Raw genomic sequence first — 57,371 nt, 5'->3', positions numbered from 1 at the left:
AAACTTTACCTCGCTTATTCAGCGCTACAGCGATTATCTCTATCGCGACCATCCTGATGCGGTTCGGGAAGCGAAGCCGGTGCTGTCACTCTGGGCGCAATGGTATTTTGGCCTGCTGCTGCCGCCGTTGATCATGGCCTTGCTGCAGGAGTCCCGCGCGCTGGACTGCTCGCCTGAGCATATCCGCGTCGGCTTCCATCAGCATGGTCATCCGGCAACGTTCTGGATTGATGTACAGGAAGATGAGGAGGCGCGCTATCTGAATCCCCGGCAGCGCATTGATCGCCTGATTCAGCAGCATCTTATTCCGGTTGTGAACGGCATTACGCAGCATGGTGATATCAATGCCCGCCTGATCTGGAACAACATGGGCTACTCATTCCAGTGGTTTCTGGGTGAGCTGAAAAGCCAGATCGATGAGGCGCAGGTATTGCAGCTGGAGCAGGCACTGTTCTTCAGTCAGCGGCTGCTGGATGGCAGCGAAAATCCTCTTTACCGCACCATGATCCCACGAAACGGTGAGCTGGTCCGTCGCAGCTGTTGCCAGCGTTATCGCATTCCGGATGTCGAACAATGCGGCAACTGCACTCTGAGCGGCAGCTGAACAGAGATCATTCCCGCGAATTCTCCGTTTATCTCGTTTACAGGCACTGAGGCTTGTGGCAATTTTTACGCCTTCGATCAGCCTGGAGAGAAAGATGAGTCTGGAGTCCGTGCGCCAGTTCTTCGCCGAACACGCCCCTGAAATTGAAATTATTGAACTGGCCGGGAGTACCGCAACGGTCGCCATGGCTGCCCGCGCCCACGGCGTGACGCCGGGAGAGATTGCGAAAACGCTGTCATTGAAAGTAAAAAACGATGTGGTGCTGATTGTGACACGCGGTGATGCCCGACTGGATAACCGCAAACTGAAAGCGGCGCTCGGCGCGAAGGCGCGGATGCTCAGCGTTGATGAAGTGATCAACTGGACCGGCCATCCGGTGGGCGGCGTCTGTCCTTTTGGTCTGGAAAATCCGCTGACCGTCTACTGCGATGTTTCACTGCGCAGTTTCGACGAAGTTTTGCCTGCTGCGGGTGCGATCCACAGCGCCGTTCGCATTTCGCCACAGCAGATGGCTGAACTGACCAACGCCCGCTGGATCGACGTCTGCGAGGCGATCTGAACCCGGACTTCTCCTGCCCTTTCTGCCTGCGCCGCTACGCCGCTGACCGCCAGATGCATGGCTCCGACAAACGGAGCCGCGCTGCGGGCCCAGGCCCGATCCGGTGCGGCCCGTCATCCGGTTTATCTGCTCTGCGAGGCGTTACATTTTCAGGCGCTTAAATGCCTCTTCGATAATCGACAGCAGCAGTGCGTTATCAACCCGATGCAGTACATGTACCGAAGCACCGCACGCTTCAGGTACGCCTACCGTCAGCCGGAGCGGCTGACGGTAACGCCAGCTTTTGCCGCGCGTTGCACCCGGTCGCAGTTCGATATCAACCTGGTAATCAATGCCTGATGCCACCCGCTGATTCAGCAGCCAGGCGACCACCAGCGCATCATGGATCCAGCATCCCTCAAGCTGTCGGGTCGCTATTGAATAGTCGATCCAGGGCCGCAGCGTATCGCGTATAAACGCGGTCAGCGGATGGTTCACCGCGGTCAGGCGGGTCAAATCCTGCTGAGTGAGCAGCGTCTGCGTCGTGACATCCATTGGCACCAGCGTGACGGCGGCGCCACTGTGCAACACCTGATACGCCGCCTCGGGGTCCAGGCCAAAGTTGGTATCTTTGATGTAATCATCCAGCGCAAACACGCCGCCCATAATCACAATCTCGGCGACCGATTCAGCCATCGCGGGATAACGCTGCATTGCCAGCGCCACATTAGTCAGCGGACCAATCGCGACCAGGGTAATCTCCCCCGGATTATCGCAAATCAGTCTGCCGATAGCGTCGGCGGCATCAAAGGCATCGGCCGTCAGTGCCGCGGGCGGTGGCACATCCTGCCAGAGTGAACTGAGCGCAAGCTGATTTACCCGGTTATCCAGCGTCTCGCGCCAGGGCGCAGGATCTTCCTGAAGTGCGCGCGTCTCGCCCTGAACGACCGGGATGGCTAATCCCAGCCGGACAATCAGATCTTTCGCAACGCGCGCGCCCACCTCACTGGGCGTATTACCGGCTACGGTGGTGATTAATTCCAGCGACAGTCCGGGTGACGCTAAGGCCAGCGCAATCGCCAGCCCATCATCGGTGTTGGCACCAGCAATCCCATTGCCGGGATCGCAATCAATAATAATTCTTTTCATGTTCTTATAGTTTAACTCTGACTTTGCGGCTGACAGCCGCATGATTCACCGATTTCAAGATAATGTGGAAACTCCTTTAGCTGGGCTTCGCTCTGTCCCTCTTTCAGCATTTGAATGGCGGAGCGGGCCATCTCACGCAGTGGCTGGCGTACGGTCGTTAATGTCGGCACGTGAAATGACGAGTGATTGGTGCCGTTGAAGCAGACCAGCGCCACATCCTGAGGCACCCGGATCTGATGTTCGGAAAAGGCGCGCAGCGCGCCAATCGCCTGACCCTCATTGCTGGCAAACAGTGCACGAGGCACGCAGCGTTTGGCAATCATGATCTGAGCCGCGGCGTATCCCCCCTGTGGGGTATAGCTGGCCGGAAATATCAGCGACTCATCGATAGGCAGACCGCGCTCCTGCATGGCATCGCGCCAGCCCTGAATACGATCCTGCGCGTTGAGCATCTCCAGCGGGCCACTGATGATGCCGACCTGCTGATAGCCATGGCTCAGCAGATGCGCCGTCACCTGCCAGGCCGCCTGACGCTCATTGACCCGCAGCATATTCACGCCGGGTTGCGGTTCAACCCGCTCCAGCATGACCAGTGGCGTTCCGCTGGCTTTAATCAGATCGATATAGGGATGGCGATCTACACTGTTGTAAAACAGGCCGTCAACCTGCCGGTTCAGCAGCCCCTGGATTAATTCCAGCTCGCGCCTGCGATCGTCCCCTGCATCCCCTAACAGCATGACGTGACCGTGATTCATCGACTCCTGCAACAACACGTGTGCCATGGAGGCGACAAAAGGATTACTGATGTTAGGCACCACCAGGCCAAAGGTTTTGGTGTTACCGGAGGCCAGCGCGCGGGCAGCCGCATTCGGCCGGTAGCCGGTTGCTTTTATCGCTTCCAGTACGCGCTGACGGGTCGCTTCAGCGACCGGGCGTGGTCCGTTATTAATGACATAACTGACGACTGCCACTGACGTGCCTGCCGCTTTCGCCACTTCACTGCGGGTCACTTTTCCCGTTAACGACTTAGGCACATCACGTTCCTCCATAAAAAAAACAGGCCGCGTTACACGGCCTGCTGCTTTTCACCCGATTCCGACAGATGGCCTGCTCAGACCAGTCTAGATGGCATCTTCAGGCAGGTTGAGATTTCGCCCTCGTGTTTCGGGCGCAACAAAGGTGGTAAAAAATCCAATAGCGGCCATTGCCGAGAAGTAGACCGCAATGGGCCACCAGTGTCCGGTATAAGAGAGCATAGCAGCGGCAATCAGCGGTGCCGTGCCGCCGGATAAAATCGAGCCCAGCTCTTTCGCCACCGCCATTTTGGTATAACGGTGGTGTACGCCGAACATCTCGACGCCCCAGGCCGCCTGCACACCAAAGATGCCCAGCGACGCCAGCGCCATGCCGGCTACAATAACCGGGATCACCACCATCGGCTCACGCGTGTCCAGCAGCGTAAAAGCGGGCCAGGCGTAGATCATCAGTAACAGACAGAACACCCGGTAGACGATCCGGCGACCAAAGCGATCCGACAGCCAGCCCGCAAAAGGAATGATCAGAAAACCGAGCAGGGACGCCAGGAATACCGCGGTGGTCGGCACCGACTTGTCGACCAGCAGCACTTTGGCGACGTAACCCACCATAAAGCCCTGGGCCAGATAAGAGGGGCCATTCTCACCTATACGCAGGCCCACCATCGTCCAGAATGCCCGGGTGCGCTGAAAGAAAGGGCGCTCATCGGTCAGCGGCGCGGCCAGTACGTCCGCCCGTTCCGCTTCCATTTCCGCTTTTCTGCGTTCAAAGACCGGCGTTTCGCGCAGGTGGCGCCGAATCCACAGCGCAGCCAGCGCAATCAGGGCGCTGCTGAGGAAAGGAATACGCCAGCCCCATGCCAGCAGACTCTGCTGGTCCATCTGTACCACCAGCAGCCAGACCAGCGAGGCCAGCAGCGTACCGCTGTTGGAGCCCAGCGCGATCACGGAAGAGACCAGCCCGCGACGCGCGGTTGGGGCATATTCTCCCAGCATCACCGTGCCGCCTGAAAGCTCAGCACCCGCGCCAAAACCCTGCGTAAAACGCAGCAGTACCAGACAGGCAGGTGCCCAGACACCGATGGCGGCATAGCCCGGGATTAAACCGATAAAGGTGGTGGAGGCGCCCATCAGAATAATGGTGGTGATCATCACCACCCTGCGGCCCTTACGGTCGCCAAGCCAGCCGAAAAAGAGCGCGCCAATGGGCCGGGCGATAAACCCGACTGACCATGTCGCAAAGCTCGAAAGCAGCGCCATCGCGGGTGTCGATTCCGGAAAGAAAACATCGCCAAAGATGATACCGGCAGCCAGACCATAGAGCGCGAAATCCGCATACTCCATTGCCGTTCCCAGCCAGCATGAGAAGGTGGCGCGCCAGAAATCTTTGCGGCCAGAAGAGGTATTAAACCGCTCATCGGCGGCTGAAGGTGAAGAGAGTGATGCCTGCTGCTTAACGGAGTTGTGTGCCGTCATAATCCTGTCCCTGAATGCCTGTGCAGATCGATAAACGCCCCTCCATGGGTCGATTCCCTAATCAAAGCGGAATTCCCACAATGAGGACGTTCAGTTGACTAACCATGATGAAAGGTTAAAGGATTCCCTGGTGTTGGAATCATATTCATCGCCCCGTTTCGCCGATGTTTTTTTCACCGGTCGCTTAAACTGAACAAATGTAACTTAACCATCAATGGAGCCGACTGTGCATCAGGCACCGTGAGCAATCACTGGGGACCTAGTGTATCTACGCGCGTAGATAAATCAAGAGATCCAGACGAAAATTGTTAGTAAAACTTCACAATAACTTCCCGTCACCATATATTTTTATCGCAAATTCAGGCAGTTAACTGCTCCTCATCGCATAAAAAAAGATCACCCATGAGAGTAAATTACCACTTTCTCTAATCATTATGCGGCAGAAGACAGGGCCACGTTCCTTTCATCACAGTCAGTTATCGCACAGCGCCATGACCGTCTGATGACATACCCTTTTTGTACTGAAAATGGCTGCAAGAAGAAGACAATGCGTTACTCTTGGCAAAAAGCCGGACAGAGATGCGATGACAATTATTCTGATGCGACACGGTAAACCTGATCACCGGGCTACGGGCCGCCACAACGTGCAGACGCTGGCGGAGTGGTGTGAAGCTTATGATCAGTCACAGGTCAGTGACGGTCCGCCGCCACGCAGCGTGGCGATTGCACGCCAGGCCACAGTGGTAGTCTGCAGCCCCCTGCCCCGCGCGCAGTCTTCCCTGAGCCAGCTCGGCCTGCAGCCGCATGAGACTGATGCGCTGTTCAGCGAAGTCGCTGTGCCCCTGCTGCGGCGCGGCGCGATAGAGCTGCCCACGCTGTGCTGGCTGGCCCTGCTGCGCCTGCTATGGTTCTGCGGATATGCGGGTGAAGCGGAGTCACTGCACCATGCCCGCAGCCGTGCTTCGGCAGCGGCGGAGAAGCTAATCGCGCACTCAGAACGCGGCACGGTACTGCTGCTGGGACATGGCATTATGAACAAAATGATTGCGCGCGAATTACGCAAGCGCGGCTGGCAGGCGGAAAAGCATGCCAGCAGTCGTCACTGGAGCTCCGCTATCTATCACCGGCCATTTATCTGATCGCGTGGAAAATAGCCCAGCACCTCACAGCCTGTGCCGACATGCGGCGTGGCAATCACTTTACGCTGTGCCAGGTCGATTACGCTCAGCGTGCCGTCGCCCTGATTGGCAATCAGCAGCTGTTGCCTGTCGGGCGTGAAGCACCCGTCCATCGGCATCCGGCCCGTGCCGATATCGCCGAGCGGATTGAGCAGATCGTCAAACAGTGTGACCAGCGGCTCCTGGTTGCCTATCGCCACCAGTTGTTCTCCGTCTGCGCTGAAACGCACCACCTGACAGGGCTGCTGATGGCCCGGCAGCGTCAGGCGCTGACGGATACGGTGGCTCTGTCGGTCAATCACATAGAGCAGCGGTGCATCGGCGGCGCTGGCGACCAGATAGGGGTGTTTTGGCGAGGCGGCGATGCCCGCAATCGGGCCGGGCAGCAGGATCGTATCAATGACCCGTCCCTCTGCCTCACAAAGATCTACCACGGTAATGGTCGCATCTTCTTCGTTATCGGTGAACAGCTTGCGCCCGCTGGGTGACAGCGTCAGACGATGAGCACTATGTGAAGGGATCGGAATCACTTTTTCCACGCTGTCGGTCTGCGGATCGATCACTGCAACGGCTGCGCTCTGCTCACAGCAGAGATAGACCTTGCCATCCCGCCCCAGTTGTCCGCTGTGCGGGGCCCGCAGCGGCGACAGATCGATAAAGCCGCTGATTGCCCGATGCTGTAAATCGATAATGGCGACTTTGTGCCCCGGATGCGGATTATCACCGTGAACGCCGTCGCCATAGATCGGCACGTACGCTTTTCCCCACGGTGCCAGCATCAGGAGTTCATGCGGGCGTGGCGGAAAGGCATTCAGTTCCCGTTCGACGGCGAACGTTTCCGGATTCAGGAACAGGACGCGATTGCCCTGCTTATCAACCGCCAGTAACCCATAGGATTCACTCTGCATGCGTGCTCCTTTCTCAGTAAGTTCTTCTTAAGCGTAGACAATGCTCTCTGATGCTGTCCGGTTCTGCGCACTGATGAGCCACGCTTACGCCCCGTTTTAAGGCCAACGGTAGCCTGAGACGCGCACCTGCCCGCTATTCATCCCACCTGCATCAGATAATCTTCAGATATTCCTTAAACTGAACGGTTGCGGTATTTAAATAAATGGTTAACGCTGTCGATATTATTATTCGCAGAAAGTGACCGGATTATTTCCGTATTATCCTAAAGTCAAAAAAAGAGATAGCTAACGCGTAAATAATGTTTTATTAAAAAGATGCAGTGCAATTAATCCGCCGTGAGGAAACTATCGCGCGCTTTCGCACTGCGTCGCCACCAGGGAAAACTATTCAACGCTTCCCGTAATCATGGGCTTGCAGCCGATCTGCAACCCCGCACGTTTGCGCCTCTGGCGGAACGGAGAGAGCCTGCACGATAACGGGAAAATAAAAATAACAGGTGTACCATGACTTCACTTCGTCAGCGTCCGGCACATAAAATCTGGCGCAACTGGAAAAGAATCTCGTTCAGTAGCCAGATGTTATGGAATAAAAAACAGCAGAGCCGCCTTCAGGCGCCGGAATATGATCCGGGGCAGGAAAATAACGTGGTTTTAGTCGCACAACAGAAAGCATTACCGGCCATTCCCAAAATTGTCTGGATGGTATGGCATCACGATCGCCTGCCTGCCTCAATGGCACTGAACATCCGTAATATCCGGCGGGATAACCCGGACCACCAGGTCTATCTGGTGACTCAGCGCACGCTGTCGCAATGGCTGCCCGACTTCAGCCTGACCTCTTCCGATCTGACGCTGGCCCATAAAAGTGACATTATCCGGCTTGAGCTGATTCATCGCTACGGTGGCATCGGCATTGATTGCAGCACCCTGCTGTTTGAAAATCTCGCATGGGTACATCGTGCGCATGAAGCGCGTCCGATGGATCTGATTGGCTATTATCGTGAGCAGGCCACGATGAACCTGCTGGCACCCGTTATCGAGAGCTGGTTTGTTGCCGCACCCGCGCAAAATCCGTTTATTCGTGAATGGCTGAAGCAGCTGGCCCCGGTCAAAAACCTCGGTATCCGCAACTATCTCCACGAACTGAAGAAACGCGACGATTTTCCACTCATCGTGCAGAGTCTGGAGAATCCCGCCCGCCATCTGCTGGCGATGGCGCAGCAGGCCGCGATGCGGGAATACCGGCGGGCCAACCTCTATCTGCGAAAAGGCGAAGCCAGCGCCTGGTATTATCAGCGTCTCCACGCCGACAGCAGCAGCGCCTTTGCGCAGTCAGTCATGTTTCATCAGCGGCCGCAGACGCCGCCACCCATTATTAAATTAACCGGCAATGAGCGGCTGCATCTCGACTTCAATCTGCGGCTCGGCCTCTATAATCGCAGCAGCCTGATTGGGGCAATGATGCACACCGCGCCCTCTGCGCTGGCCCTGCCATCAATGGCCAAAGCGCGCGCGTAGCCAGTGCGTAAAGGTGGTGACTGCGCGCGGCACCTGCGCCGCCCAGGGTCGCACGATCCACAGGCGGGTCGCGAAGGCCTCCGCCGGCTGCCACTCGGACAGCACCCGCCGCAGAGTTCCCGCCGCCAGCGCCTCACGGGCGCTGAAATCGGGCAGCATGGCGATCCCCAGCCCCTGAAGAGCCGCATCGCGGATCGACTCGCTGTTGTTGGTGGCAAAGCTGCCCGCAATCTGTACCTGCACCGGTTCACTCTCTGCAGGCGTGACAAATCGCCAGCGTGGTGACTCCACACCACGCGGATAGTAAAGGCAGTTATGCTGCGCCAGATCCTGTGGGCGCTGCGGGACGCCCTGCGCTCTGAGATAAGCGGGTGATGCCACCAGCAACGTCTGCGTGTCACACAGCGGCAGCGCCACATGCGTTTCCGGTAGCGTGTCACTGTGCCGGATCGCCAGGTCATACCCCTCGTGACTCAGCGAGACAAGACGATCCGTGACATCCAGTTGCAGACGGACCTGAGGATAGTCACGTAAAAACTCCCCGATAAGCGGCACCAGTTGCTGACGGGCAAAGGCCACTGGCGCGGTGATACGCACCAGCCCCCGCACCGGCCCTGCCCTGTCGCGCACGCTGAAAAAACTCTGTTCGATGCGGTTAAAGGGATCACGCAGCTCTTCCACCAGCTTTTCGCCCGCCGAGGTCAGCCGGACGCTGCGCGTGGTGCGCTGCACCAGCAGCACACCGGCCTGCGCTTCCAGCTCTTTGATTTTCTGACTCATTGCCGCTTTACTGACGCCGAGCCGCTCAGCCGCACGGGTAAAGCTGCCCTGGTCGGCCAGCACGGTCAGCCAGTGCAGATGCTCCCACAGCGTATCGGTTTTCATCTCTTTCATCATTGTTCACGATTATGAATAATCAATTCAGGTTACGCGCTTTTTCCCCCCGGATAAAGTGTTCACCATAGGGTCCTTAACCCCAATGAGGAATCTGCTATGCCGCTGCTGCAATTTGATGTAATTGAAGGCCGTTCAGAATCAGAACTTCGCACTCTGCTGGATGCGGCGCACCGTGCCGTGCTGACCGCGTTTAAGGTGCCGGAACGCGATCGCTATCAGATTGTTCAGGAAAACAAGCGTTATCAGATGGTGTTTCAGGATACCGGGCTGGGATTCAGCCGCAGCGACAATCTGGTGATGGTCCGGGTCTATACCAGCCCGCGCAGCACTGAACAGAAACAGCACTTTATGGCCGAACTGGCGCGGGAGCTGCGTGAGCATTGTGGCGTCCAGGGCAATGACCTGATGATCAGCTTTATTACCAACGAAAAAGGTGACTGGAGCTTTGCCGATGGCGAAGCGCAGTATCTCACTGGCAAACTCTGAAAAGCGTCCTGATCCCCGCGCGATTGACGGTGCGCGCCAGCCACCGTCACGCCTGATAACCTCGCTTCTTATATGACCCTCAGCCAATCTGTTCATCACTGCACAAATCGGACCGGATATCTTGCAGCCCGATGACAGCCCATATAGATTGTCGAAAAACCATCCCACGAAGGTGGCTGGTTGCGCGACGCCTCGCGCAGCCTTGAGAGAGAGGATTTTCCGTTGTCCGAATTGGTGTCCGTGGCGTTATTTCTGGCCGCTATTGCAATCTATTCCTGTAAAGCCGGGCGTAATAAATTCTGGTTCATACTTGTTCTTCTGCTGCTGGTGCTATTCGTTGTCCTGAATGCCACCCTGTATGCCAGTAACTATTTTACCGGTGACGGCATTAATGATGCGGTGCTTTATACCCTTACCAACAGTCTGACCGGCGCGGGCGTCAGTAAATATGTGGTGCCGGCGATTGGCCTGATCATCGTGCTGTTTTTGCTGTTCTGCCTGCTGTCGTGGATCCTGCGGCGGCATCAGCGTCCGCATCATCTGGGCTGGTCGCTGCTGGCGGCGGCCTGCGCGCTGGGTTCGGTTCAGACGACGCCCGCCTTTCGTCAGGTCGCGACTCTGGTGGTGTCACACACCCAGCTGGCCGATTCTGACTTCGATAACTTCTATAAAGTGCCGCGCAACCACATTGAGAAGCCGCATCTCAACGTGGTTTACATCTACGGTGAGAGCCTGGAGCGCACCTATTTCGACGCCACGGCTTTCCCGGGGTTAGCGCCGGAGCTGGGCCGTCAGAAAGCGCAGAGCATCGACTTCAGCCAGACCGAACAGCTGCCGGGCACCGATTACACCATTGCGGGCATGGTCGCCTCACAGTGCGGTATCCCGCTCTTTGCGCCGTTTGACGGCAATGCATCGGCCTCGCTCTCCAGCTTCTATCCACAGAATGTCTGCCTGGGCGACATCCTGAAAAATTCAGGTTACGAAAACTGGTTTATTCAGGGTGCCGATCTGCGCTTTGCCGGTAAGGATATTTTCCTGAAATCTCACGGTTTTGATCCCAAAAACCTTTATGGCTCACAGGAGCTGAAAAGCCGCGTCGCCGATCCGACCTACCGCAACAACTGGGGCTATTACGACGACACGGTGCTGGACGAAGTCTTTGAGAAGTATCAGGAACTCTCAAAAGCCGGTAAGCCCTTTGCGCTGTTTACGCTGACCGTCGATACCCATCATCCCGACGGATTTATCTCGCGCAGCTGCAAACGCAGGAGTTACAGCATGGAGGGCAAACTCAATCAGTCCTTTAGTGCAGTCGCCTGTTCGCAGGAGCACGTTGCGCGTCTGATTGATCGCATCAAAGCGTCGCCGTGGTTCCGGAACACCGTGATCGTGGTGAGTTCGGATCATCTGGCCATGAACAATACGGCGCACCCCTGGCTGATTAAGCAGCCGCGCCGCAACCTGTTCATGGTGATCCGGGGTGACAGGCCGCAGGCGGAACTGATGGAGGCGAAGCGCAGCACGCTGGATAACGGCGCCACGCTGCTGGATATTCTCGGCGGCGACAACGCGATTGGCCTGGGTCGCAGCAGCCTTTCCTCGCTTTCGCTCTCGACCCAGTTCGACGATATGAAGAGCAAGGTGTCGAGCTGGAAGCCCGATATTATTCAGCTGTGGAACTTCCCGAAGAAGATGGACAACTTCACGATAGACAAGGCGAAGAATACCTTCAGCTTCTCCGGAACCACCTTTAAGCTGCCGATCCTGTTCCGCATCAGCGATAAACATGTTGAGCCGATGCCAGAAGGTGAATACTCCGCCCCGCTACGCTATCAGCTCGCCGATTTTGCCCGCGATGATAAATTCGTCTGGGTGGATCGCTGCTTTAAGATGGCGCGACTCTGGCAGCCTTCGCTGGCGCTCTCCGGCGATCTCTGTGTGGCGATGGGGCAGCCCGGCGGTACGCCATCGGTTACGCTCGTCGATAAACCGCAGTGGAAAGGAAAAGTGCAGTTCCCGACAGCACCCGTCACAGAAGCGCGCTACCAGCAGAATCTGGCGCAGATCCGGGTAGAAGATAACAATATTCGTTACAGCGCCGACAGCTTCAGGCTCGACGTGCCGGGCGCGCCCGAAAGCGTGAAAAGCTTCAGCGGCATCTCCCGGCCCGAGAGCTGGGGCCGCTGGTCCAACGCCAATCTCGCGCCCGAGGTACGGATCGACTATGTCGATGCGCTGCCGGCGAAGTTCGATCTGGTGATCACCGCACGCGCCTACGGCGCTAACGCACACCGGGCGATTCCGGTCCGGGTGGGCGATCAGGAGCAGCTGCTGTCGCTGGGTGAAGAGATATCCACCCAAACCCTGCATTTTGACAATCCCGGTGCCAGTCATCAGCTGGTGATTGCCCCGCCTGAACCGCAACTGAGCAACACCGGTAATATCACGGGTCAGGATCCCCGCAGACTCGGCATTGGCATGGTCGAAATTAAAATCGTACCGCAGTCTTAACGCCTTTTCGCCTCACGCCTCTGCGGACGATCGCAGAGGCGTGACGCCCTGCCTGCCGCAAACCATTGCGACGCACACTGCACGTTACCGGTTGTCATATATTTTTCTGCAAAGCGCGCCCCCCTGCTGGCGGCGGTCCTGACAAATAGCCTGCGGCCGATCAGGCCCGATTGCGCAGCGCCTCCAGCTTTTCACGCTGCTGACCGTCAGCCGTAAAGTTATCTTCTGCCAGCCAGCGTTGCAGACCCTTTTCCACCTGCGGCCATTCACTGTCGATAATGGAGAACCAGCTGGTGTCACGCGAGCGCCCTTTGTAAACAATGGCCTGACGGAAATCACCTTCATAGCGGAAACCAAGCCGTGTTGCCGCTTTGCGGGAGGGAGCGTTGCAGCTGTCACATTTCCACTCATAGCGCCGGTAGCCCAGTGTCTCAAACGCATAACGCATCAGCAGAAAGTGGGCTTCCGTTGCCATCCGGGTCTGTTTCAGCCTCGGTGAAAAGGCAACATGGCCGACCTCCATCACGCCATGTTCAGGCTGAATGCGCATTAATGACAGTGTGCCGGTCGCCTGCTCCGTAGCCAGATCGATAACGGCGAAATGCAGCGGATCGCGGCTGGTTTCGAGCTGACGGGCATAATCCAGCCACGCCTGCCGATCGTTAAACGGCCCCATAAACATATACGTCCAGTCACGGCCATCTTCCGCCAGGGACCAGCACGCAAAGAGGGCTTCGCTATGCCGTGCCAGACTGAACGGCTCCAGCCGGCACGTCTCGCCGGTGAAAACCTGATGTTCCGGTACAGGACGGGGTTGCCAGTCAGGTAAAGACGCCCCCACCGGCTGTCCATATTCATTGATCTGCTGTGACATATCGCCTCCCGGCTGCGGATGATGTCAGCAGATTGCCACTACCCTGGCAGGTTAAAAAGTACCACAATCAGTAAAAATGATAGATCCACGTGAGCAGACCATGACGTCAGAGATCACCGCCCTGCTGATGGCGCCCTTAACGGCGGCCGCCGGAACGACGCTGCAGCAGCAGCTTTATCAGCGCATAAAACAGGCTATTTTGCAGGGACAGCTTGCGGCCGGATCGCGGTTGCCGGCCACCCGGCAGCTGGCCCTGGAGCTGGGCGTGTCGCGCAATACCGTGCTTAACGTCTGGACCCAGCTACAGGCGGAGGGCTATCTCACCAGCGACAGACAGGGCAGCCGCGTCAGCCCGCTGGCTCTGCCCGTCAGGCAGGCGGAGGAAGTCACACCCGACAGCTGGCCTCTGGCAAACCGCATTGACGCCTTTCACCGCAGCCCGTGGATCGACAGCGGCGCGCTGCCTCTGCGCCCTGGCATCCCGGCCCTTAACCACTTTCCGATGGCAGCCTGGCGACGGGCGATGAGTCAGGTCATGAGTCAGACCTCTCCGCAGCGGCTCGGTTATGGCGATCCGCTCGGCGAGCCCGAACTGCGGACCGTGCTGGCACAACAGCTGCGTATTACGCGTGGGGTGCGCTGTGATGCCGCACAGATTGTCATTACCGAAGGAACGCAGCAGGCGCTGATGCTGTGCGTCGCCCTGCTGACCAATCCGGGCGACAGTGGCTGGCTCGAAGAGCCGGGCTATCGGGGTGCCAGAGCGGCGTTCCGGACGGGTGAACTGAACGTGGTGCCGATCCCGACCGATCATCAGGGTATGGCCCCCCGGCCATCCGACTGGACGCTGACGCCACCACGTCTCATCTACACCACGCCCACGCATCAGTACCCCACCGGTGCAGTCATGAGCGCCGCCCGGCGTCTGGCGCTGATTGCGGCGGCGCGCCAGCAGCAGGCCTGGATTATTGAAGATGATTACGATGGTGACTTCCATTATCACGGTGAACCCATCACGGCGATGCAGGGCATGAGCGGCAATGCACCCGTTATCTATCTTGGCTCCTTCAGCAAAACACTGTTTCCAGCGCTGCGGATTGGTTTCATGGTGCTGCCCGCCTCACTCGTCAGCCGTCTGCGTCCGGCACTCGATCAGCTGCTGCGGGGCGGTAATCGTCTGGCGCAGCTGGCGCTGACACGCTTTATTCTCAATGGGGATTATCGCCGTCATCTCGGCAAGATGCGTCGTCTCTACCGTCAGCGTCAGACCTGGCTGCGCAGCGAGCTGCAGCGTGCGGCGGGTCGGCCCGTGCCGTTGCTGGGCGGTGAAAGCGGTATGCATCTGGTGCTGCCGCTTGATGCGCAGCGGGATGACGTGGCCATCGCCCGCAGATTGCTTCAGGCGGGTTTCGCGCCTTCGGCACTCTCAGCCTTTTATCTGGCTGAACCGGCGCAATCCGGGCTGGTGATGGGCTATGGCAACAGCAGCGACACGCAAATCACGGCGGCCACGCGCCTGCTGGGCCGGTTACTGGACTGGCCGGATTAATCTGGCATGGGATCTGCGATGTGGATTGAGAGGGATAGCATAGCCCGTCTGGTGACGCCGCATAACCGAAGCCGGAGCCGCTAAAAAAAAGCCGGTCATCACGACCGGCTTTTTCACTCAGCCACGGAAGAAGATATCACCTGATTTACCCATGACGATCTTGCCGGTGTCATTGGTAATCAGAATGTAGTTGGCGTTGATATAGGCCCAGTGGGTATTTTCCTGCGGTGCAGGCAGGTTACGCTTCTGCCATTCGCCGATGGTGTAGGTTTTGCCGGTGTACTTCTCTGGCACGGTATCACCGATTTTATACTCTTTGTAATCGATGATGATGGTGCTCAGTTCGTAATTCGGACGCCCGCCGTTGGACGGTGCAGGAGTGGTTGGCGTGATGCCATCATTGGATTGTGAGCTGGCTGGTGCCTGGCTTTGCGCAGCACCGGCATCCGGCTGAGCAGTGCCCGCAGCAGGCTGCGTGCCAGGATTCGCGGGTTGAACCTGGGGAGGTGGCGGAACGTTATCCGTTGCTTCGCCAGCGGCCTGAACAGCGGGGATCAGGCTCAGCGAGCCAGCCAGTAATCCCATTGATAAAAGTACACGTTGAGTCCTGCGCATAATGATTTCCACGTTAAATTTTGACAGTCAGGCTAAAGACAATTTTTATCGCACTTCAGTTCCGGTGCGCTGACGTGCTTTGCAGAGAAAACAGCGCGACGCACTTCACTGCACACAGGCCAGCTGACCGGTTACTGTGGGACCACTTTATCCTGTGTTGCCAGATCGACCAACAGCGCAATGCCCAAATAGTTGCTCCAGTTAAAGCCGTTCTGCAGCACCACTATCGCATTCCCGTTTTGTTTATCGTAGCCGATAAAACTGGCGTAACCGCCGATGTAGCCTACCTGATAGGTGATCTGCTGCCCGCCGACCCTGTCGGTTACCCAGGCAATATTCTGCGTCTGTGAGCCCTGCTGATACCACGCCTGCCCGACTGCGGCGAACGCGCGATCCCGCGACCTGTCGCCGGTAGCCCGCAGATGCGCGCGCAGATAGGTACTTAAGTCGCGCGCATTACTGTAGAGGCTGGCTGCGGCCACCATGTTGCCGTGGAAATGCCAGTCGGGCGTCAGCGCACCGCGACGGATCAATTTTGGCTGATCGCCGGCATGCCCCAGCGCGCGCAGCGGATAGCCCGCGAGCGTTTCCGGCACAAAACTGCTCTGGTTCATCTTCAGCGGCGAGAAGATCAGCGCTGACGCCTGCGTCTGGATGTCCTGATGAAAACGGGTGCGCAGGATATAACCGAGCAGCGCATAGCCCAGATTAGAGTAGTGCGGCACGCGCACGGCGGGCGCGGTGAAATCTGCCAGATAACTCAGCAACGTGTCGCTGTCGAGATTGCCATAGAAATTCTCGCCCGTGCCCAGATAACCGATAAACTGCGCCAGCATCGGCAGATCCATATCCTGACGCGGCAGACCGGAGGTATGCGTCACCAGCTGCAGCAAGGTGATGCGCCGCGCATCCGCGCTGAGCGTGACCTTTTCCGGCAACAGGTCGGCCAGAGTGTCGCTCCAGCGCAGCCTGCCCTGCTCCACCAGCTGAATAATCACCTCTGCCGTTACGCCTTTACTCAGCGATCCCAGCGCAAACAGGGTATCCGGCGTGATCGGATGGCGATGCACGCGGTCGGTGACGCCAAAGGGATAAAAGCGGGTCGGCCCATTATGATGGATGACCGCAATGCTGATGCCGGGAACCTGCTTCTGCTGCATGTAATGCTGCACGATGTCATCGACGTTTTCGTCAAAGGTGGCATGCGTAAGATAAACACGGTCGCTTACCGGCGCGGAGGTTTGCGACAGGGAGCCACAGCCTGCCAGCAGGAAAAGGATAATTGGTGTGAACAGCCTGAGCACTCTGCTGGCCCGGCAGCGGGGAGAGACAGATTCCGTGCGTAATCCGGCATCCGCCTGGCAGAGCCTAAATCCATTTTTCATTATTTAATCATTAACTTAACGCTTTAAAGCATGTATCAGGCGGGCGGTAGCGCAAAAATGTACCACAAAGTGCAGCCCGCTATCGCCTGCTTAACGACCGGAAACAGGGGCTAAACGCCGTTTAACCGCCAGCGACGCCGCAACGGGGTTAGCTGTCTTGTGGCCCGCAAGGGTGTACACTGCTGCGGTTTTAAGGCTCAACGCCACGCTGAAATCTGATACGCCCGGGAGGCAACCGCATGAAAGAAGGCCCACTGTCTGAAAAAGAGCTGCAATGGCTGGAAGATATGCTGGAAAAATATGGCAGCGAAGCGTCAATTATTGATGTCTCCGAGCTGGATGGTCTGCTGACTGCCGTGCTCTCTGGCCCCGTGACCATCGAACCCAGCCAGTGGCTGGTCGCACTGTGGGGTGGCGAGAAGCATATTCCCAAATGGAGCAATGAGCGTGAAATGACCCGCTTTATGTCGCTCTGCTTCCAGCACATGAATGACGTGGCTGACCGCTTATCGGAATTCCCGGAGCAGTTCGAACCGCTGTTTGGCATCCGCGAGATGGAAGGTCTGGAGTTTACCGTGGTGGAAGAGTGGTGCTTTGGCTACATGCGCGGTGTCTCGCTGAGCGACTGGTCTGGTCTGCCGCCAGAGCTACAGCCTGCGCTGGACGCCATCGCCCTGCACGGTACGGAAGAGAACCTCGACAAAATCGACGCGATGACGCCGGAGGAGATGGAAGCCAGCATCGAGGCGATTCGTCCGGCGGCCCTGGCGCTGCACGACCACTGGATCTCTCAGCCCGAAGCCATTCCGGTTCCGCAGAAGCCCGTATCGGCCGAGAAAATGCCAGGCCGCAACGATCCCTGCCCGTGCGGCAGCGGTAAAAAATATAAGCAGTGCTGCCTGCACTGATTGTTCTAAGGGCTGCGATAAGCAGCCCTTCGATTTGCAATCCAGACCCTTCTCAATGCAAAGGACCGGAATAGTTGCATCCTGAGCCTGACCTAAGAAAAGCAGAACCTTTTATTTCTATTACTTTCTCTAACCCGATGACGACTTATTAGATAAAGCAGTGCAGTTTTAATTTCAGAAAAATAAAGGATGTAGTATGTCAGTTATGGAAAAAATAAAGACTATCTCGAAAAATAACAGGTTAGACCTGATTATTTTCATTACACTTATCTCTGTCATCGGTTCTTCTGGGTTTAGCCAGACATTCAGAGAAATTACAGGTGCAGCTGGCATGATTATCATCATCTCGTCAGTCATCTTTCTGCCGCACCGGGCGCTTGCAATACTTCGTTTTTTTATCTTTCGATATGAAGAAAGAACACTCAGAAAAATCGCCGGAACGTTTGCAATGCTATCCTGGCTGGCTTTCTTATTAACCTATCTGCTGCTTCCGCTTGGGTTTCTGGTCGCAGGCCGCATTTTATTGATCGCGTTTATTATCTTTACCCTGTTCGGCAGCATTCTGACTTTTTATGACTTAGAAAAAAGCGGTAATCTGTCTGTCCGCAGGATTCGGCTGGGTCTTTGGTTGGTATTGCCGATATTTTTTATCTTTACAAATGCGCTGGCATCCAGCTACTTCCTACAGATAAGTGCATTAAGTCTCTCATCGGCTCCCTACACTGAATTTGTCTGGAAATTTGTTTTTTCCGTGATGGCGCTTTCCTTACTATTTCAGCCCTTAACCTACCTGGTATTTATTACTCAGACCGATAAAACCAAAGGGTATCAGACGGCAACGTTGCTCGCATTACTTCTGTCCGCTTCATTTATAATGACTGCGATTCCTCACTGGGGCGCTAATATACTTGGCTCAGTTCTTGATCAGGCTACCCGCTTTGAGTGGCGCGATGAAGTGACATGCGGAAAGCTGAAAATAAAAAGAAACGATGAGCGCTACTTTGGCTTTAACAGTGATAAGTATACGGTTTATTTTTCGAATGCTGATTACTGGGGTTTTTATGAATTAAACTGTGCGAAAGATGAAACAAATCATGACACGTTCAGGTTATCTCCTGTAGATATAGAAACGCGCCGCCCCTGGTTTAAGTCATGATTTGTCTGGATGCAGAAATGCCTGTTTTCCTGCCTGTGAGGCGTTCCTGATGGAACATCATCTGCAGACTCTCTTTATGCAGATTATCCACAGAGGAGGTCATAATATGCTGGAGCAACTGAGCCGGTTAGCCGGGCTCTGTAAGCACCCTCTCTTCTCCCCTCTCCGCTTATATTGCTCAGGCGTTTAACAGCTTTGCGCTTACCGTTAAGGTAAGCGCGATATTAACCATCAGGAATAGCCATGACCACTTTTGCACGATAAAAAACTGACAAGGTAACAGGAAGCACTCCATTATGAATAAACTGATTCCGTTGTGGATGACTACCCTGCTCCTCTTCGGTAGTCCGGTGCTTGTGCAAAACTCTTACAGCACCGGATCTTTAGCGCAACGCTGCGAAGGATGCGGCCTGCCCACGCTGCTGCAGAGCCAGGTCGCCGGGCCACTGGCCTGCCGTTACGGCATGAGTCATGTGCTGATCTTTTCTGTGCTGACGATCGTTATCATTACTCTCGCCATCAGCCTGATTCCGGTGATCAGAGGATTGGGTGAGGGTCAGCCTGCTGAAAGTTCGGAGTAATGGTGTCTGGCTAATCGCCGGCTGAAACCTCTGCTGGTGGCGTTGACAGGATCGCGCAGCGCTTATCCAGTAGCGACTCAACGGAGGCCCGATTGCCCTTATCCAGACCGCGTCGGGTAGCCAGCAGAATAAACCCTTTTTCGCCTGAGAACGTCGCCGGGATTAGCGCTACGCCCCATTCCGCGAGCTGCGGCGGCGACAGCCGGAGATACCGCGCCAGGGAGCTGACAGGATAAATCCCCATCGCCGTCGGCTGTATAACGCGACGGGCATAGTATGTATGTTTCAGCAGACGGTCAGGCAAGGGCCGCCACTCATCCTGAATATAGGGACGCTCGGCCTGAAGCTGGCGATAAACATCCTTCCGCAGACAGGTCAGATGAACATGTAGTTGATTCTGGCTGCGCCCATAAGCGGAATTCAGCGCCATGCCGAGTCGATCCTCCGGCACTCTGGCCCCATAGGCAGCCATCAGCCGATAACGCATAAGCCAGGCGTAACCGAAATAGTCGGGACGCCCGGGGCGCGATAACGTGATGCTCTCAATGCCGGAGATCGCTATGGTGGGGACCAGAAGAAAGTGCAGCCTGTAACGAGGATTCTGGATGATACTGAAGCCTTTGTTACTGTCCTGCGGCTGATAGACCTGCTGGCAGGGAGCCGGATCGCGCCGGTAGTGATAGTGAGTCATGCAGAGGTCATGCGTGACCGTCCACAGCGCGTCAGAGCGGGCGCATCCTGTCAGCAGCAGCGCGATGACCAGCGGCAGCGAGCAGCATAGCCTTAACAATCTCCGATTCAGGCGACTCAATTGTTCAGAACCTTAGTAAGCTCAACCTGATGGGTTATGAGATCAAGATGCAAATAGAACAGATCGCCATCTGACTTATCAGGATTCGCCCATATCTCCTTCTCACCCAGACTGCGTTTTTGCTTCACGTATCCCAGCTTTTCGAGATAAGCGCGCAGCGGTGCCGTCTCTGTTGCCCCCTTAAATATGATGCTATTTGAAGGAGAATATCCGTCTCCCGGATGGGCTTCAAAATAGTAGTGCTCCGTAATACGCGGGGCGTTTTCAATATCCATATCTGTCAGCGTGTGGTATTTAAAAAAATCGCGTTGCGTGTAAACGATCACGTCATTCGAACCCGACGCGATAAACCCGGTAAACAGACCGACACAAATCAGCACGGTGGCAGCCAGAGCAGCAGACCATTTAATCAGGTTCTTCATTGTGTCTTCCCCATTAATGAGAGGGATGTCCCATCATGGGTAACGACCCTGACGGTTCCGGATGTGAAATCGTTCCATGGCCTGAGCCAGGTCATAAAATGTGGAAGAGTGGCGAGATATGGCTGGTGCCGCACGCATGGTTCATCCGGGTCAGGAAAAAGGATCGGACGGAATCCATGGTTTTTATGGGTACCGATAGCACCGTAGTAATCCCAGCGGCGAATCGCTGAACCATAGCTGACTGACCTGAGCTGATAACCATACTGGCCAGGTATGATAGCCCGATAAAACCCGAACAGATCAGACACCAAATCTTCGCCACTAAAACCACTATCGGTATACCATGAGAATGACCGCAGGCTTTGCAGGCTTTCGAATCTGGACGCGGTGTTCATCATCATCGCCAGCATCATTCTGTTGATCTCATCGCTACTCCGGCCTCGCTTTATCTCCCAGCGAGAGAATTTGCCGACCCCAAACCGCGATTTGAACTTCAGTATGCCCATATCCTGCCGGTACATGACTGAATACGATGGCTGGCCGCTACGCTCGCCTTCCGCGAACTGACGCCTCAGTACAGCGACATCATTGCCACGGGCATGGCCCATATCAATCCAGCCCAGAACCTCGGTATACACCAGGCCTCTGTCGAGTACGTCAAAGAGTGCCCCATCCTTAATTTCCCTTCTGGTGCTCATATTTGCATCTCCCTATGTAGTTTGCCCGGGAATGTTATCGATTATTTTTCAGGCGATCGAGGCTGGAGGGCAGTTTCTTAGGTTTGCTTTGCATGGATCAATATTTTGAGTGTGCCGTACACCTTTTCGGATAACAGAGACTCTGGAGTCGGGGAACGGAAGCAACTCGCCATGTGCCATTAAAAGCATGCATTGAATCTCAGTATTTTTAAGAGCATGATCGCAAAAGTTATTCATTATTCAGACCCGATCATGACTCCAGCCGAATCACTAAAGACTGCCATTTCTGATGTCACGATCTGGCGCCAGGGCGATCAATGTGCCCCTCATAAACCTCTTCTGCTGCTGTATGTATTATCTCAGTACAAACAAGGACACTCGCGGCTGTTTAATTATGGAAATGAGATTAACGAACCGCTGACCAGGCTGCTGACAGAGTTTGGTCCGAAGCGGCGAGAGTATTATCCGAATATGCCTTTCTGGCGATTGAGGACAGATGGGTTCTGGACGCTGGAAAACACAGAGAATTGCCGACCTCGTAAAGGTAACACTCAGCCGACGAAACGCGAGCTGATTGAAAATCAGGTTCGTGGCGGATTTGATGAAGAGAGTTATCAGACTCTGCAAAAAAATCCAGATCTGATCGACAGACTGGCGCAGCAGATTCTGACTGAGCGCTTTCCGGAAAGTCTCCAGATAAAGCTGGCCGAACTGCTGGACTTCGATTTTGTTACGCTGATGAGAGCCCGCGACCCTCGTTTTCGCGACATGATTTTACGGGCTTATCACTCACAGTGCGCTATCTGCGGATATGACCTGCGACTGGATGGCGCGCTGGTGGGACTTGAGGCCGCGCATATCCGCTGGAAGCAATATGGTGGCCCTTGTGAAGTCAGTAACGGACTGGCCCTCTGTTCCGTACACCATTCTGCTTTCGACAGGGGCGCTATCGGCGTTGATGAAGATTTCAGGATTCAGATATCAGGTGGAGTCAATCGCAGTCCGATTGTGGACCAGCTTTTCTGGGCATTTGAAGGACACAGGCTTCATCTGCCAAAAGATAAAATGCTGTGGCCTGCTGAGCGGTTTGTTGAGTGGCATCAGACGCAGGTATTTAAAGCCTGAAGTCTGCAAAGGCATACTCTTTATTTATTCGACTGAAAAATGTCAGCAGCGGCTGAATATTCGTTCATCCGCGATGGCATGCGGGTACATTGATATTGTATGAAGGGGATGCAATGGGTGTACTGGTGAAAGTGATTGCGTCCTGACAGTTAACCGCTCCCGAAACAATGTCGGGAGCGGTTGCTCATTCAGGCTACTTTCTGTTTACCGGATATCACCTGAATAAACTCCTGCACCTGCTTTTGTTTCCGCGCCGACAGTTTGCAGACCTGGCGCAGCGACTGCATCAGTTCGCTCTCCTGCCGGGCGGTGAGCACAATACAACCTTCCATGACCTTTACCTCTACTGTTGTACCTGTGGCAAAACCGGCAGCTTCCAGCCATTGTCCTTTCATAGTAATAGCAGGTATCCGGCTGTAATCCGGATAGCGACTCGCGTAACTAACCGTTAACTGGCGGTTATTTGAAGACGAGACTTCTGGTTCAGACGGATGTGCAATAGAATGAGCGTCAGTCATGATTACTATTCCTTCTAAATAGTGATTGTGATTAGCGGCGCTGGTGTGTTGCAGCACATCCGCGCCGCGCTAAATACCTGTACATATCATCAGGAAACAGAACTAAAGTCCAGCCTGGAACAGCGTGAAATACGCTATTTATAAAATCATTTGAATATAAATATTAAGGTTTATTTGGTAAATAAAACAATAAAAAGCGCACCAGCAAGGTGCGCGAAAAAATAAGAATCAGGATTATTTGCGTGTGGCTTTTTTACCTGTACTGGCTGCACGTTCGGCTTTTATTTTTTCCAGTAACGCGGCGGCACTGTTTTCTCCGCTGATTAATTCCGGGTTTTCTGCACACCACGGAGCAATGAGTTCACCCCGGAAGGCTTTTGCCAGGATCGGCAGCGTCAGGTTGTTGACGCAAGCAAGTGCGCTTAGTGATTTGTATGGATTTTGAGTGATTGGTGCGAAGGCCGGACTCAAAATTAAAAACAAGACAATGAAAAATAACAAATTTATCATAATCAAGATAATTTATGCCCCCTTTTGTGCCCCCATGATTTTTTATGTTCCATAATTCCATAAGTAATTGGTATTTATCAGGAAAGAGGTATTTTGCATCCATCGGTTTGGTTCCGTCATGCAGATCCAAATCGGGGTGATACTGAACACCAGTAAAATTTTTTTCCGTGTTACTGTTCACACTATTCACCCTCACAACTTAAACATATAAATCAATTACTTATATAGTTAAGAGTTAAGAGTTAAGATTTGAGTGTACACTTGTGTTCATTTAGAGTGATCACTCTGGGCTGAAACGTAAAAAAACCGGCCTGAGCCGGTTCGTTTGCTGCGGGGGTTACTGACTGCACGCGGGCAGCCAGTCGGCCTCGCTGTCTTCATGTAGGGTGAGGTTGGTCTGGACGCCGTTATTTGTTCTGCGCTTCAGCAGGATGCGCTCATACTCTTTTAGCGTCTGCGGCACTGCCTGGCCGAACGCGGTCAGGCTAAGCGGGTGCTGATGTCCTCGCGATTCCATAAACGACAAGTAAGCATGATAGAGGTAGCGCTTCGGATTCAGCGGGCGGATATTGGCGTTACCGATAAACAGCCCATTGGGTGTGCTCAACGGCATCAGGTAGCCGCAGAAATCAACCAGCGGGTCAGCCTGGCGTTTAATCTCCAGCGCCTCGCCGGACGTCTGCTGCGCCTGTAGCAGCGAGCGGGCCTCCTCCGGCTGACTGAAGCGCTGCATCAGGTGGCGCACGATAACGGCCAGCTCGTTGCTGATTTTATCCAGCAACTGCGGGTCACGCTCCTTTGCCGGTATCATCTCCGGGAACGTCAGGATTACCCGACGGCGCGACACGCCGCCGCTGCGATCGCTGAAACGCATAGGATTGTTATTCACCGCCAGAATCACCGCCGGGATGTGCGTTGAATAAGCGTCACGGTATTTCGGATCGATTGCCACTGCATCACCGCCGGTAATCGCCTTGATGCCCGCGCCGTCGCCGCTCCATTTCTCCTGGTCAGGCAGGATAATCAATGAAAAGCCCACCACGCTGGCGCGCTCGCGCGAGGATTCCAGCGTGTCGATGGTGGCGGACGTGGTGTTGTCTTTTCCGGCCAGCAGAGTGGCTATCGAAGCCATGACGCTTTTACCGCTGCCGCCGGGGCCGGTGACTTCGAGAAACATCTGCCAGTCATAGCGATTTGCCAGCACCATAAATAACGCCGCGAGGATGCGCTCCTGCTTGTCGTGATTATGCCCGGCGGCCCGCGTTAACCAGTGCCAGAAGGCCGGGGCGTGGTCTGCAAGGTTTTCACCCGGACGCGGGGCGGTGTAGTCCACACTGTTGACGGTGCGCAGCCAGTGCTCGCGGCGGTGCGGGCTAAAGGTGCCTGTTGTGGTGTCATACACGCCGTTACGGAAACCAATCAGGCGGCGGGACGGTTCACCCATCTGCGGCACCATCAGCTTGAGCGTGTCCAGCACGCTGCCGATACCGGCGGCCGAGAACGGTGCGCGCACCTTCTGAAACAGCGCGGCGATTTCCCGGCGCAGCGTCTTCGCCTCCATCACCTGCCATGCGCCGTTCTCATAGCGGCAGATTTCCTCCCCGACCGGCGGCACGGCCAGCGCCTGCCCGTAGTGGGCGACCAGCAGCTCCGCCTTCTGGCTGGCGCTCATGGCCTTCAGGTCGGCCTCGCTGACGGACTCAAACGGGCTGAGTGGCTGCGGCTGCGTAAAGGCGGTGAGCTGCGCCTGCGTGGCGATATCGCCCTGCGCCTGCCACACGTCGTTCCAGTCACCCGTAACCGGCGGCAGTGCGGCTTTCCCGCCACAGGCTTTTGCCGCTTCCTCTGCTTTTAACTGGCCGGTGCCGTTGTCGTCGCGGTCGGCGGCAATCAGCATCATCGCGCCTGGGTATGACTCACGCAGCCGCTTTGCCAGCGCGGGCAGGTTGTTGGCGCTCAGCGCCACGTATACCGCCTGGCCGGTCAGCCGGTGCACGGTCAGGCCGGTTGCGTATCCTTCAGTGAGCCACAGCGTTTTGCCGTCCGGCTCGCCTGCAAGCCAGTATGTGCCTTTCACCTGTCCGCCGGGCAGGGTGCGCTTATCGCCTGCGGCGCTGATGAGCTGCACGTTTACGGCCGTACCGTTTTCGCCGGTCAGTGGTATTAGTACATCCCCGGCGGCAAAGCTGATGCCACCACAGCGCAGCGCATCAGAAAGCGTCAGCGCCTGCGTACCCTGCAGCCCTTTAGCTAAAAGGTAGGCGTTGTCCGTGCGGCTGACGGCGGCGGCAATAAGTGCCTGCGCCCGTGCGGCGGCTGCCTGCGCGCGGCTTTTGTCTGCGGCCTCATAATGCATAACCGGGGCTGACTCCGGCAGCGTGCCGAGCATTCCGGCTACCTTCATGGCGGCCTCTTTAGCGCTGATACTGAGCGCCTTTTCCACCAGGTTAAGGCCGTCACCGGCCCCGCACTGGTTACACAGCCAGGTTCCGCGCCCGTCCTGATTGTCAAAACGGAAGCGGTCTTTACCGCCGCACGCCGGGCAGGCACCGTGTCGCCCCCCGGCGAGCACGCTGATACCGAGGGCAGGCAGAAGCTGCGGCCAGAATCCGGTGGCCGCCTTTACGGTGTCAGAGACGATATGTTTCATGTGCATGTTCTCCCTTAGTTCAGCGTGATGCGGCTGGCGGCCGCAAGCTGGCTGCGGAACAGCTCATCCATCATGGTGACGCCGAGCAGTGTCAGACGCGGCGGCGCGGTCAGCAAATCAGGCTCGACCATATCGCCCAGCATGGTGCAGGCCATCTCCATGCCCGCATCAGGGCCGTGACGGTGCACATAAAAGCTTTCCAGCTCAAGGGCGATGGTCATCTGAAGCTCATCGAGCGTGGCTGACACGGTAATGCCGAGGTTTTTGCAGGCATTCAGATAGCCCTGCGCCAGCGCGCGGCGGTAAACGGCGGTGCGTACCTCAACGGGCAGGCAGGAGTGATTAACGGTCATCATGGCGGGCCTCCGTGGCTAACATGCGGGATTCACAGGTTTCAACGACTTTACCGAGCTGGTCGGTGAGCAGGGCGACGACCGAGGCCAGCGCCGCGCCGTCCGGCACGCAGCCTCGTGCGCTCATGCCGTTCACTGAGTCGAACATATCGAGCACGGTCACGCCGACCGCGTGCGCGTGCAGCAGGCGCAGGTAGTCAGCGTGTGGAATAGGGTAGGTCTCACTGTTATTCAGGCGTTTTGTGAGCGTGTTCATGCGACTACCGCCTTAACCGGCAGACGACCGGCAAAGGACAGGACGTAATCGCGGGCGAGGCTGGCGCGGGCGCTTCGCTCATCGCCTGCCACGGTGCGCAGCATACAGGGACGTGCGGCGGCATCGGTGCGGCGCACGGCGGCAAAAATAAAGGTAAATTCAGAGTGAGCGGCAATAAGGGCCGTTGTCATGAGGACAATCTCCATTGAGTAGCGGTTAACGCCACCACCGAAGTTTCCACACTCTGGTGGTGACCCGAACGGGGGTGGAAAACCGGCCTCAATGGATACCGGCCAGCCCGAAGGCTGCCCCGCCCGGGCCACCATTACTCGAGATACACAACGGCATAAAAACCGGTGTGCAAAAGACAGGTGCACGAGGGCATAGACACAAAAAAAGACGCAAGGCGCGTCTGGTGTCGCCATTGAGTAACTCGGGTTTCCACGCCCGGCTGCCGATTTTGCGGCAGCACAAAAACTGTATAACGGCCGCTCGCCAGAGAAAAGCCTTTTTTCACACATCGGGGCGATTTCCTCAGCAACCGGTCAGGACGTGATCGGATTGCGGCGGATTTGATCGGAATTCCCCGCTCTCTTTCTTCGCCCGCTGCCTGACAGGCTTCGCTTTTTTACCCATAACGAAAATGTGACCGTGCATTCCGCTGGTAAAGGCCGGTGCGGTTACTAGGCTGACGGCTGCCGTCAGGCTTTCTGCGACAAAGGCGGCTTTTTCGCGAGTGAGCGGACAAGTTTTCGTGCCGGCATTCAGCGTAATCATGCTGTACCTCCGGCGCGCTGTGCGATGCGGGCCTGCATCCAGCCGTCAATTTCTGACGCCAGCCAGGCGACGTTTTTACCGCCGAGGGAAATCTGCGACGGGAACTGCTCCCGACTGATCAAGTCGTAAATGGTTGAGCGTGAGAGGCCGCAGGTGCTGATGACTTCCGGCAGGCGCATGAAGCGGTCGCGCGGGAAAACGGCGTCGCGGATTGCAGGAATGGCGGGGGCCGGTACGGATGAAACTGCGTGCATGGTGTTACCTCATTATGAGTCCGGCCGGTGCTGTCCGGTTCCGGTGGCGTCTTCAGGTAACCCCCTATTCTGAGAATATTTTTCGGTAAGTAAACAAGTGTCCGGCTTGCTGAGATAAGCACGAGTGAGTGTTTTTTGACCATCGTTTGCCATTAAATTGCAATGAACTGCAAACATTTGCCATTTACAAGTTTCAGGCAATCAAAAGGATGTTATTGATAGGATTAAACGCTGGAAAAGGCTCGCCAGAAAAAGCTGTTGTCTAAGACTGTGTGAACACTGGTGAATACTCTGTGAAGACTTAACTTAAAAGTATTCACTGCATTAATTACTGTATTTATTATCTTTTTTATCTCAGTGAATACCAGTGAACAGTTATATAAGAAATATTATCAGTTAAGGGCCATCCCCTACCGGTTATGCCCTTGTTTGTTCATCGACAGGCGGAAAGCAATGAAATGCGCTGTCCTGTGGTACACGACAGAATGGCCTCATCCTTTACAGACGATGAGAGACAATCATGACCACCCCGGAACAGAAACCTGCATCACTGGAACGCTTCGAGAAAGCCCGCGCTGAACATACCGAAAGGATGAAAGCCTATAACGGTATCTGCGCCGATATCGCCCGCTGTGAAAAAGAGCAGCAGGCAGCCATCGAGGCAGGGAAAGAAGCCGAGAGCAACTGGCGCACGAGCTTTCGCAACCTGCGAGGCAATCTCACCGACGAGCTGCGCGCCGAACATTCTCAGCGCATCGCCAGCCGGGAACTGGCCGATGAGTTCGGCGGGCTGCTGAAAGAGCTGGCGCTGGATAAGCAGGAGGCGATGCTGAAATGCTGCGGCAGTGGGAAAGAGTATGTTGAATCGCACCGGGAGGCTTTTACCGGGTTCGCGGATGCGCACTGGCAGTCAGCTCTGCGTAACGTAAGTCCGTCGCTGCTGTGGGCCATTAAGCTGCGTCTCCGTCGTGAAGAGCTTTCCCCGACGTTTGCCGGAGACGACCGGGATAGTATTAAGGACGTGGCTTATCTGGTCGGTGAAGCGCTGACGCGGGCGGCTGCTGCTCTGCCAGACAGCATGCTAAATGAGGCTCCGCTGCTGGAGAATATTGGTCTGTATCGCCCGCCGCTTACCGGTATTGATATGGAGCTTTACCGCCATCCTATGCGCCGCCAGAAGCTGGCTGAATCAATCCGGGCGCAGCGTGCAAAACTTCAGGAGGGCAGCCAGAAATGATGCACTGTCCCTACTGTAAAAGCGCGGCACATACCAAATCGAGCCGTTATATGTCTGAGCAGGTGAAAGAGCGCTATCACCAGTGCACTAACCTGGACTGCTCCTGCACCTTCAAGACGAATGAGAGCATCACAAAGGTTATCACCGCACCGCCACAGCCGGAAAACGTACCGGAAGCACCGCCGGAGCCGGTAAGAGAACGTCAGACGCTGGGCCGTTACGGTTCTGCATTCCGCCAGGTTCATTAATCCCGCATAGCCGCTGCCCGACCAGCGGCTTTTTTGTGTCTGTCCTTTGCCTTTCTGAAGCCCTTTTTTTGGCCAGCCGCTTTGTAAAGAGTGATGCATGCATAGCGCGCATGGATCTGCATGCAAAACCATGCACCGCTTTCCCCCGTTCAGGCCACAGCGGGCGCGGTCCGGCCCGTATCATGCACCTGCATGAAAAGTGATGCATAAAGCGGGCAGGCGTGGCGGGGATAGCATTGCGCGCTAGCGATTACGCTAGAATTAATAAACTCAACCTTTGAGGTTCCATAACTCGTCAAAGGCGGGAATTTTACGACTTACACGCATAAAACTCGCTCTCCTCAATGCAGATCGGGTCTTCTCTGTTAACAGGCTTAACTGGTCCATAGCGATGAAGATTTGCTTATGACTTTTTAAGAAGGCTTCAATGATTTTTTCATTTGTTTGAGATTCAATGTTTTTAAACATGATTGAGTCTTCAATCAAAATTGGAAGAGATGTAATATTCAACATAGCCAAGTCCAATGCCATTAGATCAGAATATGATTTTCCTGTACCAGAGTCGTTAAAGTGCTCAAAAAAATAGTTTCGGTCACTCAACTTAATTTTAGGGTAAAGCTTTCCTTCTGGATATATTTCAGCACAAATTATCCCGACAGCGGCATTAATCAACACTTCAATTGAATCAAGGGTTTCTTTTATTTTTTCATTTATATCTTCTTTAATCTTTTTGACATCACTATCAACTTTCTCTTTGAGTTTTGTATATGTAACAATGCTTTCAATATCTTTTTTCCTAATAGTTAATGTTAGGATATCAGTAACAACCTGAGTTGGTTTATCAACAATCCCGACAGAGAGGTTTATGACATCGGTCTTTTCTTTCAATGCATTATCAACCTCATCGAGTTGTAACTGCAAAGAATCAAGCTCTTCCTTAATTTTATCTTTCAATATTTTAGCAATTCCGGAATGAAATTCCTCGACTTCCTTGATCCTTTCGATATTTATTGAAGGTATAAAGTCAATTAGCTTAGAAAAGTATTTTTCATTGATTGGTCTTGAATGGTTTAAATTATTTTTCAACCTAAGCACTTTATTGCATAGAGAAGATTTAGTTTCGAGCAATTCACTCTTTTCCTTAACAAGCTCTAAATTTCGCTCATTAATAATTTCTTCAATATTATTGATGTAGCCGGTCAAATCGTTTTTTATGAAATTGATCTTATCATCAATCTCATGCAATTCCTTTTCTAAAGCCTTAGCTTCACGCTTACCCGCCTTTACTATAACTCCTTGTTTTATTGCTGCATCAATGCTGCTTTTCAATGCATCCTGTTTTTTCTTACTATTATTCATTTCTTCGAAAACATCAGAATAACCAAAGGTTTTAATCAAAAAATCTTTTATATCACTATATTTTTCTGATGGAACACTATGCAGGGGATGCTCTGGGTCTTCATTTCCCTTCCTCCAGATTCTAATGAATCTGGATGTAAGATTTCTGAAACTAGGTCCCCCACTTGAAAAATTATATGATTGAAAAAGGAACTCCCTAAACTCTTCGATAGACTTCTTACCGTTTTCTACACAAAAGAAAACTTCATTTGGTGATTCAGTATCCCTTGAAATTCTATAGCAAACCTCATCAAACTGGAACGTTGCATAGATAGTTAAATGACCTTTTCTATCTATTACATCAGCACATTTTTCAATGAAAGATGTTCCACCAAAAACGAAGTCGATCAAATAAAGGACTGAAGACTTGCCGATTGAGTTAGCTCCACTCCTTGGCCCAAGAATTGCATTCAATCCTTTGTTAAACTTTAGAAAATTACGAGATAACTTATCACAATATATTGACGTCAGCATTTTTTAATCCTTCTACCTTCAATCAATTCTATTTTACCCAAAATATACAGAACATCTAAAGAATACACAAATTCATCAAGATTTGAGAATGAAACTGAAACCCTATCATACAAATCAATTAAATCAATAACATCGAATTTTTCTTCGAGCACCACCAACATTTTATAAATAATTGAATTTTTAAGCGGAATGCTTTTGTTTGGGACTATCATCAGAACACCTCACAATTCTGAATGAAAAAAGAAATGAGCGTTTCAGATGCTATCCTATTTTTAGACTCACAAGTTAGATGAACCCACTCCACTAAAGAATCAAATATCTTTTCTTTTTCGACACCGTCTCGCCTCAAACTTAAATAATGCACTTTCACTTCCGTAAAAATCAATTCCGATGTCCCTGGCTTTAATTGCTCAACCTCTTGAAATAGTCTAAAAATATCATGGTAAAAATAATTTACATAACCTTGAACTTTGAATTTAAGAAGGAACTCTTTTTCATTAGGTAGCTTGGTCTCAATGGTCTTTGCATCGAACTCAAGTTTAACTCTGGAATTACCCGATAATTCTGAAAGCTTTTCGATAAGATAATTAATATCTTCAGTTAAATGGAAAGTAGATAAGCTGTTTTTGATCAAAGCATTTTGAGAAGATGCTTTTTTCAACTTACACATTTCTCGATAGCCTTCAACTGTGCGTGGATTATCAAAAACTTTATGGCAATCCTTACACAGTGCAATTAAGTTCCCAATATCTTCAGCATCTTCAGTTAATCGCTCTTCATCTTTTAATAAAGTAACTTCATGTGGAAGCGGAGAGTGAGGATATATGTGTGCAATTTCATAAACTTTAACCAACGACTTTTTTGCTTTTTTCAAAAGTGCTTTGTTACATTTCGGGCAAAGCCCATTAACCTCATCACATAAGGCCAAATTTTTATTATGAGTATTGGATCCTCTGTTTTCAGCCACAACTTACTCCTGTAAATCGCCATTGATAGTGCCTAAGCAATCTTGAAAAGTTGCAGGGGCGCTCACAATTATTTGTTAAATCTCATTATTTTTATGGAAGGCCTTAGTCTGTTACAGTAACTAACTATTGATTTCTTTTCTAGCAAAATCATAGGGGCTGATAGCAGCATCTTCATTAGCTTTAAGAAAATCAGCCCACCACTGAACCATCATACGTCGCTCATCTAAATGCTCAGATGTATGGATGTATGCCGCACGTACATTGTTACGCTCTGAATGGCTTAATTGGCGTTCTATAGCGTCATCACTCCATAACCCTGACTCACCCAACGCACCACGTGCCATCGTCCTAAATCCATGACCGCAAACTTCGGTTTTCGTGTCATACCCCATTGTACGCAAGGCGCTGTTCACCGTGTTCTCACTCATGACCTTAGTTGCGTCGTGGTCCCCTGGAAACAGCAGCTCTTTATCACCACTAATCTGCTTAAGCCGCTCTAACAAAACCATAGCCTGACGACTGAGGGGAACGATGTGCTCCTCTTTCATCTTCATGCCACGGTATGAGTAACGTACGCCTTTAATTTCTTCCCGCTTTGCAGGTATGCGCCATATAGCTTTATCGAAGTCAAACTCATCCCAGTGCGCAAAACGCAACTCACTTGAACGAACAAAGGTCAGCAACGATAGCTCAACCGCAATGCGCGTCATTACACGGCCACGGTATGCCGCAAGACGAGCTAGGAATTCAGGGAAGCGGCTGGAAGGTAATGCCGGGTAATGCCGCGATTTGGTTGTTGATAACGCGCCAGCCATATCACTGGCCGGGTTTGAGTCAATGTAATCGTTCTGTACGGCATAACGCATAATGGCCGTAACGCGCTGCTGAAGACGCTGCGCAACATCGTGCTTACCCGTTGCATCAACTTGTTTAATCGGGGCTAACAAATGACTGGTTTTGAGCTGGCGAATATCTGACGTACCAATATGCGGAAAGATATAAAGCTCAAGATAACGGAGAACGCGTGAACGATGGTCTTCGCTCCAGCGCTTGTTACTGGCATGCCATTCGCGGGCTATCGTTTCAAAAGTATAAGCCCCTGCATTTTCAGCCTGGGCTTCTTTCTGTTCAGCTTTGGGGTCAATCCCCTGCCCTAATACTTTTTTGGCTTCATCACGCTTAGCACGCGCTTCAGCAAGCGTGACTGTCGGCCAGACGCCAAAGGCAAGCCGGTCCTCTTTTTTGTCGGCTGGCCGTCGGTACTTCATACGCCAGTACTTTGATCCTTTGGTAGTGACCTCAAGGTACAAACCGCCACCATCAGCCATTTTATAGGTTTTTTCTTTAGGCTTTGCAGTATCGACCTGGCGGGCATTCAGCTTCATTTTGGGGGCACATTTCTTATCGAAGTGGGGATGCCCCCAATTATGCCCCCAGCAGGGTCTGGATTGCAACGGATGTGCTCGGAAGACACCGGATGATAAAGTCGGACTACATGTTGATTTTAAAGGTTTTTTTGTACTTCCTCGGACGAGGATGGACAGGATACTGGTGCCGAAGGCCGGACTCGAACCGGCACACCTTTCGATGGTTGATTTTGAATCAACTGCGTCTACCGATTTCGCCACTTCGGCACTGAAGGGATGCGGAAAACGTTGTGGATTATACCGTTGCCCCCTGTTTCCGCAACCCTTATCCGCAGACGCCGATGCAACTGCTGAAAAAAACGTCTTCCAAGTTCTCATCCACGCCGCATAGCCTCTCTGGCTGGAATCCTGCCCTTTCCCCTGTCCGCGCTGAACAGTTGCTTCAGTACGCTGGTTTCACTGGCACAGCGTGACGAAACAGCCTGGGCGCAGTGAAACGGATGGCCTTACAGCCGAATGAGTAAACGCTGATATTCTGTTAACCAGCCGATCTACTCCGCAACAGGCTTCACGTCAGTGACCAGCGCCGGCAAGTCCCAGGTGCCGCCCGCATGGATATAGCGGCACATGCCGGTTCCGCCGTCATAACTTTTACGGAAAGCCTGACCATCCCAGACCCAGCTCTCCTGGCTCATGCAGTCCCCGATGCCCCGGCCTTTCTGCACACTGGTAATCTCGCCCTTGTCGTAATCTGACCCGGAAACGGTCACCAGCTCAGGCTTGTCTTTTAGCTGCTTATCGATGACCCAGTAGCCATAGCCTTCGTTATAAGCAGCTCGCCAGCAGAGCGCCGACAGTAAAGCGTGGCCGTCATCCAGTGGCGTCAAAGAGAGTCCATCCGTCTCCGGATCGCTGTTCTCGGCCGGTGAAAACAGGCTGTCGCAGGTGTCATCGTCATTGTGATTGACCGATGCCAGCAACCGGGTTTTCAGCGCATCGGCTTCTTGTGCGGTCAGCAAGCGAGGTTCGCCGCTCAGAGTTTTTGCCGCCTGAATGACCGGTGCGGGTACGGCCTTAGCCACGCTGCTTTCGGGCTTATTGCCTTTTCTGGTGAGCGCGCCTGGCGTGCCGATACGGCCCTGTACGTCGTCGGCTTTCAGCAGCACAGCAGATGCACCTTCGCCGGAAAGCTGAAATGGCTTTGAGCCGCCCTTAAATTCGACCTTACCATTGCCTTTAACGGCACTGATGACCGCAGCGGTCTGGCTGGCTGACAGCCGCCAGTTGTCATCGGCCGCCGTCAGATCGCCCGCTGACTTGCCGTCGATCCACAGCGTCAGCTTCTCCGCGGGTTCGCTGTCATCTTCGGTATCGCCCAGCGTTACCTCTCCCACCGTCTCCGTTGCGGGGCCTGCGGCGCGGGTGAGCAGAATGGAGCCGGAGGGATCCTCTTCTTTGCCATAACCCGCCATGCGACAGGTCAGCGTATTATCACAGACGACTTCCCAGTCTTTATGCTGAAGCGTTGTTCCGCTCTGAGCGGCCTGAGCCGACAGAGAGAACGCCGCCAGCACGAAAAGCATCGGTTTACAGTTCACTTTATTCCCTCAGGTTTTATGTCTGCCCGGTCCGCGCGGATAGCGTCTGATTATATCGAAGAAGGTATTGTGCAGTTATCCGTTTTATTTTCCCCCAACGCAAAAGAGCCAGCCTTGCGGCTGGCTCTTCCTTGCATCTTCAGCATCGGCTATCAGTGATACCCGTCAGCACCGGTTGTCAGGATCGGTGCCTCAGTGCGAATGGTCATAATCGCGGTGATGCAGTTTGTTCTCTACCTTATCCTTCACTTCGCTGGCTTTCTCGCCTACCTTCTCCGTCAGGCTCTCTTTATGGTCGCGGTTATGTGCGCCGGGTGACTGCGAAGCGGCTGCAGGTTTCACCCCTGCCGTTGTACCCGGCAACTCACTTTCCAGACCACCTCGTGCATGGTCGATATCCACTTCCTGACGACGGACTGTATCATTAATGGTCTCGGTACGGTCGCTGCCGTCGGTGCGTACCACCACTTCTTCTTTCACATGCGCCGTTTTGTTAATCACCGGCTGCTCATGGGTCTCAGCGACCTCGACGGTTTTCTCCGACCAGTCCACTTCGCCGGCCAGCGCGGGTTCGTTCACCGAGCGGCGGAAAATGTCGGCGTGCTGCTCATGCAGTGAGATCTCTTCAGAGACGGTATCGGTTACCGTATAGCGGCGCACACGCGTGGAGCCCTCGCTGACCAGACGTTTACCCACTTCTATCTGCTCTTCAGCCAGACGCAGAATATCGGCTTCGCTCTCATCGCCGGTCAGCGAGGTGCGTCGCGGTTCCGCCTGGCGTTCGTTCGTCTCACCGGCAAACTGCTTACCGGCTGTCGGGTTGATGCCCGGCGCGCTGGTGCCGCCTTCCAGTGAACTCTGCATTCTTGATGGTACATCCACCGAGTCATGCGAATGGAGAATCATCATGGCGCGAGCCAGCTTCTCCTCCTCAGTACGGATAGTCAGCACTACGCCGCCCTTGTCCATCGCCCGGGTATAAACATCCGCCTGATCCTGATCGACGGTATGACCAAACAGGCGCTGCCACAGGCTCGGATGGCGGACTGACTGCCCTTCCTGCTCTAAACGTTCTCCACTGATAAGACTGATGTCCCGATCGGAAAAGCCTGCTTTTACGAGATTTCTTTTCGCGGCCTCTGCCTGATTTGCAGAATCGAACAGTGTTACGATTTTTTCCTGTGCCATGATAGGTTCCTCTCTGTTAGCGGTTTTGATCGTCATCTCTTTCAACCTTTACCTGCTGCTCACGTCGTGTTACCACTTCCTGAAAAGGAACACTTTCCTGCACTTTTCGGATGTGGATCTCCTTTTTAAGCACCAGTTTTCTGACAATCTGGATTTCTTCTTCAACTACCGGGACAATCAGTACACCATTTTCTTCCCTGATGTCGGGCATCGTCTCTACGGGTTGTGATTTTGCTACATGCTCAACCTCAACCTTATCCCGGTTAAGCAGTGTACTGATGACCTCGTCATGCTCCGTTGTGGAACGGGTGACCCGGACATGTCCATCCACAATCTTTTGCTTCGTCAGGGCTATTTCCTCTTCAGCGAGTTTAAGCGTGACCTCTGCAGAATTATTGTGTTCTGGCTGCCCAGCCATATTGATTCTCCCGTTAAGATTAAATATCTGCCACAACTGCCTGACACAGTGATTAAGCATGAACACTCTCGCTGATTTCGCAAGCCGGAATAATAAAATTTCCAGCAGGTAAAATTTATATTCAGCCCGATCGTTAACATCGTTAAAATTAAAAACCCTGTTTTAACCGCTACGCTAAAAATATAAAATACATTAAAAACAGCGAGATAAAATCAGATAATTTCACCAATAAATAGTTGCCGACAGGTACATTACGTTATAATTCACATCGCTAAAATGCCAAAAAAATTAGCAGCAACCAGGACAATTCCTGCCTTAACGGGCGAGAATATTAAATAATATTTCAGCGCCAGATCTTTATTTACACGAACATCACATTTCGCGGCGAAATAACCAAAGCCGCGCTGCATTCTGTTATTTTTCGCCATTATTACAGAAGAGTCTTAAAGTCGAATTAAATAAAAAAGTTCAGGAACTTTCTGCGCCTCTGCTTCTCTTAGCAAAACTGAATAAGCAGATACCGAGGTAAAGATGAAACAGGCACAACGCAGTGTGTGGGGATGGGGACTGGCTGCGCTTCTGGTGGCAGGCAGTGCTTCGGCGGCAAGCTGGCAGGATCAACTGAGCAGCGCGGCGTCGCAACTCAGCCAGCAGAACAACGCTAACACCACCAGCAGCGCCACCCAGCAGAACGGCGGGCTGTCGCTCTCTTCGATTACCAGCCTGCTGGGCGGCGGTGACAAAGCGGTCAGTGCCAACAGCATGACTAACGCCGCTGGCGTGATGCAGTACTGCGTCGAGCACAACGTGGTGAAAAACAATGTGCAGTCGGTGAAAGATCAGGTACTGAGCAAGCTTGGCCTGAACACCACTACCGCGCAGGAGCAGAAAACCGATTACACCCAGGGTGTGGCAGGCCTGCTCAATACCGGCAACGGCCAGCAGCTTAACCTGCAGAGCCTGAGCAACTCGCCGATGGGTGAGAAGCTGAAAACCAAAGCCTGTGACGTCGTCCTGAAGCAGGGCAAAAACTTCATCTCCTGATCCCCTTCTCTCTGCTCCTCTCTCTGCCGCGAGGGGAGTATCAAATGCCCCGATGCTGTGACGCCTGACATTCCCTTAACCTGGGGTTGGGCGCTATAGTGTTGTTTTGGTTTCTACAGGACAGCACGCATGAAAGGCATCAACATCGCACTTTACTTCGACCCCGATCAGATTCAGGCCTGCGTTCACCAACAGGATGGCAGCTATCTCAGTAAAAAATTCGAGTATGACGATGGCGTGATTGAAGAAATCTACCAGTGGCTGGAGCAGTACGAACCCAACCGTACCCACATCTGCCTGATTGAAAATGAAACCGCCGAGCTGCTGGCCGATGAGCTGGTCGACAGCGGATATCGCGTCCATCAGGTCACCATGCACCAGCTACTGAGCTGGTTCGCCGCAGAGCCGCCGTCGACGCCCGATGGCACGCCTATGCGCGCGATGCTGCGCTTCCTGGAAGATGAACATCCGCGTGAATATGAGTCGCGTACCCCGCAGACCGAAGCGCTGATGGAGATGTTCGATGAGCTGGATGCGCTGGAGATGGTGGAAGATGACACCGATGAAGACACGCTGTCAGCCGACCTGCTGCGCGCCATGAAGAAGCACCGGATCACCGCCAGCGCCGCCGCGCAGCGTCTGCTGCCGGAGGTAAACGAACGTATCCGCGAACATCTGATGCAGTATCCCGAACTGATGACGCCCGAAATCCTGCAGGACTTCTTCCCGGAACTGCTTGAGGCGCTGGAGCGGCCGAAACACTAATCGGGGAGATCACCGATGCTGGAACTGATTAAAGCGGTCAGCCTGGGGCTGGTCGTCATCCTGCCGCTGGCTAATCCGCTCACCACCGTAGCCCTGTTTTTAGGGCTGGCGGGCGAGATGAACTTCCAGGAACGAAACCGTCAGGCGCGCCAGGCGTCCCTCTATGTCTTCGCCATCATGATGGTGGCCTGGTACGCGGGCAACGCGGTGCTGCATACCTTTGGTATCTCCATTCCGGGCCTGCGCATTGCGGGCGGGCTGATCGTCGCCTTTATCGGTTTCCGGATGCTGTTCCCGGCGAAGCCGGCGGGTCATTCGGTTGAGGCGAAGCAGAAGCTGGATGAGCTGGATGAGGCCAAAGAGCCGGTAAATATCGCGTTTGTGCCGCTGGCGATGCCGAGCACCGCCGGGCCGGGTACGATCGCGATGATCATCTCTTCTGCCTCAACGGTAAAAAGCGGCGTTGATTTTCCCGCCTGGGTGATCAGCGTCGCGCCGGTGCTGACCTTCCTGCTGGTCAGCCTGATCCTCTGGATCTCACTGCGCAGTTCAGGGGCCATCATGAAGCTGGTCGGGAAAAGTGGCATTGAGGCGATCTCGCGCCTGATGGGATTTTTGCTGGTCTGTATGGGCGTGCAGTTTGTCATTAATGGCGTACTGGAAGTGGCGCACACCTTTCACTAAGAGATAGCCCCCTCTCACCTTAACAGAGGGGGCCATCTGACCGGTTACTTCAGCGTTTTACGCACGTCAGCAACCTGATCGCGACTCACCGCAGGCGCGGTGTTACTCCAGCCCTGACGAATAAAGGTCGCCAGCTGCGCGACTTCATCATCACTCAGCCGTCCGGCAAAGCCTGGCATCGCCAGTTTTGACGGGGCTTTCTCCGTCGAGGGCTGCTGCGCCCCGGCCAGAATGGTGTGGATCAGCCCGGTGGGATCCTTAGCGTTCACGATAGTCGCCTGATCCAGCTCCGGGAAGACGCCCGGGGCGCCTTTACCAGTGACGAAGTGACAGGCACCGCAGTTATCCAGATAGAGACGCTCGCCTTCGCTGAGGTTCTTCGCGGCGGTGAGTTTCGCTTCGGTCGCCTGCTGCGCCTGCACGTTGACCGCCTGCAACGACGGGTTACCGCCCAGGAACTTCAGGTACGCCGCAATGGCGTTGAGATCGGCGTCGGTCATGTGTGAGCTGCTGTGTTCCACCACCGAGGTCATCTCTCCGCCAACCGCCGCTTTATCGTTGCGCCCGGTCTGCAGGTAATCCACTATCTCCTGCTGGCTCCAGTGCGGTATCCCGCGCAGTGACGGCACTTCCCAGTGGTTCAGGCTGCCGCCTGCCAGGAATTGATCGTCACCGCTGTCCAGAGCTTTCTCGTTCATGCCCAGCCCGCGCGGCGTATGGCAACTGCCGCAGTGACCCAGGCTCTCAACGATATAGGCGCCGCGATTAATCTCGGCGGACGCGCCGCCAATCGGCTGGAACGGCTTATCGGAAGTGAACGCCCAGTTCCAGAACCGCATCCCCCAGCGCTGACTGAACGGGAAACTCAGATCGGTTTCCGGCGGCTGCTCCGCGCTCGGCTGCACGCCTTTCATAAAGTAGACATAGAGCGCATGGATATCGGCATCGCTGATTTTCGCGTAATCCGGGTACGGCATCGCCGGATAGAGGCGTGAGCCGTCCGGCAGGATCCCTTTGCGCACCGCATCAGAGAACTGCTGCTCGCTGTAGTTACCGATGCCGTGCTGTTTATCCGGTGTGATGTTGGTCGAGAAGATGGTGCCGAGGTTCGACTCAATCGCCAGGCCACCGGAATAGGCAGGCTTGCCGGGCAGCGAGTGGCACGCCATGCAGTCACCCAGCCGGGAGAGATATTCGCCCTGCTTGATCAGTTGCGCCTCATCTTCGGCGTGAGCCGGCAGCGCAAAACCGCTGGCCAGCAGCACCGCGTTGGCGAACATAATAGATTTCAGTTTCAGCTTATTCATGCGCTTATGCCTGTACCAGTGGACCGGGATTTTTCAGGTAGTGATCTTTGATCGCCTGTGCCGCCATCAGGGTAATCGCACCGATGGTATCGGTCGGGTTCGCCTGGAAGTTCTGCGGGAAGGCGTTGCCGCCCGGCACAAAGACGTTATGCACATCCCAGCTCTGCAGGTACTTGTTGAGCGCCGAGGTTTTCGGGTTATCGCCCATCACCGCCCCGCCCACGTTGTGGGTGGAGACATATTTGGTGATATCGAAATCCGCGCCCATCGGCAGGAAGCTCATGCTCATGCTGTCCGGGTTCAGCTCTTTGGCGATGTTGCCGACGATACCCTTCAGGTGCTGCTGCAGCTTCAGCTCATTCTCTTTCCAGTTAAAGGTCATGCGCAGCAGCGGCAGTCCGCGGTGATCGTTGTAGTTCGGATCGAGATCCAGATAGATATCGCGGTAAGACTGGCAGGTGGTGGTGATGCTGATCTTCATCGAATGCCCGTACCACTCCTCCAGTCCCTCTTTATAGCCCATGCCCCAGGATGGCGTGCCTTTTGGCAGCGCGGTACTGATCGGCGTTCCGGTCGCCTGAGAGCTGTGGATCTTCGCGCCGCCAAGGAAGCCCAGCGACGGACCGTCGAAGTTGCCTGGCGAGATATCGTTGAACATCTGGCCGGTCGCGCCCGCGGTGGCATAAGGATTGAAGTGCTTATCTTTGAAGAACAGGGTCGCGCCGCCGTTCGACAGGAACGCATAGTTGCGGCCGACCACCCCCTCTTCGGTGATGGGGTTATAAGGCTTGCCGATACCGGAGAGCAGCATCAGACGCACGTTGTAGAGCTGGAAGCTGCTCAGCACCACGATTTTAGCGGGCTGGAAGCACTCGTTGCCCTGCGCATCGATGTAGATCACCCCTTTCGCGGTTTTCTTATCATCGTTCAGCACGACCTTGATCACTTCTGCGTTCACTTCATAGGAGAAGTTCGGCATACGCTTCAGCGAATCCATTACCGCAGTCTGTGGCGAGGCTTTGGAGTAGTTCAGGCAGGGGTATTTGCTGCAGTAGCCGCAGTAGTTACACGGGGCGATCTGGTTGCCGTAGGGGTTTTTCCACGCGCGCGACACACAGGCCGACGGGTTCGGGAACGGATGATAACCCAGCTTCGTGGCCGCCTCTTTAAACATCACGTTGTTCAGCGTGTCATCCAGCGCAGGCAGCGGATAAGGCTCAGAACGCGGACCTTCAAAGGGATCGCCGCCTTCCAGAATTTTGCCGCGCAGGTTGCCTGTGTTGCCCGACTGACCGCAGATCAGTTCGAATTTATAGTAGTAAGGCTCAATCTCTTCCCAGCTGAACGGGAAGTCCATCACCCGCATATCTTCCTGCAGGATCCCCGGCTTGTAAGCCTGATCCACGTAGGTCTTGAGTTTGATATCGGTCGGGGTCGGACGGATTAAAACCGCCGTCCAGTGCATCCCGGCGCCACCCACGCCCGTGCCCGGCGCAAACGCGCCCCACTTACGGGTCGGCAGCGCCGTCTGGCTGCTGTTGTAGCGCACGGTGACCGCCACTTCGGCGGGGGTCGCAAACACCTTGTTGCGCACCGCATAAGCATATTCATCCGCCGGTTTCGGGTAGGCGAATTCGTCATAATCGCGCTCGCCGCCGCGCTCCAGTGCGCGTACTTCCAGACCTGCCAGCGCCAGCTCGATGCTCATCAGCGAGCCTGCCCAGCCGAGGCCGCAGACCACGACGTCGACTTCTTTCTTAGTAACCTGTGCCATGATAATCCTGTTTACCTGATGTGGAAGCGCCTTATGCGCGTTCGCCCTTGATGCTGACCGGGCCCAGCGGATAAGGCACGTTGTGCTGTTTCACCCATTCGGTGAAGCTGGCACGCGCGCCAGGGAAGCCGATGGCGATCCAGGCTTTCATGCCTTTATTACCGCCGTACATCGGGTCGGCCAGGTAGCCATGTTTGGTATCTGAGAGCAGCTGGCTGAAGAAGTGAGCCGGTTTGAGATCGGCCTCGCCCAGCGCGGCAAAATCAATCTGGTTTTTGTTTACCTGGGTCAGCACCGCATCTTTCTCCTCCAGCGTCAGCGCATGGAACGCTTTCTGGTGGGTGTTCTGCGACCACTGATCGATCAGCCGGATCCCGGTCTTGTAGATCTGCTGAGGACGAAACGGGATCTGGTAGCCCAGCGTCGCCGGTGCCTGGGTATTAAATGGCCCCTGCAGATAGATCTCGCTGCCAAAATCTTCGCTGTGCAGCTGCTGGTCGATGAAGATCGGCACGTTGGTTTCCAGCGCGCCTGGCGCTTTACCTTTGCCGCCCGCCGGAATCAGTCGGTCCGTCGCGGCCAGAATAAACTGCCACTCATCCGCACTGAAAAAGATCGGTTTGTAATCGGCTAACTCGGGAGCGGCCATTTCTGCAGCCTGCGCCGCAGTAAGGCCTTTGAAGACCAGTTCACTGAGCGGCAGCGCAAGCAGTGAACCGAGCAAAAATTTACGCCTGGTGGTGGGTTTTTCTAACAGCATATCCGCACGACTCTCATCTGCTGAATACCTGGCTTATCCGTTCTGGCGCGAAAAAATGCGTGCCGGCGGAAAAGGGTCCGCAGAGATAAACACACAAGACAGACGACGGCAGAACAGGGAAAGGCAGGTAAAATTATGGTTCGGTGACTAACGGAACATATCGGTTAATAACCTGGCAATCTTAGGGATATAACTATTTCTGAATGTAAAAATTGAATTTAAAATATTTCAGAGTAAAGGTTTATCATGCTGTTGCGGAGGGGTAACAAAGAGGTTAAAGATTTATAACGGGGAAATTGCCAATAAAACCTTATAAACATCGGGTATTTAGCTGTTTTAACGCAAAAATGAGGGTTGTTATTTTCATTCCGTCATCATCACCCAAAATAACCAATAAAAAAATATCATATTTTCCTGCACGATTATCCTGCCAGGTACTTATCCTGGCGTAATATCCATGAAGATGCCATCAGACAATGTGCAATCTGTCATCGTCTGCGGTCAGCTTTTTTAATTCCTCCTGTTCTTTGCGTCACGGTATAATAACGAAAAGATACTATTATGCTTTATTTTTTGCCTGGCTGGCGACGCAAAATATTGTGCAAAGCATAGAAAAAACCGGCATTTTGAGATTATCCGCCGCCCGGTAGTGTAGAGCACATCGACGACTCAGGACCTTTTCCGATGCGCAAAACGCTCTTCTCACTCTTTACCGCTCTGGCGCTGTCTCACGCCGCCCACGCCGCGACGCCTGCCGATACGCTGGTGGTCGCCGTTCCGCTGGATGGCATTATCAGTTTTGACCCGGCCGAAAGTTTTGAAACGGTCAGCAACAGCAGCCTGCGCAATATCTATCAGACGCTGCTGGCGCCGGATCATCAGGATCCGCAGCAGCTCTCACCACTGGCGGCCACGCGCTGGCAGCCGGGGAAAACGCCTCACAGTCTGGTGTTTGACCTTAACCCACAGGCCCGCTTCGCCAGCGGCAATCCGCTGACAGCCCAGGATGTCGTCTTCTCCTTAACCCGTGCGGTGAAGCTCAACAAAGCGCCCTCTTTTATCCTGGCCGAGTTTGGCTGGACGCCGGAAAACATCGACCAGCAATTCACGGTGATCAACGATCATCAGCTTGAACTGCGCTGGCCTGCGCAGATCGGCAGCGATCTGGCGCTGCGTCTGCTGACCGCGCCGGTCGCCTCGATTGTCGACAGCAACGTGGCGCGGGAGCACGCCAGCAATAATGACTACGGCAACGGCTGGCTGAAAACGCACTCCGCCGGCAGCGCGGCGTATGCCATCCGACAGTTTGTGCCGCTGCAGGCGCTGGTGCTGGAGGCGAACCCCTACAGTACGCAGAAGCCGCACCTGAAACGGGTGCTGCTGAAAGGGGTCGCCGATCCCGGCAGCCGCCGCCTGCTGCTCCAGCAGGGCGATGTGGATGTGGCTTATCAGCTCGGCTCGGACCAGATTGCGGCGCTGAAAAGCGTGCCGGATGTGCGCGTGGATGCTTTCCCGTCCAGCCTGATTTACTACGTCGGCTTTAACACCCAAAACCCGCAGCAACCGGCGCTGGGCAATCCGGCTCTGTGGCAGGCGGCACGCTGGCTGGTCGACTATCACAGCCTGGCAAACCAGCTGCTGAAAGGTCAGTACCGCATTCATCAGAGCTTCCTGCCAGACGGGTTCGACGGCGCGCTGAACAGTACGCCGTTCCACTACGATCTAAAAAAGGCGCAGGCGATCCTGCAGAAAGGCGGCATTAAGCCGGGCACCCGCATCGCACTGACGGTGGTGAACCAGCCCCCTTACATTGACGTGGCGCAGGCGCTGCAGGCGAGCTTTGCCAAAGCGGATGTGCAGCTCGATCTCCAGCCGGTGGCGGAATCAGCGCTCTGGAGCAAAATGCGCAGCCGTGACTTCCAGGCAATCTTCACTTACTGGGGCGCGGACTATATTGATCCCAATACCAACGCCAGTACCTTTGCTTTTAACGTGCCGGGCGGCGGCAAAACCCTGGCGTGGCGCGTCGGCTGGTCCATCCCGGAATTAAGCGCGCAGACCCGTGCCGCCGCCGGAGAAGGCGACGCAGTGAAGCGCCGCAGCCTCTACACCGGGCTGCAGACCCGCATCCAGCAGGATTCGCCGTTTGTCGTGCTGTTACAGGGCGCGGTTCAGGTGGCGGTTCGCAGCAATCTCAGCCATCTGCAGCAGGGCATCGGTGTCAGCCTGCTTAATTTCGAAGCGGTACAGAAGTAAACCCGCTTCAGGCCGCTGCGTGACAGGCAGCGGCCCCTTTTCTGTAAGATTGTTCTCCTCGTGCAGACCTCCGGCTTGCTATCCTTCAGGCATACCCTTTAGCCAGGAGTGAAAAGCATGACTGCCCCGCTACTGATTGCGCGTACCCCCGACACCGAACTTCATCTGTTACCGCAGATGGCCAACCGCCACGGCCTGATCACCGGCGCGACCGGGACCGGTAAAACCGTCACGCTGCAGAAGCTGGCCGAAGCGTTCTCCACCAGCGGCGTGCCGGTCTTTATGGCCGACGTGAAAGGCGATCTGACCGGTGTGGCGATGGCGGGTCAGTCCGGTGAAAAGCTGCAGGCGCGACTGGCAAAAATCGGCGTGACCGACTGGCAGCCGCAGAGCAATCCGGTGGTGCTGTGGGATATCTTCGGCGAGAAAGGTCATCCGGTACGCGCCACCGTCTCCGATCTCGGGCCGCTGCTGCTGGCGCGGCTGCTGAATCTGAATGAGGTACAGAGCGGCGTACTGCAGATTATTTTCCGCATCGCCGATGACCAGGGGCTGCTCCTGCTGGACTTCAAGGACCTGCGCGCCATGACGCAGTACATCGGTGACAACGCGAAAAGTTTTCAGAGTCACTATGGCAACATTAACAGCGCCTCGGTCGGTGCCATCCAGCGCGGACTGCTGACGCTGGAGCAGCAGGGCGCGGAACACTTTTTTGGCGAACCGATGCTGGATATCGCCGACTGGATGCGCGTCGACAGCAACGGCAAAGGCGTCATTAATATCCTCTCCGCCGAGAAGCTTTATCAGATGCCGAAGCTCTACGCCACCAGCCTGCTGTGGCTGCTGTCGGAGCTCTATGAACGCCTGCCGGAAACGGGCGACCCTGATAAGCCAAAGCTGGTTTTCTTCTTTGACGAAGCGCATCTGCTGTTCAACGACGCGCCGCCGGTGCTGCTGGAGAAGATCGAACAGGTGATGCGGCTGATCCGCTCGAAAGGCGTCGGCGTCTGGTTTGTGACGCAGAACCCGGCCGACATCCCTGACCGGGTGCTGGGCCAGCTTGGCAACCGCGTCCAGCACGCCCTGCGCGCCTTTACGCCGCGGGATCAGAAAGCGGTCAGAACCGCGGCCGAAACCCTGCGCACCAATCCGGCTTTTGACAGCGTGGAAGCGATTCAGGCGCTGGGCACCGGTGAAGCGCTGATCTCTTTCCTGGATGAAAAAGGCAGCCCGTCGGTGGTGGAACGCGCAATGGTGATTGCGCCCGGTTCGCGCATGGGGCCGGTCACCGGCGATGAACGCAACGGTCTGATCAATCACTCCCCGCTGTATGGTAAATATGATACTGAAGTCGACCGCGAATCGGCGTTTGAAAAGCTGCAACAGGGTTTCCAGGCCGCCAGCGAGCAGGCCAGCGCGCCGCCGGCCAAAGGCAGCGATGTTGCCGTCGACAACGGCATCCTCGGCGGACTGAAAGATATCCTGTTTGGTCATACCGGCCCGCGCGGCGGCAGACATGATGGGGTGGTGCAGACGATGGCGAAAAGCGCCACCCGCCAGATCACCAATCAGATCATCCGTGGCGTACTCGGCAGCCTGCTGGGTGGTCGTCGCCGGTAAACCCGGCTCTCTGCTAAGATCAGGTTATGGATAAACAACACGAACTGAAACGGATGAAGCGCCTGGCCCTGCTGCTGTTGCTGCTGGCCGCCGCCACCTTTGTTGTCACCCTTTTTCTGCCGCCCGGCTTCTGGGTCAGCGGGGTTAAAGCGATTGCCGAGGCCGCCATGGTCGGCGCCCTGGCAGACTGGTTCGCCGTCGTGGCGCTGTTCCGGCGGGTGCCGGTACCCTTTATCTCACGCCACACCGCCATTATTCCGCGCAACAAAGATCGCATCGGTGAAAACCTGGGCCGCTTCGTCCAGGAGAAGTTTCTGGATACCGATTCGCTGCTGAATCTGATCCGCCGCCACGATCCCTCACAGCTGCTGGCGCAGTGGCTGAATACGCCCGGTAACGCCGACCGTATCGGCCGCCATCTGCTGCAGGTGATGCGCGGCTTTCTTGATCTCACCGATGACGCGCGCATCCAGACCTTTATGCGTCGTGCGGTGCATCGCGCTATCGACAAGGTGGATCTCAGCCAGACCAGCGCCATGGTGCTGGAGAGCCTGACCCGGAATAACCGCCATCAGGCGCTGCTGGACGCGGCCATCGATCAGCTGCTGAAGCTGCTGCACAAGCCCGCGACCCGCGAGTTTATCGCCCTGCAGCTGGTGCGCTGGCTGAAGCGCGAGCATCCCATCAAAGCCAAAATGTTGCCGACCGAGTGGCTGGGCGAACACAGCGCCGAGCTGGTAGCGAACGCGGTCGACTCCCTGCTGGATGATGTGGCAAGGGATCAGGGGCATGAGCTGCGCCTGGGCTTTAACCGGGCGGTAGAGAAGCTGATTGTCAGACTGCAGAACGACCCGGAAATGGCCGCACGCGCCGAAGAGATTAAAGGCTGGCTGAAAGAGGATGCCGCCTTCAACCGTTACATCGGCGAGCTGTGGAATGATATGCGCAGCTGGCTCAAGGCCGATCTCAGCAGCGAGGATTCGCGCGTGCAGGAGAAAGTGCGTGGTGCAGCCCTGTGGCTGGGGGAAACGCTGGCGGCCGATCCGGCACTGCGCGACTCTATGAACCAGCATCTGGAGCAGGCGGCGCGCAGCGTGGCGCCGGAGTTCGCCAGCTTCCTGACGCGTCACATCAGCGACACCGTGAAGAGCTGGGACGCGCGCGATATGTCGCAGCAGATCGAACTCAATATCGGCAAAGACCTGCAGTTTATCCGTATCAACGGCACGCTGGTGGGCGGCACCATCGGCCTGATCCTCTATCTGCTGTCGCAGCTGCCCGCGGCGCTGCCGGTGGTCTCAGGCTGGATAAGCCGCATCGCCTGAAGTCACTTACAGCCGCTGTCACCGTCACGCCGGACGACTGCCGGACCTAAAATGAGAGTTACACACCTCCTGCTGCCATAGCGGGCCACGGATGGCCACACGGTCACCGCTACGCCGGACGACGCCCAGGCGTAAAGCCGCGGGAGCCCCTGTAGCCCGGGTACAAAAAAGGCCGCTATCGCGGCCTTTCCTTTTACTGCCTTTACTTCGCTTAACGCCGCTTAATCAGCATAAACATACTGATCGCGAAGAATGCGAAACTTGGCAGAATCGCGCCCAGAACCGGCGGCAGACCATAAACCAGGCTCAGCGGGCCGAATATCTGATCCAGTACGTAAAACAGGAAGCCAAAACTGATACCGGTCACCACCCGCACGCCCATCGACACGCTACGCAGTGGACCAAAGATAAACGACAGCGCCATCAGCATCATCACTGCCACCGACAGTGGCTGGAAGATTTTGCTCCACATATTCAGCTGATAACGTCCCGCTTCCTGACCGCTCTGCTTCAGATACTTACTGTAGCTGTGCAGGCCGCGAATCGACAACGCATCGGGATCCAGCGCCACCACACCCAGCTTGTCTGGGGTCAGGTTGGTCTTCCATTCGCCGCTCAGGCTCTGGGAGCCGGTGATCTGTTTCGGATCGGTCAGGTCTGACTCATCCACCTGCGACAGCAGCCAGCGCTTTTTAGCCGCATCCCAGGTCGCCGTCGCCGCGTAACGTACGCTCTGCAGACGACGCTGATCGTTGAAGTTATAGATGCTGACGCCATCAATCTGATTGTCGCCTTTAATGCGCTCAATGTAGATGAAGTTGTTACCATCTTTGGCCCACAGACCGTTCTGCGTTGAAACCAGTGCGCCGCCGTAAAGTTGCTGAGCCCGGTAGTTACGCGCCATCTGCTCGCCCGACGGTGCCACAAACTCACCAATCGCCATCGTCAGCAGCACCAGCGGAATCGCTGTTTTCATGACGGAGAGCGCAACCTGCATGCGGGTAAAGCCCGCCGCCTGCATTACCACCAGCTCGCTGCGCTGCGCCAGCGCGCCCAGCCCCAGCAGCGCACCCAGCAGCGCCGCCATCGGGAAGAAAATCTCAATATCTTTAGGCACGCTGAGCAGAGTGTAATAACCGGCGCTCAGGGCGCTGTAGCTGCCCTGGCCGGTCTTGCGCAGCTGGTCGACGAACTTGATGATGCCGGAGAGCGACACCAGCATGAACAGCGTCAGCATGATGGTATTAAAGATGGTTTTACCGATATAGCGGTCAAGAACGCGAAACATCAGACCGACCCTCCGCGGGTAAAGCGGGCGCGAATCCGACGCATCGGCACCGTATCCCACAGGTTAAGAAGCACCGCCAGCACCAGATAGCTGATATTCACCACCCACATCCAGATGCCCGGATCCAGCCGTCCTTTCGCGCCGCTCGACTTAAGCGAGCTTTGCAGCAGGAAGAAGATCAGATAGAGCAGCATGGCAGGCAGCATCGACAGCACCCGGCCCTGGCGTGGATTCACCACGCTGAGCGGCACTACCATCAGCGCCATCACCAGCACCGAGAAGACCAGCGTCAGGCGCCAGTGCAGTTCAGCCCTGAAATCAGGGGTTTTATTCGCGAACAGTTCACGCAGACTCGCCTGTTCGGAATCGTTGGGATCGAGCGTCGGTGCTTTGTAGCCAATCACTGCCTGATAATCGTGGAAGTCGGTGATGCGGAAGTCGCGCAGCAGCGCGGTGCCCTCAAAGCGCGAGCCTTTATCCAGCGTCACAACCTGAGAGCCATCTTTACGTTGCTCCAGATGACCGCTGTCGGCCAGCACCACGGAAGGCCGTGCATTGCCTTTTGGCCGCAGCTGCGCCAGGAAGACGTTACCAAACTGGTTACCCTTTACATTCTCGACAAAGAGCACGGCGTTGCCGTCGCTGGAGGTCTGGAACTGTCCGGCAGCCATCGCCGCTGCACCCGGGTTCGCCTTGGCATTCTGCGTCACCTCATCCTGATAGCGGGATGACCAGGGCCCCAGCCAGATAACGTTGACGGCTGCTACCAGTGAGGTAAACAGCATCAGCACCATCGCGGCTTTGACCAGCACGGCCTTGCTCAGGCCGCAGGCGTGCATCACGGTAATTTCACTTTCCGTGTAGAGTCGTCCCAGCGTCATCAGGATCGCCAGAAACAGACTTAAGGGCAGTATAAGTTGTGCCATTTGAGGCACACCCAGTCCTAACAAGGTCAGAACGAGATTTGTCGGCACTTCGCCATCCACCGCGGCACCCAGGATCCTGACTAACTTCTGACAAAAGAAGATGAGCAGCAGGATAAACAGGATAGCCAGCTGGCTTTTGAGCGTTTCCCGAACCAGATATCTAATGATGATCACGCTTAGTACGCCTGTGAAAACTTGTCTTTTTGCAGGAAAATCGCTAGTTTCAACGCTTATCAGCCATTTTTCTTCATCAATGGCCGTCGTCGTAGCTAAAATTGTATGAAAAACGCGTCCGGGTGGTGAAAAAACAACATCTTGTCACCCTGATTCATTATGACCTCCAGCGGCAGAATGTCATGCTGCGACAATGAATAAATGGGTCATGAGCGCGCTACATTCTAGCGGCAGCAGCGGCCGTTGTCTTTAAGATTCAGGAGAGTGCATGGAGTTCAGTGTAAAAAGCGGAAGCCCGGAAAAACAGCGCAGTGCCTGCATTGTTGTTGGTGTTTTCGAACCGCGCCGTCTGTCACCGATTGCCGAGCAGCTGGATAAAATCAGCGACGGCTACATCAGCGCCCTGCTGCGCCGCGGCGAGCTGGAAGGAAAAGTGGGCCAGACACTGCTGCTGCATCATGTGCCAAATATCCTGTCTGAGCGTATTCTGCTGATTGGCTGCGGTAAAGAGCGCGAGCTGGATGAGCGTCAGTACAAGCAGGTGATCCAGAAAACTATTAATACGCTTAACGACACCGGTTCAATGGAAGCGGTCTGCTTCCTGACCGAGCTGCACGTCAAAGGCCGTAATACCTACTGGAAAGTGCGTCAGGCGGTGGAGACCTCAAAAGAGGCGCTCTACAATTTTGATCAGCTTAAGAGCAATAAAGCCGAGCCCCGTCGTCCACTGCGCAAACTGGTCTTTAATGTGCCAACCCGCCGTGAACTCACCAGCGGCGAACGGGCGATTCAGCACGGATTAGCCGTTGCTGCCGGTATGAAAGCTGCGAAAGATCTGGGCAACATGCCGCCCAATATCTGCAACGCCGCCTATCTGGCGTCGCAGGCGCGTCAGCTGGCTGATGCCTTCAGCAAAAATGTTACGACCCGGGTGATTGGCGAACAGCAGATGAAAGAGCTGGGCATGAACGCCTACCTCGCCGTCGGTGCCGGTTCGCAAAACGAATCGCTGATGTCCGTGATCGAATACAAAGGCAATCCGGACGCCGATGCGCGCCCGATTGTGCTGGTGGGTAAAGGGCTGACCTTTGACTCCGGCGGCATCTCTATCAAGCCTGCCGACAGCATGGACGAGATGAAGTATGACATGTGCGGCGCGGCGGCTGTCTATGGTGTAATGCGGATGGTGGCAGAGCTGAATCTGCCGCTGAACGTGGTGGGCGTGCTGGCCGGATGTGAAAACATGCCGGATGGCCGCTCAATGCGTCCGGGCGATGTCCTGACCACCATGTCAGGCCAGACGGTGGAAGTGCTGAATACCGATGCCGAAGGTCGTCTGGTGCTGTGCGACACACTGACTTACGTCGAACGTTTCGATCCGGAATTAGTGATTGACGTAGCGACGCTGACCGGTGCCTGCGTGATCGCGCTGGGCCACCACATCAGCGGCCTGCTGTCGAACCACAATCCGCTGGCGCATGAGCTGATCAGCGCCTCGGAGCAGTCGGGCGACCGCGCCTGGCGTCTGCCGATGGCAGATGAGTTCCAGGAGCAGCTGGAGTCCAACTTTGCCGATATGGGTAACATTGGCGGCCGTCCCGGTGGCGCGATTACCGCAGCCTGCTTCCTGGCCCGCTTTGCCCGCAAATATAACTGGGCACACCTGGATATCGCTGGCACCGCCTGGCGCTCCGGCAAAGCCAAAGGCGCGACCGGCCGCCCGGTTCCGATGCTGTCGCAGTTCCTGTTAAATCGGGCTGGATTAAACGGCGACGATTAAGCGCCCTCTTTTCTGGCAGCAGGGGCGGATCTGATTCCGCCCTTAATCTTCTGATGAGCTAACCGATGAAAAACGCAACCTTCTACGTGCTGGAAACCGATGCCCCCAGTGATGGCCTGAGCGCCGTTGAAGCGCTGGTGTGCGATCTGGCAGAAACACGCTGGCGGGCCGGAAAGCGGGTGTTGATCGCCTGCGAAGATGAGCAGCAGGCCATTCGTCTGGATGAGGCACTGTGGCAACGGCCGGCGAACGCCTTTGTGCCACATAACCTGGCGGGTGAAGGCCCGCGCTATGGTGCGCCCGTCGAGCTGGCCTGGCCTCAGCGTCGCGGCAGTGCCCCGCGCGACCTGCTGATTAGCCTGCTGCCCCACTTCGCAGATTTTGCTACTGCTTTCCATGAAGTGATAGACTTCGTTCCTCACGAGGATGCTCTCAAACAACTGGCGCGCGACCGCTATAAAGCGTATCGCAGCGTTGGATTCCAATTGAATACGGCAGCGCCACCACAGCCGCAAACGACATAGCAGAAATGGAAAAGACATATAACCCGCAAGATATCGAGCAGCCGCTTTACGAGCATTGGGAAAAGCAGGGCTACTTCAAACCGAATGGCGATACCCGCCAGGAAAGCTTTTGCATCATGATCCCGCCGCCGAACGTTACCGGTAGCTTGCACATGGGTCACGCCTTCCAGCAAACCATCATGGACACCATGATCCGTTACCAGCGCATGCAGGGAAAAAATACGCTGTGGCAGGCAGGTACCGACCACGCGGGCATCGCCACGCAGATGGTGGTTGAGCGCAAAATTGCGGCTGAAGAGGGAAAAACGCGCCAGGATTATGGCCGCGACGCCTTCATCGACAAAATCTGGCAGTGGAAAGCCGAGTCTGGCGGCACTATCACCCGTCAGATGCGCCGTCTGGGTAACTCCGTCGACTGGGAGCGCGAACGCTTCACGATGGACGAAGGGCTCTCCAACGCCGTTAAAGAGGTGTTTGTTCGCCTCTATAAAGAGAACCTGATCTACCGTGGCAAACGCCTGGTGAACTGGGACCCGAAACTGCGCACTGCGATCTCCGATCTGGAAGTGGAAAACCGCGAGAGCAAAGGCTCGATGTGGCACATCCGCTATCCGCTGGCTGAGGGTGCAAAAACGGCCGACGGTAAAGATTACCTGGTGGTGGCGACCACCCGTCCGGAAACCCTGCTGGGCGATACCGGTGTGGCCGTTAACCCGGAAGATCCACGCTACAAAGATCTGATCGGCAAATTTGTCATGCTGCCGCTGGTGGGCCGTCTGATCCCGATCGTCGGTGACGAACATGCCGACATGGAAAAAGGTACCGGCTGCGTCAAGATCACCCCGGCGCATGACTTCAACGACTATGAAGTCGGTCGTCGTCATCGCTTACCGATGATCAACATCCTGACCTTTGATGGTGATATCCGCGAACGCGCGCAGGTCTATGACACCAACGGTGAAGCGAGCGACGCCTGCTCTGACGAGATTCCGGCCGCGTTCCAGAAAATGGAACGCTTCGCCGCGCGTAAAGCGATTGTCGCCGCCGTCGATGCGTTGGGCCTGCTGGATGAGATCAAACCTCACGACCTGACCGTACCTTACGGCGACCGTGGCGGCGTGGTGATCGAACCGATGCTGACCGACCAGTGGTATGTGCGCACGGCCCCGCTGGCGAAAGTCGCAGTTGAAGCGGTGGAGAACGGCGACATCCAGTTCGTGCCAAAGCAGTATGAAAACATGTACTTCTCCTGGATGCGTGATATTCAGGACTGGTGTATTTCCCGTCAGCTCTGGTGGGGTCATCGTATCCCGGCGTGGTATGACGAGAACGGTAACGTCTATGTTGGCCGCACCGAAGACGAAGTGCGTGCAGAGAACAACCTGGCCGCCGATGTGGCGCTGCGTCAGGATGATGACGTACTGGATACCTGGTTCTCCTCAGGCCTGTGGACCTTCTCCACTCTGGGCTGGCCGGAAAACACCGAGGCGCTGCGCACCTTCCACCCGACCAGCGTGCTGGTCAGCGGCTTCGACATTATCTTCTTCTGGATTGCCCGCATGATCATGCTGACCATGCACTTCATCAAAGATGAAAACGGCAAACCGCAGGTGCCCTTTAAAACCGTCTACATGACCGGCCTGATCCGTGATGAAGAAGGTCAGAAGATGTCGAAATCCAAGGGCAACGTGATTGACCCGCTGGATATGGTCGATGGCATCTCGCTGGAAGATCTGCTGGAAAAACGCACCGGCAACATGATGCAACCGCAGCTGGCAGAGAAGATCCGTAAACGTACCGAGAAGCAGTTCCCGGACGGCATCGAGCCATCCGGCACCGATGCGCTGCGTTTCACCCTGGCGGCGCTGGCCTCTACCGGCCGCGACATCAACTGGGATATGAAGCGCCTGGAAGGGTATCGCAACTTCTGTAACAAGCTGTGGAACGCCAGCCGCTTCGTGCTGATGAACACCGAAGATCAGGATTGCGGACAGAACGGCGGCGAAATGACGCTGTCGCTGGCCGACCGCTGGATCCTGACCGAGTTCAACCATACCGTGAAAGCGTACCGCGAAGCGCTGGACAGCTATCGCTTTGATATCGCTGCCAACATCCTGTATGACTTCACCTGGAACCAGTTCTGTGACTGGTATCTGGAGCTGACCAAGCCGGTGATGAACAGCGGCAGCGAAGCGGAACTGCGCGGCACCCGCCATACGCTGGTACATGTGCTGGAAGCGCTGCTGCGTCTGGCGCACCCGATCATTCCGTTTATCACTGAAACCATCTGGCAGCGTGTCAAAGGGCTGAAAAACATCAGCGACGACACCATCATGCTGCAGCCGTTCCCGCAGTACGATGCGGCGAAAGAAGATGCCGAAGCGAAAGCGGACATCGAGTGGATGAAACAGGCGATCGTGGCGGTACGTAATATCCGTGCCGAAATGAACATCGCTCTGAGCAAGCCGCTGGATGTGCTGCTGCGTGACTGCTCCCCTGCCGCGCTGCGTCGCGTCGAGGCGAACCGCAACTTCCTGTCGCGCCTGGCGCGTCTGGAAAGCCTGACCATCCTGCCTGCGGGCGAGAAAGGTCCGGTGTCAGTGACCAAGCTGGTCGAAGGCGCAGAGCTGCTGATCCCGATGGCGGATCTGGTGGATAAAACCGCGGAGCTGGAGCGTCTGGCGAAAGAGCTGGTTAAGCTGGATGTGGAGATCGAGAAGATCGAGACCAAGCTGGCGAACGAAGGCTTCGTTTCGCGCGCGCCGGAAGCGGTGGTGGCGAAAGAGCGCGAGCGCGTCGCTGATCTGCAGCAGTCAAAAGCAAAACTGATTGAACAGCAGGCGGTCATTGCGGCATTGTAAGCGTCTTAGCTGACAGCTTATTCTTAAAGCCGGGCTTGCCCGGCTTTTTTATTGACCTCGTACAAATCCGGAAGAGATGATGACGACCAGCGCCAACCCGCTTTCTGACCTCCAGGTGCGGCCAATTACTGCCGCCGATAATCCGCATATTGCCCAGGTGATCCGTGATGTCTCCGCCGAGTTCGGCCTGACGGCGGACAAAGGTTATACCGTTTCCGATCCTCAGCTCGACCAGCTGTTTGAGCTCTACAGTGCCGAACAGAGCGCCTACTGGATCATTGAGTTTCAGGGTAAGGTCGTCGGCGGAGGCGGTGTCGCCCCCCTCGCCTGCAGCGCACCCGATATCTGCGAACTGCAGAAGATGTATTTTCTGCCAGCCATACGCGGTCAGGGACTGGCGCGCGAGCTGGCGCTGCGGGCGATGGAACATGCACGCCGTCACGGCTTCCGCCGCTGCTATCTGGAAACCACTGCCAGCCTGACGCGGGCGATTAAACTGTATGAGTCGCTGGGCTTTGCACATATCGACGCCGCAATGGGCTGCACCGGCCATGTTGACTGCGAAGTGCGAATGCTGAAAGCGCTGTAACAGCGGAACAGGTTCAGAACGCCGGCACGCCGCTGTGAAAACGGAGTTCGGTGTCCGGCTCGCTGATTAACCGCCCTTCCGTGACGCCAATCGCCTGCACCCGTGGCGTGATATCTTTCGCCGCAATCTGCGCCGCCAGGGTCAGATAGTCCTGATAGTGCCGCGCCTCGGAGCGCAGCAGCGACAGATAGAACTTCGCCAGCTCATCATCAAGATAAGGCGCCAGGCTGGCAAAACGCTCGCAGGCTAATGAGTTGCTCTCTTACTGCCAATTCTGCTGACGATTTTCAATCTAAAATGAGAAATATTTTAATGATGAGGTTTAAAATATTAATTAGCCGTTTCAGTGAGACTATTAAAGTCGCATCAGTTCAGTATAATGTGGTCCATCACAATAGATTGCTCGCGAAAAAACCGCTGACACAGGCCAGTTAAACCAGTTTTTGCCCAGCCAGCCAATTACGTAAAAACGATCATACATCTGGCAGTGCAGGAAAAAGGATTTTGCTCCATAAATAGAATATTAGCGTAAACGCGAAACGACAGGAAATAAAAATAAAACCGACTGAAACAGGAGAAGCTATATAAGAATGTCATCCGTTTCTCCGGACAGAGGGGAAGTGTTACGGCTTAATACTTTTTAGTAAAAAATGAACATAGCTACGCCGTTTTCACCTGTGAGTCGCCTGAAAAAAAGCATGTCAGCTTCTCTTGGCTAAAAACCTCTTTTCAACAAAGAGCTAAACTACGTAAAAAACACCAAATATCCGATGTGAAATTTATACTGGGTCATATATTGCGCATCAAATGAACAATTAATAAACAACTGGAAAATACCCAATCAAAGTATTGTAAAAGACGCTCTGTTCATTTCAATTCAAAATCAGTATTATCCATTAAATATTTTCCGCAAGATTGAGTTTCGACATATTTTCTGTTATCGATTTTCAGCCTTCAGGCTAGCTTTCAGCAAAACTTACACTTGGTTATGGTTAATACAGGAAAATATTACAACCTAATGGCGGAATGTAAACCTAAACATCGGTTGCTTCAG

53 protein-coding genes, 1 tRNA gene and 2 pseudogenes (1 of these 56 cut by a window edge) are annotated in these 57,371 nt (G+C 54.9%); 23 read left to right on the top strand and 33 right to left on the bottom strand.

Going from position 1 to position 57,371, the window contains the following annotated elements; all coding sequences use genetic code 11:
* Both fhuF and RT657_RS05505 read left to right on the top strand, forming a co-directional pair.
* On the top strand, positions 1-604 hold the 3' portion of the coding sequence (fhuF, locus tag RT657_RS05510; RefSeq protein ID WP_313652983.1) for a siderophore-iron reductase FhuF. It extends 191 nt beyond the left edge of the window; 604 of the gene's 795 nt are visible here — the last part of the coding sequence; its start codon lies off the left edge, out of view; it ends in the stop codon at positions 602-604.
* Positions 605-698: 94 nt separating this feature from the next.
* On the top strand, positions 699-1,163 hold the full coding sequence (locus tag RT657_RS05505; RefSeq protein ID WP_313652982.1) for a YbaK/EbsC family protein: 465 nt from the start codon (positions 699-701) through the stop codon (positions 1,161-1,163).
* Positions 1,164-1,304: 141 nt separating this feature from the next.
* Here the strand turns inward: RT657_RS05505 and RT657_RS05500 are convergent, their stop codons facing one another.
* The 3 genes from RT657_RS05500 to RT657_RS05490 form a co-directional block, all read right to left on the bottom strand.
* Positions 1,305-2,291: a nucleoside hydrolase gene (locus RT657_RS05500; RefSeq protein WP_313652981.1), complete on the bottom strand. Its 987-nt coding sequence runs from the start codon at positions 2,289-2,291 to the stop codon at positions 1,305-1,307.
* Positions 2,292-2,302: 11 nt separating this feature from the next.
* A complete protein-coding gene (locus RT657_RS05495) occupies positions 2,303-3,325 on the bottom strand; it encodes a LacI family DNA-binding transcriptional regulator (RefSeq protein WP_313652980.1) in 1,023 nt (340 codons plus the stop codon).
* A gap of 87 nt (positions 3,326-3,412) precedes the next feature.
* Positions 3,413-4,801 carry an MFS transporter gene (locus RT657_RS05490; protein WP_313652979.1) on the bottom strand — a complete coding sequence of 463 codons (1,389 nt, stop codon included), beginning with the start codon at positions 4,799-4,801 and terminating at the stop codon, positions 3,413-3,415.
* A 584-nt stretch (positions 4,802-5,385) separates the two neighbouring features.
* Between RT657_RS05490 and RT657_RS05485 the strand changes: the two genes are divergently transcribed.
* Positions 5,386-5,940, top strand: coding sequence for a histidine phosphatase family protein (locus RT657_RS05485; protein ID WP_313652978.1), 555 nt, complete (start codon positions 5,386-5,388; stop codon positions 5,938-5,940).
* Here the strand turns inward: RT657_RS05485 and RT657_RS05480 are convergent.
* Positions 5,922-6,887, bottom strand: coding sequence for a WD40 repeat domain-containing protein (locus tag RT657_RS05480; RefSeq protein ID WP_313652976.1), 966 nt, complete (start codon positions 6,885-6,887; stop codon positions 5,922-5,924). The genes RT657_RS05485 and RT657_RS05480 overlap by 19 nt on opposite strands.
* A gap of 504 nt (positions 6,888-7,391) precedes the next feature.
* Between RT657_RS05480 and RT657_RS05475 the strand changes: the two genes are divergently transcribed.
* Positions 7,392-8,405, top strand: coding sequence for a capsular polysaccharide synthesis protein (locus RT657_RS05475; RefSeq protein ID WP_313652975.1), 1,014 nt, complete (start codon positions 7,392-7,394; stop codon positions 8,403-8,405).
* On the opposite strand, the gene RT657_RS05470 is transcribed toward RT657_RS05475, so the two are convergent.
* Positions 8,382-9,299, bottom strand: coding sequence for a LysR family transcriptional regulator (locus RT657_RS05470; protein ID WP_313652974.1), 918 nt, complete (start codon positions 9,297-9,299; stop codon positions 8,382-8,384). The two genes, RT657_RS05475 and RT657_RS05470, sit on opposite strands and share 24 nt — an antisense overlap.
* Positions 9,300-9,398: 99 nt before the next feature.
* Here RT657_RS05470 and RT657_RS05465 point away from each other — a divergent pair, with 99 nt between their 5' ends.
* Together RT657_RS05465 and opgB are read left to right on the top strand one after the other, a co-directional pair.
* Complete coding sequence (locus RT657_RS05465) at positions 9,399-9,788, top strand: tautomerase family protein (protein ID WP_313652972.1); 390 nt, start codon at positions 9,399-9,401, stop codon at positions 9,786-9,788.
* 222 nt (positions 9,789-10,010) lie between these two features.
* Entirely contained in the window at positions 10,011-12,302 is a 2,292-nt protein-coding gene (opgB, locus tag RT657_RS05460; protein ID WP_313652971.1) for a phosphatidylglycerol--membrane-oligosaccharide glycerophosphotransferase, read from the top strand.
* Positions 12,303-12,462: 160 nt separating this feature from the next.
* Here the strand turns inward: opgB and RT657_RS05455 are convergent, their stop codons facing one another.
* Positions 12,463-13,176, bottom strand: a complete 714-nt coding sequence (locus tag RT657_RS05455) for a GNAT family protein (protein ID WP_313652970.1) — start codon at positions 13,174-13,176, stop codon at positions 12,463-12,465.
* A gap of 100 nt (positions 13,177-13,276) precedes the next feature.
* Here RT657_RS05455 and RT657_RS05450 point away from each other — a divergent pair, with 100 nt between their 5' ends.
* The gene (locus RT657_RS05450; protein ID WP_409520975.1) at positions 13,277-14,725 is read left to right on the top strand and encodes a PLP-dependent aminotransferase family protein; all 1,449 of its coding nucleotides are present in this window, start codon (positions 13,277-13,279) and stop codon (positions 14,723-14,725) included.
* Between the two features lie 117 nt (positions 14,726-14,842).
* Here the strand turns inward: RT657_RS05450 and RT657_RS05445 are convergent, their stop codons facing one another.
* A complete protein-coding gene (locus tag RT657_RS05445) occupies positions 14,843-15,340 on the bottom strand; it encodes an RcnB family protein (protein WP_313652968.1) in 498 nt (165 codons plus the stop codon).
* 131 nt (positions 15,341-15,471) lie between these two features.
* Positions 15,472-16,725: a serine hydrolase domain-containing protein gene (locus RT657_RS05440; protein ID WP_313652967.1), complete on the bottom strand. Its 1,254-nt coding sequence runs from the start codon at positions 16,723-16,725 to the stop codon at positions 15,472-15,474.
* 239 nt (positions 16,726-16,964) lie between these two features.
* Here RT657_RS05440 and RT657_RS05435 point away from each other — a divergent pair, with 239 nt between their 5' ends.
* From RT657_RS05435 to RT657_RS05425, 3 genes are all read left to right on the top strand, one after another.
* On the top strand, positions 16,965-17,633 hold the full coding sequence (locus RT657_RS05435; protein WP_313652966.1) for a YecA family protein: 669 nt from the start codon (positions 16,965-16,967) through the stop codon (positions 17,631-17,633).
* A gap of 196 nt (positions 17,634-17,829) precedes the next feature.
* Positions 17,830-18,789, top strand: coding sequence for a hypothetical protein (locus RT657_RS05430; RefSeq protein ID WP_313652965.1), 960 nt, complete (start codon positions 17,830-17,832; stop codon positions 18,787-18,789).
* Positions 18,790-19,085: 296 nt separating this feature from the next.
* Positions 19,086-19,370 (top strand): hypothetical protein, encoded by a 285-nt coding sequence (locus RT657_RS05425; RefSeq protein WP_313652963.1) that lies wholly within the window; start codon positions 19,086-19,088, stop codon positions 19,368-19,370.
* A gap of 10 nt (positions 19,371-19,380) precedes the next feature.
* Here the strand turns inward: RT657_RS05425 and RT657_RS05420 are convergent, their stop codons facing one another.
* From RT657_RS05420 to RT657_RS05410, 3 genes are read right to left on the bottom strand one after another with little or no spacing between them, the layout of a single operon-like run.
* Entirely contained in the window at positions 19,381-20,181 is an 801-nt protein-coding gene (locus tag RT657_RS05420; RefSeq protein ID WP_313652962.1) for a CDP-diacylglycerol diphosphatase, read from the bottom strand.
* Positions 20,178-20,603 (bottom strand): hypothetical protein, encoded by a 426-nt coding sequence (locus RT657_RS05415; protein WP_313652961.1) that lies wholly within the window; start codon positions 20,601-20,603, stop codon positions 20,178-20,180. Before RT657_RS05415 ends, RT657_RS05420 begins: the two co-directional genes overlap by 4 nt.
* Complete coding sequence (locus RT657_RS05410) at positions 20,600-21,301, bottom strand: hypothetical protein (RefSeq protein ID WP_313652960.1); 702 nt, start codon at positions 21,299-21,301, stop codon at positions 20,600-20,602. The genes RT657_RS05415 and RT657_RS05410 overlap by 4 nt, the downstream gene beginning before the upstream one ends.
* Positions 21,302-21,553: 252 nt before the next feature.
* Here RT657_RS05410 and RT657_RS05405 point away from each other — a divergent pair, with 252 nt between their 5' ends.
* Positions 21,554-22,426, top strand: coding sequence for a phosphorothioated DNA-binding restriction endonuclease (locus RT657_RS05405; protein ID WP_313653206.1), 873 nt, complete (start codon positions 21,554-21,556; stop codon positions 22,424-22,426).
* 188 nt (positions 22,427-22,614) lie between these two features.
* On the opposite strand, the gene symE is transcribed toward RT657_RS05405, so the two are convergent.
* The 8 genes and pseudogenes from symE to RT657_RS05365 all read right to left on the bottom strand — a co-directional run bounded on the left by symE (position 22,615) and on the right by RT657_RS05365 (position 27,744).
* A complete protein-coding gene (symE, locus tag RT657_RS05400) occupies positions 22,615-22,944 on the bottom strand; it encodes an endoribonuclease SymE (protein WP_313652959.1) in 330 nt (109 codons plus the stop codon).
* Between the two features lie 234 nt (positions 22,945-23,178).
* Positions 23,179-23,367 (bottom strand): annotated as a pseudogene (locus tag RT657_RS05395) (restriction endonuclease subunit S); the annotation flags it as partial.
* 424 nt (positions 23,368-23,791) lie between these two features.
* Positions 23,792-26,104, bottom strand: a complete 2,313-nt coding sequence (locus RT657_RS05390) for a primase-helicase zinc-binding domain-containing protein (protein ID WP_313652958.1) — start codon at positions 26,102-26,104, stop codon at positions 23,792-23,794.
* A 14-nt stretch (positions 26,105-26,118) separates the two neighbouring features.
* On the bottom strand, positions 26,119-26,460 hold the full coding sequence (locus RT657_RS05385; protein ID WP_313652957.1) for a DUF5375 family protein: 342 nt from the start codon (positions 26,458-26,460) through the stop codon (positions 26,119-26,121).
* Entirely contained in the window at positions 26,447-26,713 is a 267-nt protein-coding gene (locus tag RT657_RS05380) for a hypothetical protein (RefSeq protein ID WP_058781704.1), read from the bottom strand. The genes RT657_RS05385 and RT657_RS05380 overlap by 14 nt, the downstream gene beginning before the upstream one ends.
* Positions 26,710-27,234, bottom strand: coding sequence for a host cell division inhibitor Icd-like protein (locus RT657_RS05375; RefSeq protein WP_313652956.1), 525 nt, complete (start codon positions 27,232-27,234; stop codon positions 26,710-26,712). The genes RT657_RS05380 and RT657_RS05375 overlap by 4 nt, the downstream gene beginning before the upstream one ends.
* A 13-nt stretch (positions 27,235-27,247) precedes the next feature.
* Positions 27,248-27,490, bottom strand: coding sequence for a hypothetical protein (locus RT657_RS05370; RefSeq protein WP_313652955.1), 243 nt, complete (start codon positions 27,488-27,490; stop codon positions 27,248-27,250).
* Positions 27,487-27,744, bottom strand: coding sequence for a helix-turn-helix transcriptional regulator (locus RT657_RS05365; RefSeq protein ID WP_064703300.1), 258 nt, complete (start codon positions 27,742-27,744; stop codon positions 27,487-27,489). The genes RT657_RS05370 and RT657_RS05365 overlap by 4 nt, the downstream gene beginning before the upstream one ends.
* A 520-nt stretch (positions 27,745-28,264) precedes the next feature.
* Here RT657_RS05365 and RT657_RS05360 point away from each other — a divergent pair.
* Both RT657_RS05360 and RT657_RS05355 read left to right on the top strand, forming a co-directional pair.
* Entirely contained in the window at positions 28,265-28,981 is a 717-nt protein-coding gene (locus RT657_RS05360) for a hypothetical protein (protein WP_313652953.1), read from the top strand.
* Positions 28,978-29,229, top strand: a complete 252-nt coding sequence (locus RT657_RS05355) for an ogr/Delta-like zinc finger family protein (RefSeq protein WP_058781709.1) — start codon at positions 28,978-28,980, stop codon at positions 29,227-29,229. Before RT657_RS05360 ends, RT657_RS05355 begins: the two co-directional genes overlap by 4 nt.
* A 270-nt stretch (positions 29,230-29,499) precedes the next feature.
* On the opposite strand, the gene RT657_RS05350 is transcribed toward RT657_RS05355, so the two are convergent.
* The 8 genes from RT657_RS05350 to RT657_RS05315 all read right to left on the bottom strand — a co-directional run bounded on the left by RT657_RS05350 (position 29,500) and on the right by RT657_RS05315 (position 36,640).
* Entirely contained in the window at positions 29,500-31,101 is a 1,602-nt protein-coding gene (locus RT657_RS05350) for a DUF2326 domain-containing protein (protein ID WP_313652952.1), read from the bottom strand.
* Complete coding sequence (locus tag RT657_RS05345; protein WP_313652950.1) at positions 31,095-31,313, bottom strand: ABC-three component system middle component 7; 219 nt, start codon at positions 31,311-31,313, stop codon at positions 31,095-31,097. The genes RT657_RS05350 and RT657_RS05345 overlap by 7 nt, the downstream gene beginning before the upstream one ends.
* Positions 31,313-32,068, bottom strand: a complete 756-nt coding sequence (locus tag RT657_RS05340) for an ABC-three component system protein (RefSeq protein WP_313652949.1) — start codon at positions 32,066-32,068, stop codon at positions 31,313-31,315. Before RT657_RS05340 ends, RT657_RS05345 begins: the two co-directional genes overlap by 1 nt.
* A 120-nt stretch (positions 32,069-32,188) precedes the next feature.
* The gene (locus RT657_RS05335) at positions 32,189-33,454 is read right to left on the bottom strand and encodes a tyrosine-type recombinase/integrase (RefSeq protein WP_313652948.1); all 1,266 of its coding nucleotides are present in this window, start codon (positions 33,452-33,454) and stop codon (positions 32,189-32,191) included.
* Positions 33,455-33,618: 164 nt separating this feature from the next.
* Positions 33,619-33,703 (bottom strand) — tRNA-Leu (locus RT657_RS05330).
* A 284-nt stretch (positions 33,704-33,987) separates the two neighbouring features.
* Positions 33,988-35,019, bottom strand: a complete 1,032-nt coding sequence (locus RT657_RS05325) for a DUF1176 domain-containing protein (RefSeq protein WP_313653204.1) — start codon at positions 35,017-35,019, stop codon at positions 33,988-33,990.
* Between the two features lie 207 nt (positions 35,020-35,226).
* The gene (locus RT657_RS05320; protein WP_313652946.1) at positions 35,227-36,222 is read right to left on the bottom strand and encodes a YsnF/AvaK domain-containing protein; all 996 of its coding nucleotides are present in this window, start codon (positions 36,220-36,222) and stop codon (positions 35,227-35,229) included.
* Between the two features lie 16 nt (positions 36,223-36,238).
* The gene (locus RT657_RS05315; RefSeq protein WP_313652944.1) at positions 36,239-36,640 is read right to left on the bottom strand and encodes a DUF2382 domain-containing protein; all 402 of its coding nucleotides are present in this window, start codon (positions 36,638-36,640) and stop codon (positions 36,239-36,241) included.
* A 531-nt stretch (positions 36,641-37,171) separates the two neighbouring features.
* On the opposite strand from RT657_RS05315, the gene RT657_RS05310 reads away from it, so the two are divergent.
* The 3 genes from RT657_RS05310 (at position 37,172) to RT657_RS05300 (ending at position 39,133) form a co-directional block, all read left to right on the top strand.
* On the top strand, positions 37,172-37,684 hold the full coding sequence (locus tag RT657_RS05310; RefSeq protein ID WP_313652942.1) for a DUF2501 domain-containing protein: 513 nt from the start codon (positions 37,172-37,174) through the stop codon (positions 37,682-37,684).
* A gap of 129 nt (positions 37,685-37,813) precedes the next feature.
* Entirely contained in the window at positions 37,814-38,449 is a 636-nt protein-coding gene (locus tag RT657_RS05305) for a hypothetical protein (protein ID WP_313652941.1), read from the top strand.
* Positions 38,450-38,464: 15 nt separating this feature from the next.
* A complete protein-coding gene (locus RT657_RS05300) occupies positions 38,465-39,133 on the top strand; it encodes a MarC family NAAT transporter (protein WP_313652940.1) in 669 nt (222 codons plus the stop codon).
* A gap of 44 nt (positions 39,134-39,177) precedes the next feature.
* Here the strand turns inward: RT657_RS05300 and RT657_RS05295 are convergent, their stop codons facing one another.
* Genes RT657_RS05295 through RT657_RS05285 form a run of 3 tightly spaced genes read right to left on the bottom strand, consistent with a single transcriptional unit; the run spans position 39,178 to position 42,974 of the window.
* Positions 39,178-40,440 (bottom strand): cytochrome c, encoded by a 1,263-nt coding sequence (locus RT657_RS05295; RefSeq protein WP_313652938.1) that lies wholly within the window; start codon positions 40,438-40,440, stop codon positions 39,178-39,180.
* Positions 40,441-40,444: 4 nt separating this feature from the next.
* Positions 40,445-42,214 (bottom strand): GMC family oxidoreductase, encoded by a 1,770-nt coding sequence (locus RT657_RS05290; RefSeq protein ID WP_313652936.1) that lies wholly within the window; start codon positions 42,212-42,214, stop codon positions 40,445-40,447.
* A 31-nt stretch (positions 42,215-42,245) separates the two neighbouring features.
* On the bottom strand, positions 42,246-42,974 hold the full coding sequence (locus tag RT657_RS05285; RefSeq protein WP_313652935.1) for a gluconate 2-dehydrogenase subunit 3 family protein: 729 nt from the start codon (positions 42,972-42,974) through the stop codon (positions 42,246-42,248).
* 684 nt (positions 42,975-43,658) lie between these two features.
* Here RT657_RS05285 and RT657_RS05280 point away from each other — a divergent pair.
* The 3 genes from RT657_RS05280 to RT657_RS05270 all read left to right on the top strand — a co-directional run bounded on the left by RT657_RS05280 (position 43,659) and on the right by RT657_RS05270 (position 48,175).
* Positions 43,659-45,230: an ABC transporter substrate-binding protein gene (locus tag RT657_RS05280; protein ID WP_313652933.1), complete on the top strand. Its 1,572-nt coding sequence runs from the start codon at positions 43,659-43,661 to the stop codon at positions 45,228-45,230.
* Between the two features lie 117 nt (positions 45,231-45,347).
* Entirely contained in the window at positions 45,348-46,850 is a 1,503-nt protein-coding gene (locus RT657_RS05275) for a DUF853 domain-containing protein (RefSeq protein WP_313652932.1), read from the top strand.
* A 26-nt stretch (positions 46,851-46,876) separates the two neighbouring features.
* Positions 46,877-48,175 (top strand): DUF445 domain-containing protein, encoded by a 1,299-nt coding sequence (locus RT657_RS05270; protein ID WP_313652931.1) that lies wholly within the window; start codon positions 46,877-46,879, stop codon positions 48,173-48,175.
* A gap of 211 nt (positions 48,176-48,386) precedes the next feature.
* Here RT657_RS05270 and lptG read toward each other — a convergent pair whose 3' ends face one another.
* On the bottom strand, positions 48,387-49,463 hold the full coding sequence (lptG, locus tag RT657_RS05265; protein ID WP_313652929.1) for an LPS export ABC transporter permease LptG: 1,077 nt from the start codon (positions 49,461-49,463) through the stop codon (positions 48,387-48,389).
* On the bottom strand, positions 49,463-50,563 hold the full coding sequence (lptF, locus tag RT657_RS05260) for an LPS export ABC transporter permease LptF (protein WP_313652927.1): 1,101 nt from the start codon (positions 50,561-50,563) through the stop codon (positions 49,463-49,465). Before lptF ends, lptG begins: the two co-directional genes overlap by 1 nt.
* 268 nt (positions 50,564-50,831) lie before the next feature.
* Here lptF and pepA point away from each other — a divergent pair, with 268 nt between their 5' ends.
* The 4 genes from pepA to RT657_RS05240 all read left to right on the top strand — a co-directional run bounded on the left by pepA (position 50,832) and on the right by RT657_RS05240 (position 56,317).
* Positions 50,832-52,343: a leucyl aminopeptidase gene (gene pepA, locus RT657_RS05255; protein WP_313652926.1), complete on the top strand. Its 1,512-nt coding sequence runs from the start codon at positions 50,832-50,834 to the stop codon at positions 52,341-52,343.
* Between the two features lie 65 nt (positions 52,344-52,408).
* Positions 52,409-52,867 carry a DNA polymerase III subunit chi gene (locus RT657_RS05250; RefSeq protein ID WP_313652925.1) on the top strand — a complete coding sequence of 153 codons (459 nt, stop codon included), beginning with the start codon at positions 52,409-52,411 and terminating at the stop codon, positions 52,865-52,867.
* Between the two features lie 5 nt (positions 52,868-52,872).
* Positions 52,873-55,728 carry a valine--tRNA ligase gene (locus RT657_RS05245; RefSeq protein WP_313652923.1) on the top strand — a complete coding sequence of 952 codons (2,856 nt, stop codon included), beginning with the start codon at positions 52,873-52,875 and terminating at the stop codon, positions 55,726-55,728.
* Between the two features lie 79 nt (positions 55,729-55,807).
* Positions 55,808-56,317, top strand: a complete 510-nt coding sequence (locus tag RT657_RS05240; RefSeq protein ID WP_313653203.1) for a GNAT family N-acetyltransferase — start codon at positions 55,808-55,810, stop codon at positions 56,315-56,317.
* Positions 56,318-56,330: 13 nt separating this feature from the next.
* Here the strand turns inward: RT657_RS05240 and miaE are convergent.
* Positions 56,331-56,564 (bottom strand): annotated as a pseudogene (gene miaE, locus RT657_RS05235) (tRNA isopentenyl-2-thiomethyl-A-37 hydroxylase MiaE); the annotation flags it as partial.
* Between the last annotated feature and the right edge of the window lie 807 nt (positions 56,565-57,371).

This window comes from Pantoea sp., assembly GCF_032114055.1.
GTDB lineage: Bacteria > Pseudomonadota > Gammaproteobacteria > Enterobacterales > Enterobacteriaceae > Pantoea.
Note: the sequence above shows the minus strand (reverse complement) of the source record. Positions and strands in the feature narration are given on the sequence as shown.

Bases quoted from the DNA above. Each gene is read 5' to 3' on its own strand.
- RT657_RS05505 (WP_313652982.1), top strand. From the start codon at position 699: ATGAGTCTGGAGTCCGTGCGCCAGTTCTTCGCCGAACACGCCCCTGAA.
- RT657_RS05500 (WP_313652981.1), bottom strand. From the start codon at position 2,291: ATGAAAAGAATTATTATTGATTGCGATCCCGGCAATGGGATTGCTGGT.
- RT657_RS05490 (WP_313652979.1), bottom strand. From the start codon at position 4,801: ATGACGGCACACAACTCCGTTAAGCAGCAGGCATCACTCTCTTCACCT.
- RT657_RS05485 (WP_313652978.1), top strand. From the start codon at position 5,386: ATGACAATTATTCTGATGCGACACGGTAAACCTGATCACCGGGCTACG.
- RT657_RS05480 (WP_313652976.1), bottom strand. From the start codon at position 6,887: ATGCAGAGTGAATCCTATGGGTTACTGGCGGTTGATAAGCAGGGCAAT.
- RT657_RS05475 (WP_313652975.1), top strand. From the start codon at position 7,392: ATGACTTCACTTCGTCAGCGTCCGGCACATAAAATCTGGCGCAACTGG.
- RT657_RS05470 (WP_313652974.1), bottom strand. From the start codon at position 9,299: ATGAAAGAGATGAAAACCGATACGCTGTGGGAGCATCTGCACTGGCTG.
- RT657_RS05465 (WP_313652972.1), top strand. From the start codon at position 9,399: ATGCCGCTGCTGCAATTTGATGTAATTGAAGGCCGTTCAGAATCAGAA.
- RT657_RS05455 (WP_313652970.1), bottom strand. From the start codon at position 13,176: ATGTCACAGCAGATCAATGAATATGGACAGCCGGTGGGGGCGTCTTTA.
- RT657_RS05450 (WP_409520975.1), top strand. From the start codon at position 13,277: ATGACGTCAGAGATCACCGCCCTGCTGATGGCGCCCTTAACGGCGGCC.
- RT657_RS05445 (WP_313652968.1), bottom strand. From the start codon at position 15,340: ATGCGCAGGACTCAACGTGTACTTTTATCAATGGGATTACTGGCTGGC.
- RT657_RS05440 (WP_313652967.1), bottom strand. From the start codon at position 16,725: ATGAAAAATGGATTTAGGCTCTGCCAGGCGGATGCCGGATTACGCACG.
- RT657_RS05435 (WP_313652966.1), top strand. From the start codon at position 16,965: ATGAAAGAAGGCCCACTGTCTGAAAAAGAGCTGCAATGGCTGGAAGAT.
- RT657_RS05430 (WP_313652965.1), top strand. From the start codon at position 17,830: ATGTCAGTTATGGAAAAAATAAAGACTATCTCGAAAAATAACAGGTTA.
- RT657_RS05425 (WP_313652963.1), top strand. From the start codon at position 19,086: ATGAATAAACTGATTCCGTTGTGGATGACTACCCTGCTCCTCTTCGGT.
- RT657_RS05415 (WP_313652961.1), bottom strand. From the start codon at position 20,603: ATGAAGAACCTGATTAAATGGTCTGCTGCTCTGGCTGCCACCGTGCTG.
- RT657_RS05410 (WP_313652960.1), bottom strand. From the start codon at position 21,301: ATGAGCACCAGAAGGGAAATTAAGGATGGGGCACTCTTTGACGTACTC.
- RT657_RS05405 (WP_313653206.1), top strand. From the start codon at position 21,554: ATGACTCCAGCCGAATCACTAAAGACTGCCATTTCTGATGTCACGATC.
- symE (WP_313652959.1), bottom strand. From the start codon at position 22,944: ATGACTGACGCTCATTCTATTGCACATCCGTCTGAACCAGAAGTCTCG.
- RT657_RS05390 (WP_313652958.1), bottom strand. From the start codon at position 26,104: ATGAAACATATCGTCTCTGACACCGTAAAGGCGGCCACCGGATTCTGG.
- RT657_RS05385 (WP_313652957.1), bottom strand. From the start codon at position 26,460: ATGATGACCGTTAATCACTCCTGCCTGCCCGTTGAGGTACGCACCGCC.
- RT657_RS05380 (WP_058781704.1), bottom strand. From the start codon at position 26,713: ATGAACACGCTCACAAAACGCCTGAATAACAGTGAGACCTACCCTATT.
- RT657_RS05375 (WP_313652956.1), bottom strand. From the start codon at position 27,234: ATGTGTGAAAAAAGGCTTTTCTCTGGCGAGCGGCCGTTATACAGTTTT.
- RT657_RS05370 (WP_313652955.1), bottom strand. From the start codon at position 27,490: ATGATTACGCTGAATGCCGGCACGAAAACTTGTCCGCTCACTCGCGAA.
- RT657_RS05365 (WP_064703300.1), bottom strand. From the start codon at position 27,744: ATGCACGCAGTTTCATCCGTACCGGCCCCCGCCATTCCTGCAATCCGC.
- RT657_RS05360 (WP_313652953.1), top strand. From the start codon at position 28,265: ATGACCACCCCGGAACAGAAACCTGCATCACTGGAACGCTTCGAGAAA.
- RT657_RS05355 (WP_058781709.1), top strand. From the start codon at position 28,978: ATGATGCACTGTCCCTACTGTAAAAGCGCGGCACATACCAAATCGAGC.
- RT657_RS05350 (WP_313652952.1), bottom strand. From the start codon at position 31,101: ATGCTGACGTCAATATATTGTGATAAGTTATCTCGTAATTTTCTAAAG.
- RT657_RS05345 (WP_313652950.1), bottom strand. From the start codon at position 31,313: ATGATAGTCCCAAACAAAAGCATTCCGCTTAAAAATTCAATTATTTAT.
- RT657_RS05335 (WP_313652948.1), bottom strand. From the start codon at position 33,454: ATGAAGCTGAATGCCCGCCAGGTCGATACTGCAAAGCCTAAAGAAAAA.
- RT657_RS05325 (WP_313653204.1), bottom strand. From the start codon at position 35,019: ATGCTTTTCGTGCTGGCGGCGTTCTCTCTGTCGGCTCAGGCCGCTCAG.
- RT657_RS05320 (WP_313652946.1), bottom strand. From the start codon at position 36,222: ATGGCACAGGAAAAAATCGTAACACTGTTCGATTCTGCAAATCAGGCA.
- RT657_RS05315 (WP_313652944.1), bottom strand. From the start codon at position 36,640: ATGGCTGGGCAGCCAGAACACAATAATTCTGCAGAGGTCACGCTTAAA.
- RT657_RS05310 (WP_313652942.1), top strand. From the start codon at position 37,172: ATGAAACAGGCACAACGCAGTGTGTGGGGATGGGGACTGGCTGCGCTT.
- RT657_RS05305 (WP_313652941.1), top strand. From the start codon at position 37,814: ATGAAAGGCATCAACATCGCACTTTACTTCGACCCCGATCAGATTCAG.
- RT657_RS05300 (WP_313652940.1), top strand. From the start codon at position 38,465: ATGCTGGAACTGATTAAAGCGGTCAGCCTGGGGCTGGTCGTCATCCTG.
- RT657_RS05295 (WP_313652938.1), bottom strand. From the start codon at position 40,440: ATGAATAAGCTGAAACTGAAATCTATTATGTTCGCCAACGCGGTGCTG.
- RT657_RS05290 (WP_313652936.1), bottom strand. From the start codon at position 42,214: ATGGCACAGGTTACTAAGAAAGAAGTCGACGTCGTGGTCTGCGGCCTC.
- RT657_RS05285 (WP_313652935.1), bottom strand. From the start codon at position 42,974: ATGCTGTTAGAAAAACCCACCACCAGGCGTAAATTTTTGCTCGGTTCA.
- RT657_RS05280 (WP_313652933.1), top strand. From the start codon at position 43,659: ATGCGCAAAACGCTCTTCTCACTCTTTACCGCTCTGGCGCTGTCTCAC.
- RT657_RS05275 (WP_313652932.1), top strand. From the start codon at position 45,348: ATGACTGCCCCGCTACTGATTGCGCGTACCCCCGACACCGAACTTCAT.
- RT657_RS05270 (WP_313652931.1), top strand. From the start codon at position 46,877: ATGGATAAACAACACGAACTGAAACGGATGAAGCGCCTGGCCCTGCTG.
- lptG (WP_313652929.1), bottom strand. From the start codon at position 49,463: ATGTTTCGCGTTCTTGACCGCTATATCGGTAAAACCATCTTTAATACC.
- pepA (WP_313652926.1), top strand. From the start codon at position 50,832: ATGGAGTTCAGTGTAAAAAGCGGAAGCCCGGAAAAACAGCGCAGTGCC.
- RT657_RS05250 (WP_313652925.1), top strand. From the start codon at position 52,409: ATGAAAAACGCAACCTTCTACGTGCTGGAAACCGATGCCCCCAGTGAT.
- RT657_RS05245 (WP_313652923.1), top strand. From the start codon at position 52,873: ATGGAAAAGACATATAACCCGCAAGATATCGAGCAGCCGCTTTACGAG.
- RT657_RS05240 (WP_313653203.1), top strand. From the start codon at position 55,808: ATGACGACCAGCGCCAACCCGCTTTCTGACCTCCAGGTGCGGCCAATT.